General features: G+C 70.4%; 58 protein-coding genes and 3 tRNA genes (2 of these 61 cut by a window edge). 34 read left to right on the forward strand and 27 right to left on the reverse strand.

What is annotated here, in order from left to right; genetic code table 11:
• Positions 1 to 289, reverse strand: partial view of a DUF4383 domain-containing protein gene (locus tag ABTZ58_RS02685; RefSeq protein WP_351349689.1) — the 5' portion only. 164 nt of this gene lie to the left of the window's left edge; 289 of the gene's 453 nt are visible here — the first part of the coding sequence; it begins with the start codon at positions 287 to 289; its stop codon lies beyond the left edge, outside the window.
• A gap of 11 nt (positions 290 to 300) precedes the next feature.
• A complete protein-coding gene (locus ABTZ58_RS02690; protein WP_351349690.1) occupies positions 301 to 2784 on the reverse strand; it encodes a SpoIIE family protein phosphatase in 2484 nt (827 codons plus the stop codon).
• A gap of 161 nt (positions 2785 to 2945) precedes the next feature.
• Here ABTZ58_RS02690 and ABTZ58_RS02695 point away from each other — a divergent pair, with 161 nt between their 5' ends.
• Entirely contained in the window at positions 2946 to 3917 is a 972-nt protein-coding gene (locus ABTZ58_RS02695; RefSeq protein ID WP_351350377.1) for a DUF72 domain-containing protein, read from the forward strand.
• On the opposite strand, the gene ABTZ58_RS02700 is transcribed toward ABTZ58_RS02695, so the two are convergent.
• From ABTZ58_RS02700 to ABTZ58_RS02715, 4 genes are all read right to left on the reverse strand, one after another.
• Positions 3817 to 5952 (reverse strand): copper resistance CopC/CopD family protein, encoded by a 2136-nt coding sequence (locus ABTZ58_RS02700; protein ID WP_502995997.1) that lies wholly within the window; start codon positions 5950 to 5952, stop codon positions 3817 to 3819. The two genes, ABTZ58_RS02695 and ABTZ58_RS02700, sit on opposite strands and share 101 nt — an antisense overlap.
• A gap of 78 nt (positions 5953 to 6030) precedes the next feature.
• The gene (locus ABTZ58_RS02705) at positions 6031 to 6504 is read right to left on the reverse strand and encodes a cupin domain-containing protein (protein ID WP_351349692.1); all 474 of its coding nucleotides are present in this window, start codon (positions 6502 to 6504) and stop codon (positions 6031 to 6033) included.
• Positions 6501 to 7109: a GNAT family N-acetyltransferase gene (locus ABTZ58_RS02710; protein WP_351349694.1), complete on the reverse strand. Its 609-nt coding sequence runs from the start codon at positions 7107 to 7109 to the stop codon at positions 6501 to 6503. The genes ABTZ58_RS02705 and ABTZ58_RS02710 overlap by 4 nt, the downstream gene beginning before the upstream one ends.
• The gene (locus tag ABTZ58_RS02715) at positions 7102 to 9270 is read right to left on the reverse strand and encodes a penicillin acylase family protein (protein ID WP_351349696.1); all 2169 of its coding nucleotides are present in this window, start codon (positions 9268 to 9270) and stop codon (positions 7102 to 7104) included. The genes ABTZ58_RS02710 and ABTZ58_RS02715 overlap by 8 nt, the downstream gene beginning before the upstream one ends.
• A gap of 83 nt (positions 9271 to 9353) precedes the next feature.
• Between ABTZ58_RS02715 and ABTZ58_RS02720 the strand changes: the two genes are divergently transcribed.
• From ABTZ58_RS02720 to ABTZ58_RS02745, 6 genes are all read left to right on the forward strand, one after another.
• A complete protein-coding gene (locus ABTZ58_RS02720) occupies positions 9354 to 10073 on the forward strand; it encodes a siderophore-interacting protein (RefSeq protein WP_351349698.1) in 720 nt (239 codons plus the stop codon).
• 45 nt (positions 10074 to 10118) lie between these two features.
• Positions 10119 to 10712: an HhH-GPD-type base excision DNA repair protein gene (locus ABTZ58_RS02725; protein WP_351349700.1), complete on the forward strand. Its 594-nt coding sequence runs from the start codon at positions 10119 to 10121 to the stop codon at positions 10710 to 10712.
• 223 nt (positions 10713 to 10935) lie between these two features.
• Positions 10936 to 11274 carry a hypothetical protein gene (locus ABTZ58_RS02730; protein ID WP_351349702.1) on the forward strand — a complete coding sequence of 113 codons (339 nt, stop codon included), beginning with the start codon at positions 10936 to 10938 and terminating at the stop codon, positions 11272 to 11274.
• Positions 11275 to 11346: 72 nt separating this feature from the next.
• Positions 11347 to 11481 (forward strand): hypothetical protein, encoded by a 135-nt coding sequence (locus tag ABTZ58_RS02735; RefSeq protein ID WP_351349704.1) that lies wholly within the window; start codon positions 11347 to 11349, stop codon positions 11479 to 11481.
• A 275-nt stretch (positions 11482 to 11756) separates the two neighbouring features.
• Positions 11757 to 12053 (forward strand): type II toxin-antitoxin system VapB family antitoxin, encoded by a 297-nt coding sequence (locus tag ABTZ58_RS02740; RefSeq protein ID WP_004943146.1) that lies wholly within the window; start codon positions 11757 to 11759, stop codon positions 12051 to 12053.
• 121 nt (positions 12054 to 12174) lie between these two features.
• The gene (locus ABTZ58_RS02745) at positions 12175 to 12789 is read left to right on the forward strand and encodes a LytR C-terminal domain-containing protein (protein ID WP_351350381.1); all 615 of its coding nucleotides are present in this window, start codon (positions 12175 to 12177) and stop codon (positions 12787 to 12789) included.
• 56 nt (positions 12790 to 12845) lie between these two features.
• Here the strand turns inward: ABTZ58_RS02745 and upp are convergent, their stop codons facing one another.
• The gene (gene upp / locus ABTZ58_RS02750) at positions 12846 to 13481 is read right to left on the reverse strand and encodes a uracil phosphoribosyltransferase (RefSeq protein ID WP_114257496.1); all 636 of its coding nucleotides are present in this window, start codon (positions 13479 to 13481) and stop codon (positions 12846 to 12848) included.
• A gap of 132 nt (positions 13482 to 13613) precedes the next feature.
• Here upp and ABTZ58_RS02755 point away from each other — a divergent pair, with 132 nt between their 5' ends.
• The 8 genes from ABTZ58_RS02755 to ABTZ58_RS02790 all read left to right on the forward strand — a co-directional run bounded on the left by ABTZ58_RS02755 (position 13614) and on the right by ABTZ58_RS02790 (position 18172).
• Positions 13614 to 13883 (forward strand): hypothetical protein, encoded by a 270-nt coding sequence (locus ABTZ58_RS02755; protein ID WP_351350383.1) that lies wholly within the window; start codon positions 13614 to 13616, stop codon positions 13881 to 13883.
• Positions 13884 to 14159: 276 nt separating this feature from the next.
• Entirely contained in the window at positions 14160 to 14696 is a 537-nt protein-coding gene (locus tag ABTZ58_RS02760; RefSeq protein ID WP_351349707.1) for a tRNA adenosine deaminase-associated protein, read from the forward strand.
• 56 nt (positions 14697 to 14752) lie between these two features.
• Positions 14753 to 15184, forward strand: a complete 432-nt coding sequence (tadA, locus tag ABTZ58_RS02765) for a tRNA adenosine(34) deaminase TadA (RefSeq protein ID WP_351349709.1) — start codon at positions 14753 to 14755, stop codon at positions 15182 to 15184.
• A gap of 88 nt (positions 15185 to 15272) precedes the next feature.
• A tRNA-Ser gene (locus ABTZ58_RS02770) sits at positions 15273 to 15357 on the forward strand.
• 134 nt (positions 15358 to 15491) lie between these two features.
• Positions 15492 to 15668 carry a hypothetical protein gene (locus tag ABTZ58_RS02775; protein ID WP_351349711.1) on the forward strand — a complete coding sequence of 59 codons (177 nt, stop codon included), beginning with the start codon at positions 15492 to 15494 and terminating at the stop codon, positions 15666 to 15668.
• On the forward strand, positions 15668 to 15961 hold the full coding sequence (locus tag ABTZ58_RS02780) for a Dabb family protein (RefSeq protein ID WP_351349713.1): 294 nt from the start codon (positions 15668 to 15670) through the stop codon (positions 15959 to 15961). Before ABTZ58_RS02775 ends, ABTZ58_RS02780 begins: the two co-directional genes overlap by 1 nt.
• 188 nt (positions 15962 to 16149) lie before the next feature.
• Positions 16150 to 16998 carry an RNA polymerase sigma factor SigF gene (locus ABTZ58_RS02785; protein WP_351349715.1) on the forward strand — a complete coding sequence of 283 codons (849 nt, stop codon included), beginning with the start codon at positions 16150 to 16152 and terminating at the stop codon, positions 16996 to 16998.
• Positions 16999 to 17266: 268 nt separating this feature from the next.
• A complete protein-coding gene (locus ABTZ58_RS02790) occupies positions 17267 to 18172 on the forward strand; it encodes an RNA polymerase sigma factor SigF (RefSeq protein ID WP_351349717.1) in 906 nt (301 codons plus the stop codon).
• A gap of 489 nt (positions 18173 to 18661) precedes the next feature.
• On the opposite strand, the gene ABTZ58_RS02795 is transcribed toward ABTZ58_RS02790, so the two are convergent.
• On the reverse strand, positions 18662 to 18856 hold the full coding sequence (locus ABTZ58_RS02795) for a hypothetical protein (protein ID WP_309097589.1): 195 nt from the start codon (positions 18854 to 18856) through the stop codon (positions 18662 to 18664).
• Positions 18857 to 19071: 215 nt separating this feature from the next.
• Here ABTZ58_RS02795 and ABTZ58_RS02800 point away from each other — a divergent pair, with 215 nt between their 5' ends.
• From ABTZ58_RS02800 to ABTZ58_RS02810, 3 genes are all read left to right on the forward strand, one after another.
• Positions 19072 to 19560: a MarR family winged helix-turn-helix transcriptional regulator gene (locus tag ABTZ58_RS02800; protein ID WP_351349719.1), complete on the forward strand. Its 489-nt coding sequence runs from the start codon at positions 19072 to 19074 to the stop codon at positions 19558 to 19560.
• A gap of 94 nt (positions 19561 to 19654) precedes the next feature.
• Positions 19655 to 22114, forward strand: a complete 2460-nt coding sequence (locus ABTZ58_RS02805; RefSeq protein ID WP_502996006.1) for an MFS transporter — start codon at positions 19655 to 19657, stop codon at positions 22112 to 22114.
• 91 nt (positions 22115 to 22205) lie between these two features.
• Positions 22206 to 23027 carry a YceI family protein gene (locus ABTZ58_RS02810; protein ID WP_351349723.1) on the forward strand — a complete coding sequence of 274 codons (822 nt, stop codon included), beginning with the start codon at positions 22206 to 22208 and terminating at the stop codon, positions 23025 to 23027.
• Here the strand turns inward: ABTZ58_RS02810 and ABTZ58_RS02815 are convergent.
• Positions 23010 to 23720 (reverse strand): GAF and ANTAR domain-containing protein, encoded by a 711-nt coding sequence (locus ABTZ58_RS02815; protein ID WP_351349725.1) that lies wholly within the window; start codon positions 23718 to 23720, stop codon positions 23010 to 23012. The genes ABTZ58_RS02810 and ABTZ58_RS02815 overlap by 18 nt on opposite strands.
• A 56-nt stretch (positions 23721 to 23776) precedes the next feature.
• Complete coding sequence (locus ABTZ58_RS02820; protein WP_351349727.1) at positions 23777 to 24499, reverse strand: GAF and ANTAR domain-containing protein; 723 nt, start codon at positions 24497 to 24499, stop codon at positions 23777 to 23779.
• Positions 24500 to 24706: 207 nt separating this feature from the next.
• Here ABTZ58_RS02820 and ABTZ58_RS02825 point away from each other — a divergent pair, with 207 nt between their 5' ends.
• Together ABTZ58_RS02825 and ABTZ58_RS02830 are read left to right on the forward strand one after the other, a co-directional pair.
• Positions 24707 to 25069, forward strand: coding sequence for an STAS domain-containing protein (locus tag ABTZ58_RS02825; RefSeq protein ID WP_502995998.1), 363 nt, complete (start codon positions 24707 to 24709; stop codon positions 25067 to 25069).
• A gap of 10 nt (positions 25070 to 25079) precedes the next feature.
• Entirely contained in the window at positions 25080 to 25550 is a 471-nt protein-coding gene (locus ABTZ58_RS02830; RefSeq protein WP_351349729.1) for a PPOX class F420-dependent oxidoreductase, read from the forward strand.
• A 1-nt stretch (position 25551) separates the two neighbouring features.
• On the opposite strand, the gene ABTZ58_RS02835 is transcribed toward ABTZ58_RS02830, so the two are convergent.
• The 8 genes from ABTZ58_RS02835 to ABTZ58_RS02870 form a co-directional block, all read right to left on the reverse strand.
• Complete coding sequence (locus tag ABTZ58_RS02835; protein WP_351349731.1) at positions 25552 to 26310, reverse strand: TetR/AcrR family transcriptional regulator; 759 nt, start codon at positions 26308 to 26310, stop codon at positions 25552 to 25554.
• A gap of 326 nt (positions 26311 to 26636) precedes the next feature.
• Complete coding sequence (locus ABTZ58_RS02840) at positions 26637 to 28133, reverse strand: MFS transporter (RefSeq protein WP_309097598.1); 1497 nt, start codon at positions 28131 to 28133, stop codon at positions 26637 to 26639.
• Between the two features lie 96 nt (positions 28134 to 28229).
• Positions 28230 to 30356 (reverse strand): glycosyltransferase family 39 protein, encoded by a 2127-nt coding sequence (locus ABTZ58_RS02845; RefSeq protein ID WP_351349733.1) that lies wholly within the window; start codon positions 30354 to 30356, stop codon positions 28230 to 28232.
• The gene (locus ABTZ58_RS02850; RefSeq protein ID WP_351349735.1) at positions 30353 to 31750 is read right to left on the reverse strand and encodes a bifunctional glycosyltransferase family 2/GtrA family protein; all 1398 of its coding nucleotides are present in this window, start codon (positions 31748 to 31750) and stop codon (positions 30353 to 30355) included. Before ABTZ58_RS02850 ends, ABTZ58_RS02845 begins: the two co-directional genes overlap by 4 nt.
• 14 nt (positions 31751 to 31764) lie before the next feature.
• On the reverse strand, positions 31765 to 33345 hold the full coding sequence (locus ABTZ58_RS02855) for a sensor histidine kinase (protein WP_351349737.1): 1581 nt from the start codon (positions 33343 to 33345) through the stop codon (positions 31765 to 31767).
• A complete protein-coding gene (locus ABTZ58_RS02860; RefSeq protein ID WP_351349739.1) occupies positions 33342 to 34082 on the reverse strand; it encodes a response regulator transcription factor in 741 nt (246 codons plus the stop codon). The genes ABTZ58_RS02855 and ABTZ58_RS02860 overlap by 4 nt, the downstream gene beginning before the upstream one ends.
• Positions 34083 to 34243: 161 nt before the next feature.
• Positions 34244 to 35116, reverse strand: a complete 873-nt coding sequence (locus tag ABTZ58_RS02865) for a DUF2797 domain-containing protein (protein ID WP_351349741.1) — start codon at positions 35114 to 35116, stop codon at positions 34244 to 34246.
• 359 nt (positions 35117 to 35475) lie between these two features.
• Positions 35476 to 35877, reverse strand: a complete 402-nt coding sequence (locus ABTZ58_RS02870; RefSeq protein ID WP_351349743.1) for an HGxxPAAW family protein — start codon at positions 35875 to 35877, stop codon at positions 35476 to 35478.
• A gap of 105 nt (positions 35878 to 35982) precedes the next feature.
• Between ABTZ58_RS02870 and ABTZ58_RS02875 the strand changes: the two genes are divergently transcribed.
• Positions 35983 to 36459 (forward strand): MarR family winged helix-turn-helix transcriptional regulator, encoded by a 477-nt coding sequence (locus ABTZ58_RS02875; RefSeq protein ID WP_351349745.1) that lies wholly within the window; start codon positions 35983 to 35985, stop codon positions 36457 to 36459.
• A gap of 285 nt (positions 36460 to 36744) precedes the next feature.
• On the opposite strand, the gene ABTZ58_RS02880 is transcribed toward ABTZ58_RS02875, so the two are convergent.
• From ABTZ58_RS02880 to ABTZ58_RS02890, 3 genes are all read right to left on the reverse strand, one after another.
• Positions 36745 to 37545, reverse strand: a complete 801-nt coding sequence (locus ABTZ58_RS02880) for a hypothetical protein (RefSeq protein ID WP_351349747.1) — start codon at positions 37543 to 37545, stop codon at positions 36745 to 36747.
• A gap of 102 nt (positions 37546 to 37647) precedes the next feature.
• Entirely contained in the window at positions 37648 to 39288 is a 1641-nt protein-coding gene (locus tag ABTZ58_RS02885) for an ATP-binding protein (protein ID WP_053913076.1), read from the reverse strand.
• An 18-nt stretch (positions 39289 to 39306) separates the two neighbouring features.
• Positions 39307 to 40434 (reverse strand): hypothetical protein, encoded by a 1128-nt coding sequence (locus tag ABTZ58_RS02890; protein ID WP_351349749.1) that lies wholly within the window; start codon positions 40432 to 40434, stop codon positions 39307 to 39309.
• A gap of 331 nt (positions 40435 to 40765) precedes the next feature.
• Here ABTZ58_RS02890 and ABTZ58_RS02895 point away from each other — a divergent pair, with 331 nt between their 5' ends.
• Entirely contained in the window at positions 40766 to 41299 is a 534-nt protein-coding gene (locus tag ABTZ58_RS02895; RefSeq protein ID WP_351349751.1) for an NUDIX hydrolase, read from the forward strand.
• Here ABTZ58_RS02895 and ABTZ58_RS02900 read toward each other — a convergent pair.
• Positions 41277 to 42617: an NsdA family TPR-like regulatory protein gene (locus ABTZ58_RS02900; RefSeq protein WP_351349753.1), complete on the reverse strand. Its 1341-nt coding sequence runs from the start codon at positions 42615 to 42617 to the stop codon at positions 41277 to 41279. The two genes, ABTZ58_RS02895 and ABTZ58_RS02900, sit on opposite strands and share 23 nt — an antisense overlap.
• Positions 42618 to 42730: 113 nt before the next feature.
• Between ABTZ58_RS02900 and ABTZ58_RS02905 the strand changes: the two genes are divergently transcribed.
• The 3 genes from ABTZ58_RS02905 to ABTZ58_RS02915 all read left to right on the forward strand — a co-directional run bounded on the left by ABTZ58_RS02905 (position 42731) and on the right by ABTZ58_RS02915 (position 44539).
• Complete coding sequence (locus ABTZ58_RS02905) at positions 42731 to 42973, forward strand: hypothetical protein (RefSeq protein WP_086851077.1); 243 nt, start codon at positions 42731 to 42733, stop codon at positions 42971 to 42973.
• Between the two features lie 207 nt (positions 42974 to 43180).
• Positions 43181 to 43624, forward strand: coding sequence for a glycine-rich domain-containing protein (locus ABTZ58_RS02910; protein ID WP_351349755.1), 444 nt, complete (start codon positions 43181 to 43183; stop codon positions 43622 to 43624).
• Between the two features lie 72 nt (positions 43625 to 43696).
• Positions 43697 to 44539, forward strand: a complete 843-nt coding sequence (locus ABTZ58_RS02915) for a protein kinase domain-containing protein (RefSeq protein ID WP_351350387.1) — start codon at positions 43697 to 43699, stop codon at positions 44537 to 44539.
• 893 nt (positions 44540 to 45432) lie between these two features.
• On the opposite strand, the gene ABTZ58_RS02920 is transcribed toward ABTZ58_RS02915, so the two are convergent.
• Positions 45433 to 45918 carry a GntR family transcriptional regulator gene (locus tag ABTZ58_RS02920; RefSeq protein ID WP_351349757.1) on the reverse strand — a complete coding sequence of 162 codons (486 nt, stop codon included), beginning with the start codon at positions 45916 to 45918 and terminating at the stop codon, positions 45433 to 45435.
• Between the two features lie 170 nt (positions 45919 to 46088).
• On the opposite strand from ABTZ58_RS02920, the gene ABTZ58_RS02925 reads away from it, so the two are divergent.
• The 7 genes from ABTZ58_RS02925 to ABTZ58_RS02955 all read left to right on the forward strand — a co-directional run bounded on the left by ABTZ58_RS02925 (position 46089) and on the right by ABTZ58_RS02955 (position 51876).
• A complete protein-coding gene (locus ABTZ58_RS02925) occupies positions 46089 to 46439 on the forward strand; it encodes an SCO3933 family regulatory protein (RefSeq protein ID WP_306965592.1) in 351 nt (116 codons plus the stop codon).
• An 83-nt stretch (positions 46440 to 46522) separates the two neighbouring features.
• Positions 46523 to 46648 carry a hypothetical protein gene (locus ABTZ58_RS02930; RefSeq protein ID WP_351349759.1) on the forward strand — a complete coding sequence of 42 codons (126 nt, stop codon included), beginning with the start codon at positions 46523 to 46525 and terminating at the stop codon, positions 46646 to 46648.
• Positions 46645 to 48066 carry a cell division protein FtsK gene (locus ABTZ58_RS02935; RefSeq protein ID WP_351349761.1) on the forward strand — a complete coding sequence of 474 codons (1422 nt, stop codon included), beginning with the start codon at positions 46645 to 46647 and terminating at the stop codon, positions 48064 to 48066. The genes ABTZ58_RS02930 and ABTZ58_RS02935 overlap by 4 nt, the downstream gene beginning before the upstream one ends.
• Before the next feature lie 48 nt (positions 48067 to 48114).
• Positions 48115 to 48843, forward strand: a complete 729-nt coding sequence (locus ABTZ58_RS02940) for a DUF2637 domain-containing protein (RefSeq protein WP_351349763.1) — start codon at positions 48115 to 48117, stop codon at positions 48841 to 48843.
• 146 nt (positions 48844 to 48989) lie between these two features.
• Positions 48990 to 50453 carry a replication initiator gene (locus ABTZ58_RS02945; RefSeq protein ID WP_351349765.1) on the forward strand — a complete coding sequence of 488 codons (1464 nt, stop codon included), beginning with the start codon at positions 48990 to 48992 and terminating at the stop codon, positions 50451 to 50453.
• The gene (locus tag ABTZ58_RS02950; RefSeq protein ID WP_093781320.1) at positions 50450 to 50632 is read left to right on the forward strand and encodes a helix-turn-helix domain-containing protein; all 183 of its coding nucleotides are present in this window, start codon (positions 50450 to 50452) and stop codon (positions 50630 to 50632) included. Before ABTZ58_RS02945 ends, ABTZ58_RS02950 begins: the two co-directional genes overlap by 4 nt.
• Positions 50632 to 51876, forward strand: coding sequence for a site-specific integrase (locus tag ABTZ58_RS02955; RefSeq protein ID WP_351349767.1), 1245 nt, complete (start codon positions 50632 to 50634; stop codon positions 51874 to 51876). Before ABTZ58_RS02950 ends, ABTZ58_RS02955 begins: the two co-directional genes overlap by 1 nt.
• Before the next feature lie 118 nt (positions 51877 to 51994).
• Here the strand turns inward: ABTZ58_RS02955 and ABTZ58_RS02960 are convergent, their stop codons facing one another.
• The 4 genes from ABTZ58_RS02960 to ABTZ58_RS02975 all read right to left on the reverse strand — a co-directional run bounded on the left by ABTZ58_RS02960 (position 51995) and on the right by ABTZ58_RS02975 (position 53290).
• The gene (locus ABTZ58_RS02960; protein WP_351349769.1) at positions 51995 to 52171 is read right to left on the reverse strand and encodes a hypothetical protein; all 177 of its coding nucleotides are present in this window, start codon (positions 52169 to 52171) and stop codon (positions 51995 to 51997) included.
• Between the two features lie 5 nt (positions 52172 to 52176).
• Positions 52177 to 52416 carry a DUF2188 domain-containing protein gene (locus ABTZ58_RS02965; RefSeq protein WP_078962565.1) on the reverse strand — a complete coding sequence of 80 codons (240 nt, stop codon included), beginning with the start codon at positions 52414 to 52416 and terminating at the stop codon, positions 52177 to 52179.
• 513 nt (positions 52417 to 52929) lie between these two features.
• Positions 52930 to 53002: transfer RNA gene (locus ABTZ58_RS02970), tRNA-Arg, on the reverse strand.
• Between the two features lie 194 nt (positions 53003 to 53196).
• Positions 53197 to 53290, reverse strand: a tRNA-Ser gene (locus ABTZ58_RS02975).
• A 209-nt stretch (positions 53291 to 53499) separates the two neighbouring features.
• Between ABTZ58_RS02975 and ABTZ58_RS02980 the strand changes: the two genes are divergently transcribed.
• A complete protein-coding gene (locus ABTZ58_RS02980) occupies positions 53500 to 54003 on the forward strand; it encodes an SSI family serine proteinase inhibitor (protein ID WP_351349771.1) in 504 nt (167 codons plus the stop codon).
• Between the two features lie 330 nt (positions 54004 to 54333).
• A protein-coding gene (locus tag ABTZ58_RS02985) for a PAS domain-containing protein (protein WP_351349773.1) crosses the window boundary here: on the forward strand, positions 54334 to 54495 show its start. The gene runs 4698 nt beyond the window's last position; only the first 162 of its 4860 coding nucleotides appear in the window; its start codon is at positions 54334 to 54336; its stop codon lies beyond the right edge, outside the window.

A 54495-nucleotide genomic window follows, 5' to 3' on the forward strand; every position in this document is an offset into this window, starting at 1 on the left:
AGACGGCGCCGCCGGCCAGCAGGTACGAGTACGCCCCGGCGGCCGTGCGGGCGAGGACCAGGCCGGCCAGGCCGTAGGCCAGGTGCACCAGGTTGTGCAGGACCGAGACCTGGAACAGGCCGAGCAGTTCGGCGCCCGAGTCGTGGCCGGCGAACTCCATCGAGCCGTAGCCGGTGGTGATGCCGGGGACGAAGCCCAGCACGCCGACCAGCAGGAAGACGACCCCCGCCAGCAGGGCGGCCTGCTGGAGCGGGGTGCGGGCGGTCGGGCGGTCGGTGGGGGTGGTCATGGCCGTGGTCCTCACGGGAGGGTCAGGGTCTGTTCGGCCCAGATGGTCTTGCCCGTGGCGCTCTGGCGGGTGCCCCAGCGCTCGGTCAGCCGGGCCACGAGGAGCAGGCCGCGCCCGCCCTCGTCGTAGCTGCGGGCGCGCCGCAGGTGGGGAGCGGTGGTGCCGCCGTCGGAGACCTCGCAGATGAGGGTGGTGTCGTGGATCAGGCGGAGCCGGACGGGCGGCTCGGCGTGCCGGATGGCGTTGGTGACGAGCTCGCTGACGACCAGTTCGGTGACGAAGACGGCGTCGGACAGGCCCCACCGCTCCAGTTGCGCCACCACGTCCTTCCGGGTCCGGGCGACCGCGGAGGGGTCGCAGGGCACGTCCCAGGTGGCGACCTGGTTCGCGTCGAGGGCGCGGGTGCGGGCGATGAGCAGGGCCACGTCGTCGGCCGGGCGCTGCGGCAGCAGCTCGGTGAGCACCCGGTCGCACAGGGCGTCCAGCGAGTCCGCCGGGCGGGCGAGGGCCTCCCGCAGCCGCTGGACACCGGCGTCGATGTCCCGGTCGCGGCTGGCGACCAGGCCGTTGGTGTAGAGGGCCAGCAGGCTGCCCTCGGGCAGTTCGACCTCGGTCGCCTCGTAGGGCAGGCCGCCGACGCCGAGCGGGGGCGCGGCCGGGAGGGCGACCAGATCGACGGTGCCGCCGGGGCTCACCACGGCGGGCAGGGGGTGCCCGGCCCCGGCGAAGCAGCAGTGCCGCGAGACCGGGTCGTAGACGGCGTACAGGCAGGTGGCGCCCACGTCGGCGGAGGTCCCGGCCGGGTCCCCGGCGCCCTCCTCCTCCGTGTTCAGACGGGCCACGAGATCGTCCAGGCGGGTCAGCAGCTCGTCGCACGGCAGGTCGATGTCGGCCAGCGTGCGCACCGCCGTCCGCAGCCGGCCCATGGTCGCCGAGGCGTGCAGGCCGTGGCCGACGACGTCGCCGACCACCAGGGCCACCCGGGCCCCGGACAGGGGGATGACGTCGAACCAGTCCCCGCCCACGCCCGCGTGCCCGCCCGCCGGGAGATAGCGGGAGGCGACCTCGACCGCCGCCTGCCGGGGCAGCCGCTGGGGGAGCAGGCTGCGCTGGAGGGTGACGGCGGTGGCGCGCTCGCGGGTGTAGCGGCGGGCGTTGTCGATGCTGACCGCGGCCCGGGCGGCCAGTTCCCCGGCCAGGACCAGGTCGTCGTGCCGGAAGGGGTCCGGGTTGCGGTACCGGGCGAAGAAGGCGACGCCCAGGGTCGTCCCGCGGGCGGCCAGCGGCACGGTCAGCACCGCGTGGACGCCGAGGCCGCGCATCCGGGCGGCCCGGGCCGGGTCGCGCGCGAACCACGCGGTCAGGGCCGGGTCGGTCGCCTCCTGGACGGTGGGCCGTCCCGTGCGCAGGCTCTCGAACGGCGCCGAACCCACCGGGTAGGAGTCCACCTCGCCCGCCGCCACGACGGCCTCCGGCGCGCCCGGCGTGACCGACCGCAGCGCGACCCGCCGCAGGCGCAGCGGCCCCTGCGCCGGCAGCGCCCGCCCGAGCGGCTCGGGTACGTCGTCCAGCGTGGCCAGCAGATCGACGCCGGCGAAGTCGGCCAGGGCCGGGACGGTCACGTCGGTCAGCTCCTGGGCCGTGCGCGTCACGTCGAGGGTGCTGCCGATGCGCCGGCCGGCCTCGGCGATCAGCTGGAGCCGTTTGCGGGCCCAGAACTGCTCGGTCATGTCGTGCGCGGACAGGCACACGCCCCGGATGGTGCCCTCCTGGTCGCGCAGCGCGGACATGAAGACCGACCAGGCGTGCTCGTGGTCCTCGCCGGGGGCCTGCAGGTAGTTCTCGTCGTAACTCGGCTCCCCGGTCCGCAGCACCCGGGCCATGCTGCGCTCCGCACGCTCACCGGCGGCGTCGTCGATGATCTCGGAGACGCGCAGGCCGCGCATCTCCTCCTCGGTGAGGGCCGTGGAGCGCTCCATGTCCGCGTTGGCCAGGCGCAGCCGCAGCCGGGTGTCGTAGATCGCCTGGGCGCAGCACGGGGACTGGGCGAAGCTCCAGCTCACCAGGGACTCGTCGAGGCCGGGCCGCGGGTTCGGGCCGGTCAGCGCGGAGACGATGAGCCAGGCCGGGGCACCGGCGGCGGGCGTCCGGTGGTGGGCGAGGACCCGGACGGTCAGCTCGCGGCCGTCGCGGTGCCGCAGGGCGACGTCGCCGTTCCAGCGGGGCAGCCCGGCGAGGGCCGGCATGCCGCCGCGCACCGGGATCGGCTCGGCCAGCAGGTCCGCGGCGCGGCGGCCGAGCATCCGCCCGGCCGGATGACCGAGGAGCCGCTCGGCGCCCGCGTTCCAGCCGGTCACCCTGCCCTGCTCGTCGAGGGTGACACGGGCGGTGAGGTCTTCCGCGACCAGGGCGTCGAGGGCACCGAGGGCCTCGGGAGTCTCGCGGGCTCCGCCGGGCGGCCGGCCGGCCCGGCCGACGGTGACGGGCTGCTCCATGTTCGGTCATCTCGCTCTCGCGGAAGGCTTCGACCCTGGCGCCGCAATAGACAGTTATGACCTGATTACCCTGATTCGGGAGCTTTCACCGTGCCGTCACCACCCGGAGGCGGAGCCTGCCGGCGCCCGGCCCGGGTAACCGCTCCCCCATGGGCGAGATCCTGGGCGAGATCCTGGTGGGCACGTGTTCCTGGACCGACCGGGCACTGGTCGGCAGCGGCTGGTATCCGGCCGGGCGGCGGGACGCCGAGGGGCGGTTACGGCACTACGCCGAGCGGTTCCCGGTCGTCGAGGTCGACGCCTCCTACTACGCGCTGCCCAGCGAGCGGAACAGCCTGCTGTGGGCCGAGCGGACCCCGGACGGGTTCGTCTTCGACGTGAAGGCGTTCTCCCTGCTGACCGGGCATCCCACCCGGCAGGCCGTGATGCCGGACGGCCTGCCGGCCGAGCACCGGGACCCGGCCGTGCTCGACGCGGTCTGGGCGCGGTTCGCGGCGGGCGTCGAACCGCTGCGCAGCGCCGGACGGCTCGGGAGCGTGCTGTTCCAGTTCCCCCCGTGGTTCCGGCCGGGCGAGCGGGCCGAGACGTTCCTGAAGGAGTGCGCGGAGCGGACCCGGGGCTGGCCTCTCGCCGTGGAGTTCCGGCACCCGTCCTGGTGGGAGCCGGGCCGGGCCGAGGCGACGGGCGCGCTGCTGGCGCGGCACGGCATGGCCGCGGTCGCCGTCGACATGACGCAGACCCTGCCGTCCTCCGTACCGCCGGTGACCCCGGTGACCTCGCCCCGGCTGTCCGTCGTACGGTTCCACGGCCGCAGCACCGCCTGGGGCACCGGCAGCAAGGAGGACAGGTTCCGGCACGCCTACGGCGAGGACGAACTCGCCGAGTGGCTGCCCCGCGTGCGGTGGCTGGCCGAGCGGACCGAGCAGGTCCACGTCCTGTTCAACAACTGCTGCGGTGACGCCGCCGTACGCGCCGCCGAGACCATGACGCGGCTCCTCGACGGCGGCGGTCCCACGGCGGTGCCGCGGCTGCCTAGGGCACGATCCGCACCCGCTTCTCCTCCGTCACCTGGTCCACGTCCGACACCCGCACGGTCGTCCTCATCGTCCAGGTCCCGGGGAGCGGCAGATTGACGGCGTTGGTGCCCCAGTAGCCGCCCTGGTCGGTGAGTTCGGCGTCGATCGGGCCGAGTCCGCGGGAGGGCAGGCTGAAGGTGATGCGGACCTCGGGGACGACGACCAGGCCCGTGTCGGCGCCGTAGACCACGGCCTGCACGCCGTTCTCGCCGACCCGGGCGGGATCCAGGGTGACCTGGACCGTGCCGCGGCCGGTCACAGTGCCCGTGCCCGTGTCGAAGGGCACCGTCACCTGCGCGGTGGGCGGCAGCGCGCCCACCGGGGCCTGCCGTGCCGCCTCGGCCTCCGCGCGGCCGGGCAGCGTGCCGGTGAGCACGGTGGTGATCGCCAGCACGACGGCGGCGACGGCGACCTCGACGAGCACGGAGCGGCGCAGCCCACGGCGCCGGGCGTCGAGGCCGGGGCCGGAATCGCCGTCGGGGCGGGAGCGGTCGTGAGGGCCTGAGCGGTCGCCGGTACTGGAGCGGTCGTGAGGGCCTGAGCGGTCGCCGGTACTGGAGCGGACGTCGGGGCCGGACCCGGAACCGGAATCGCCGTCCGGGCCGGAGCGGTCGCCGGGGCGGGAGCGGTCGTGAGGGCCGGAGCCGTCGCCGGTACTGGAGTAGTCGTCGGGGCCGGACCCGGAACCGGAATCGCCGTCCGGGCCGGAGCGGTCGCCGGGGCGGGAGCGGTGATCCGGCCCCGGATCGGAACCGGGATCGCCGCCGTCGGTGTCGGCGGTGCCCGGGTCCGCCGCTCCCGCGCTGGACGTGGGCACGCCGACCGGCTGCGGGACGCGGGCCGGTACGGCGGCCCCGACGGTGGACGCCACCGTGGCCCCGGCGGCCACCGGCGCGGCGATCCGGGCCGTCCAGCGCCGGGCCTGGCCGGCCGCCAGCAGCAGCGCGCACACCGCGGCCACTTTGACGAGCAGGAGCCGTCCGTACGAGGTGCCGGTCAGGGCGGGCAGGGAGCCGAGGCCGCGCCAGGACTGGTAGAGGCCGGTGACCGCCAGGACGACCACGGAGGTGAAGGCGACCCGGGAGAAGCGGGGCACGACCAGGGCCAGGTCGTCGACGGGCCCGCCGCGCAGGGTCAGCAGCAGCGCCACGAGCCCGCCGAGCCAGACGCCCGTGGCCAGCAGGTGCAGCACGGAGGAGGCCATCGCCAGCGGCACCTGGATGCCGGCCGAGGCGTGCTCGGCCACCGCCCAGGTCAGGGCGAGGGCGACGGCCAGGACGGTGCCGGCCGCCCGGACGAGGGGCCGGTGGTGGTCCCGGCGCCTGGACAGCCGGACCAGGAGGGCCGCGATCAGCAGCAGGATCACCAGCCGCGCCAGCAGGGCCAGGCCGGGTCGGCTGGACAGGGTGCGGTCGAGGGCGCCCGGGTCGAAGGCCGCGAGGGGTCCGGCGCCGCTCTCGTAGGGGGCGCGCAACAGGAGCAGGGCGGCCGTGGCGCCCACGAGGGTCCACCAGGCCGCGACCAGGGGCCGGCGCAGCGGGGACGTGCCGGCCGGGCGGCACAGCGACGCGAAGGCGGCCGTGCCGACGAGCAGGGCGGCGGCGAGGTAGGCCAGGTAGCGGGCGAGGTCGTAGAGGCTGTCGGTGACAGGGTCCTCCTCCGGGCCGGCGTCGACCTGGACCGTGGTCGCGGAGCGCTTGCCCACGGAGAAGGTGAAGGCGCCGGACACCGGGTGGCTGTCGGCGGACACGACCCGCCAGGCGACCGCGTACGTGCCCTGCGCCAGCTTGCCGGTCAGCCGGACCCGGGCCGTGTCGGAACGGCCGTCCGCGTGCGCGGCCTCGCCGGTGGGGACCCGGCGCTGGTCGGGGCCGAAGACCCGGAAGGAGTCGTCGAGCAGACCGACGGACTCGGTGAAGGTCAGGGTGATGTGGCGGGGGGCGCGTTGGACGACCGATCCGTCCTCGGGGTCGGTGCCGCGGAGGGCGGAGTGGGCGGAGGCGGGGGCCGCTCCCCCGAGGAGCAGTACCAGCAGGGTGCCGAGCAGCACCAGGGCTCGGGCTCGCCGGGGGTGTCCGACATTGCGCTCCACGTGGGTCTCCGGGTTCGGGCAGTACGGCTCCCAATGAGGTACGGAAGGGAGGCGCGCGGCGCTCACCGGTCGGGCGCCCTACGGTCTGGACAGCGCGGCGATCGCGTCGGCCACCGCCGGATAGCGCGCCGCCAGCTCGGCCGCGTCTCCGTGTTCGTAGCCCTCGAAGGTGAAGCCGGGGGCCATGGTGCAGCCGAACAGGGTCCATGCGCCGCCCTGCCGGACCCTGCCGCCCATCCATGTGCCGGCCGGGACCGTGAACTGGACGTGCTGGCCCCGGAGCACGTCCGGCCCCAAAACCACCGTGCGCGTGGTGCCGTCCGGGGCGAGGAGCAGGAGCTCCAGGGGATCGCCCCGGTAGAAGTGCCAGATCTCGTCCGTGGGCAGACGGTGGAGGGCGGAGAAGTCGTCCGCCGTGAGCAGGGCGACGATCGCCGTGCCCTCCGGTCTGCCGTCGGGGCGTGCGGGCCCGGCCCAGGTCTGGCGGAACAGGCCGCCTTCGCGGGGGATCGGCTCCAGGCCGTAGTGCGCGATGAGCTCGTCGGGCGTCACGCGGGGAAGAGTATCTCCCGGTCCAGGAAGGCCAGCTGGGCCTTCTTCTCCGGCAGGTACACGTCCGGCAGGTCCACCTCGGGCAGGACGACCACCGGCCCGGCCGTGAAGCCCTGCTTGAGGAAACGGGCGATCGCCTTCTCGTTGCGGACGTCCGGGTCGACCACGACCCGGCGGCGGTCCAGGCCCACCAGGACGTAGGCGGCGACGACGGCGATCAGTCCGGCCGTCCAGCCGGACGTGCCGCCGCCCGGGCCGGCGGGGGCGAGCAGCAGGTGGACGCCGATGTCGCCGGGGCGCACGTCGTAGCACTCGCCGACGCGGTCCGCCTCCGGCTCGTAGGTCTGCAGCAGCGCCACCGGCTCGCCCTCGCGCACGACGAGGAAGGCGTGGTGGGTGGGGAGCGTGTCCATGTGGGCGTAGATCTCGGCGACCTGACGCTCGGTGAGGCCGGTCATGCCCCAGAAGGCGGCCCGCTCCTCGCTCACCCAGCGGTGGATCACGCCGGCGTCGGCCTCGGCGTCCAGCGGCAGGACGCGGACGGTGCCGAAGCCGTCGGTCACCTGCTCGTGGACGGCGGTGCGGGAGGCGTACGGGTCAGACATCGGTCTCCTTCGTCAGCAGGGCCCAGTCGGTGACGACCGGGACGAGTTCTCCCCCGAGCCACAGGGGGAGCTGGTCGCGGTGGTGGGGTGAGCCGGGGACGCCCGAGGCGCCGAACGGGACCACCCAGCGGCTGTCCTCGCGCCGGGCCAGGTCCCAGACGTAGCGGGCGGCCGGGCCGCGCGCGGCCAGGTCGGTCAGGCCCGGCACGCCCGAGGTGCACAGCACGCAGTCGTGGTCGCCGGACAGCCCCGGTTCTCCGTACGGCGTCTCCGGCTCCAGGGCGCGCCAGGGGGCGAGCCGGTGGGTGTCGCCCCAGACCCCGGACGGCGGCCGCCCGGCCACCTCTTCGAGGGCCGCGCGGACGGCCGCCGGGCGGTCGACGCCGTACAGCTCCTCGGCGCCCAGCAGGTGTTCGAGGGCGAAGCCGACGCGGGGCAGCAGGGCGAGCCAGGGCCGGAAGACGTCCGGGTACGCCGGCGGGGTGGCGAGCGCGGCGAAGGCCGGGTGCGCCGCCAGCCGCCGTACTACCGCGCCGCGCACCGCCGCGTACCGGGCCGCGTCGGCGCTGCCGGCGTCCATGCGGCGGTCCCAGGCGAGGAGCCGGTCCCGCAGCGCGGCGGCCCCGGGCGTCAGGGCGTCGAGGCGGCGGAGGTGGTCGAGCAGGGCGGTCGCGGAGGCCAGGTGGGTGTCCGTGTGGACGGCCGGCATGTCGGCGGCGGACCAGCGCTCCTTGGCGGCCAGCAGCGCGGCGATGCGGTCGTGGCGGTGGGGCGGGGCGAACTCGACGCCGAGCGGCGCGGCCGGGCCGCGCTGGTTGGCCATGACGGCGACGCCGTCGGTGAGCCCGGCGCGGGGCGTCTCGGCCCGGCCCGTCCACTCGTGGCCGGGCTCCCAGGCGGGCACCAGGCGCAGCCGGTTGGCCTCGGCGCGCAGCGGCACGTACCCGGCCACGCGGTGCAGGACCCCGCCCTCGGTGTCGGCGGCCTGGACGACGTTGACCGGCTCGGCCCAGCGGTCGAAGGCCCGGTCCACATCGGCGACCCGGCGGGCCCGCAGCAGGGGGAGCAGGGCCCCGAAGCCGAGGTCGCCGGTGACCCGGGGCGGGTAGCGGAGGCTGATCGCCACGGGCGGTCCGAGGGGGTCGCCCGCGGCGCCGGAACCGGCCCGGACGGCGGCATCGGCCGCGCCCGCCGGGCCGGGCAGGCCGGTCGGGTCGCCGTCGATCCCCTCCGGTCCGCCGATGACCACCGGCCCCCGGCCGGTCTCGATCACCTCGACCTCGACCGGCTCCTCGCCCGCCACCTCGACGAGTTCCGTGTGCCGGGCCGCCCGGCGCCAGACCCCGTCCGGGTCCAGCGCCTCCACGCCGGCGCCCGTGCGCCGCAGCCGCTCCCGGTACAGGTCCTGGTAGTCGGCCATGGCGTTGGTGATGGCCCAGGCGACCGTGCCGGTGTGCCCGAAGTGGGCGATGCCGGGGACACCGGGGACGGCGAGGCCCACGACGTCGAACTCCGGGCAGGACAGGTGGATCTGCTGGTAGACGCCCGGGTCCTCGATCCAGCGGTGCGGGTCGCCGGCGATGACCGGCTGCCCGGTGACGGTCCGCTCGCCGCTCACCAGCCAGCCGTTGCTGCCGGAGGTGCCGGGCCCGTCGGTGGCGAACAGCCCGACGGCGTCCGCGCCGAGGTGCGTGGCGACCTGCTCGCGCCAGAGCTTGGCCGGGAACCCGGCGAAGAGGATGTGCGTGGCGAGCCAGACGCCGAGCGGGGTCCAGGGGTTCCAGCGCCCGGGGGCGAGACCGGTGCGGGCGAACTCGGGGGCCGCGTCCCGGCCGGCGTCCGCGGCCCGCTCCAGCCCCGCGTTCACCCCGTCGACGTACGCCCGCACCCACCGCGCCGTCCCGGGGTCCCGTCTCTCCAGGTCGGCGAAACAGCGTCTGGCCGTGTCGTCGAGTCTGGCGCGTCTGGCGAACCGGTCCCAGGCCAGGGCGCTCTCGCCGAGGAAGGACGCCGAGGTGCCCTGCGACCGGTGGCGCTCGACCTCCAGCTGCCAGGCCCGGTCGCGGGCGGTGACCAGGCCTTGCGCGTGGGCGAGCGAGGTCGCGTTGTCGGCGCGCAGATGCGGAATGCCCCAGGCGTCACGGTAGATGTCGATGGCCACCCTGTACCCCCACCTTCCTTTAGGTTAGCCTTGCCTAAGTCAGAACTGTGTGGCCGGAATCGTACGCGAAGGGCTGAAACGCGATGGGGCAGGGGCGGGGTTGGGAGGGCGCGGTCCTCAAACTGCTGCGCGCGAAGGATTTCCGGATCACGGTGACAGACGCCGAGGACGTCACGCCGGACTACCGGCGGCTGCGCTTCACCGACGGCGGTCTGCTGACCGCGACCGGAGTGCACCCGACCATGTGGGTCCGGCTCTGGTTCGACAACGCGGGCAAGCCGCACCAGCGGGCCTACACCCTGGTCGACCCCGACCCCGCGGCCGGGACCTTCAGCCTGGAGTTCGCCCTGCACGAGGGGTGCGCCAGCGACTGGGCCCGGGCGGCGAAGCCCGGCGACGCCATCGAGGCGACCGTCCAGGGCACCGGCTTCGAGCACCCGAGCCCGGCGCCCTCGCACGTCTTCGCCGTCGGCGACCCGGCCTCCCTGCCGGCCATCAACTCCCTCCTGGACGCGCTGGGTTCCGCCCCGGCGACCGTCTGGTTCGAGGGCGGCGACGACGACCTGCCGTTCCGCACCGACCCGGACCGCCACGAGTTGCGCAAGGTCCCCCGCCAGGACTCCGGCGCCCACCTGGTCGACCGCGTGAAGACGGACCTGCCCGCACTGCTGGGCACGGCCACCGACCCGTACGTCTGGATCGCCTGCGACACGGCGACGACCCGGACACTCGCCGCGTACGTCCGCAAGGAACTGGGCCTGCCCAAGCAGCGCGTGCACGCCCTCGGGTACTGGCGCCCCTGACCGCCCGAGGACGCGGCCGGGCCCGCCCCGGGGGATGATCGGGCCATGGACGTCACCCTGCACCTCGCCCAGGACCCCGAGGCCGACGCGCTGCTCGGCCGCAGTCCGCTCGCCGCCCTGATCGGCATGCTGCTGGACCAGCAGATCCCCATGGAGTGGGCGTTCAAGGGCCCGGCGACGATCGCCCAGCGGCTCGGCACGGACGACCTGGACGCGCACGAGATCGCCGCGCACGAGCCGGAGGCCTTCGCCGCGCTGCTCTCGCAGAAGCCGGCCGTGCACCGCTACCCGGGCTCCATGGCCAAGCGGATCCAGCGCCTGTGCCAGTACCTCGTCGAGCACTACGACGGTGACGCCGAGGCCGTCTGGAGGGACGCCGGCACGGGCCGGGAGCTGCTGAAGCGGCTGGCGGAGCTGCCCGGCTTCGGCAAGCAGAAGGCCCAGATCTTCCTCGCGCTGCTGGGCAAGCAGCTCGGGGTCCGCCCCGACGGCTGGCGGGAGGCGGCGGGCTCCTACGGCGAGGAGAAGTCCTTCCGCTCGGTCGCCGACATCACCGGCCCCGAGTCCCTGGCCAAGGTGCGGGCGCACAAGCAGGAGATGAAGGCGGCGGCCAAGGCCGCGAAGGCCGCCGGCGCGTAACCGTCAGCCGCGTGGCCCGCTCCGGGTGGCAGGGCCCTCGGGCCCGGTCCGAGCATGGAGCATGACCGAGCCACCGACCGGCGAGCCCCCGGGCCCCGAGCACACCCCCGGCGCACCGGGCCGCCGCATCCCCTGCGACCGGGCCACGTGCTCCCTACGCCGCGCGAGCGGATCTCACGGCCCGCGCGATGAACGGCGTACCCGCGGCGGGGAATGACCTCCCGTGCACCCCGCGGCGCAGCCGGTCCCCCGCGGCACTCGTCGGCACACGTGGCCGCGGGTGCTGGTCCTGCTGCTCGCCCTGCTCGTGCCCGGCGCGCACACCGCGGCCCACGCGGTTCCGGCACTGCCCGCCGTCCAGGAGAGCACGGCCGTCGAGTACGACGCCTTCGACACCGTCCTGCGGCCCGCCGCCCGGAGCGCCCGCCGCGCCGCCGTCCCGCGGCGCCCGGCGCCGTTCCCGGGCCCCGCCCCCGCGTGCACCGCACGGCGCCACGTGCCCGTGCCGCCGGACCCGCCGCACGACCCTCGCCCCCTGCGTTCCGAGGTCCTGCGCTGCTGAGCGGACCGTCCATGGTCCATCAGTCCCGCACGGAAGCCACAGCACGGAACCACAAGGACGAGGAACCCAGCCATGCTCCAAGACCCGTACGCCGTCCTGCGTGCCCTGCTGCGCGCGGAAGCCGCCCGCAGCGCCCCCAGGCCGGGCTCCCCGCCGGCCGAGCGGAAGCCGCAGCCCCGGAACCCCAAGGAGCGGGGCCGGGGCTGACCCCGCCCGCGGCGGCGGGGGCGGCCGGGACGGCGCCTGCGCCGCCGCGCGGGTCCGCGCCGGGAGGGGACCACGACCCCCTTTCGGGCGAATCAGGCGCACGGCATCGGTGAACACACCCCACAGAAACGGCCCTGACCTGCCGCCGACGGCGTGGGCGGGTCCGGCATATGCGTGTCCCTGACGGGGTTCGTACCGCCTTGTGGGGCTTTTTTCCGCGTCGTACTCCGTCGCCATGGCTGCGCCCGGAAGGTCTTGACCGGTAGGCTTTCCGTGTGATCTTCAAGCGCATCGGAAACGGCCGGCCGTACCCCGACCACGGCCGGGAAAGCACCCGGCAGTGGGCGGACGTCGCGCCGCGCCCGGTCCGCCTCGATCAGCTCGTGACGACGAAGCAGCAGCTCGACCTGGAAACCCTCCTCGCCGAGGACTCGACCTTCTACGGCGACCTCTTCGCGCACGTCGTGAAGTGGCAGGGCGACCTGTACCTGGAGGACGGCCTGCACCGCGCGGTGCGGGCGGCGCTCCAGCAGCGCCAGGTGCTGCACGCGCGCGTGCTCGAGCTCGACTGATCCCCGCCGGCCACGGGTTGGCCCTTTCGGGTTCCGCTGGGCGACGTCGAATGATCATCTAGTAGGCATCGTCGCCCGGGCGCACTACGCTGCGCTCATGAGCATGCTGACTCCCCCCGGCATGGGCGGCAAGTACCGCATCACGGGCAACAGGTATCCCCGGATGCGCCGGCCCCGGCGGCGCGGCAGGCTCGTCGCCGTGGGCGTCGCCTCCGTCGTCGTCCTGGGCGTGGGCGGCTGGGGCACGCTGCAGCTCATCGACGTCTTCACGGGCGGCGGCAGAAAGGCTTCGGCGGCCGGTGGCGGGGACTGCGCCCGCACGAGCAGGGCGAGCCCGTCGCCCAGCGCCCGGCCCCTGCCCGAGCCCCGCACGATCACGGTCAACGTCCTCAACGCCACCACCCGCAGCGGCCTGGCGAAGAAGACCGCCGACGAGCTGAAGAAGCGCGGCTTCAAGATCGGCGACGTGGGCAACGCGACCAAGGAGCACGACAAGAAGGTCAAGGGCACCGGCCTGCTGCTCGGCCCCGCGTCCGCCCTGGACACCGCGCTGCCGGTGCTCGGCACCCAGCTCCCCGGCGCCGAACGGCGCACCGAGGCGGCCCGCAAGGGCACCGCCGTCGACCTCGTCATCGGGGACGCCTTCAAGGACCTGGCGAAAAGGCCGGACGCCGACCGGGCGCTGACCAGGCTGGCCGCGCCCGAGCCGGCGCCGACGACGAAGAAGGGCTGCTGAGTGGCCTGCGAGCCGCTGAGCGGCACCTGCGGGCTGTGCCGGGACGCCCTTCCGGCCTACTCGGCCGCCCCGTACATGCGGTCGCCCGCGTCGCCGAGGCCCGGGACGATGTAGCCGTGCTCGTTCAGGTGCTCGTCGACCGAGGCCGTCACGACCGTCACCGGCGTGCCCGCCAGCTCGCGCTCCATGACCTCCACGCCCTCCGGCGCGGCCAGCAGCACCACGGCGGTCACGTCGTCGGCGCCGCGCCGGATGAGCTCCTGGATGGCCGCGACCAGCGTGCCGCCGGTGGCGAGCATCGGGTCCAGCACGTACACCTGACGGCCCGACAGGTCCTCCGGCATGCGCGTCGCGTACGTGGAGGCCTGCAGCGTCTCCTCGTTGCGGATCATGCCGAGGAAACCCACCTCGGCGGTCGGCAGCAGCCGCACCATGCCGTCCAGCATGCCGAGCCCGGCCCGCAGGATCGGCACCACCAGCGGGCGGGGGTGGGACAGCTTGACGCCCGTGGTCCGCGCGACCGGCGTCTGGATGTCGACCTGTTCGGTGCGCACGTCACGCGTGGCCTCGTAGGCGAGCAGGGTGACCAGCTCGTCGGCGAGACGGCGGAAGGTCGCGGAGTCGGTGCGCTGGTCGCGCAGCGTGGTGAGCTTGTGGGCGACCAGGGGGTGGTCGACGACGTGGAGACGCATGTCCACAACAGTAACCGGGCCCGATGCCCCCGGCCGCACGGCCAGGACGCCGCCCGGCCGTCGCCCGTTCGCTGGCGTCAAACCGCCCGTCCGGGGGAAGGTGGGAGAGACGGAATGGGGGTGGTGAACCAGATGCCCGACCAGGAGACCCGACGCGATCCGTCACCGCGCGTACGGCCCGGGGCGGACCCGGAGCGTGACCGGACGGCCGAGCGGACCGGGCCGGACGAGACGGCCGGGCGCAGCGGCGCGGACGAGTCCGACGCCGAGCGCCGCAGGCGCCGCGCCCGGTTCCTGCGCGACCTGGCCGAGGCCCGGGAGCTGCGCGACCGCGTCCAGCCGCGCCGCGCCAAGACGGCCCGGCTGCGGCACGCGATGCGCATGCGCACGTTCCGCTGGTAGGGAACGGGTGGGAAAACCGCCGGGGAAGATCACGAACCGCGCGGACGTTGTGGCGGGTGACCGTGCGTGGAGCAGGGGAAAGCCGCGTACGATCCGCAGGTGGCGGCAACGAGCGTGCGAGCGCGACTGCCGGACACAGGGGGCCGAAGACGTCCCCTGAACGCCTTGTTTCTGCCACGATTCCGAGTGGGTGGGGCTCGGACGAGCACTCCCCGCCCGTAACCTCCGCCGGGGGGACCCCCAACCGGCACGCCTAAGACCAGTGGGAGAGTCACGGTGTACTTCGCCGCACTGCTCGCGCGCACCGAAGACGGGTGGGAAGCGAGCGACACAGAGCTCGACGATGTGGAAACCCTGTCGGATCTGGCCGACCTGGCCCGTGAAGCCTCCCCCGACGAGGACACGGTGCTCGTGCTCATCGAGCAGGAGGACGCCTGGTTCGGCGTCGTCCGCGTGGACGGCGAGGAGGACCCTCGCATCTACGTCTCGGACGCCGCCGCCGCTGCCCGCAGCAGCTACGGCGAGATCCTGCTCACCGACGAGCTGCTCGGCCGGGACCCCGGCGACGGGGACGACCTGGACGCCCTCGACCTCGACGGCACCGAGGACGGCGACGCGGACGACGAGGAGGACGACGACGGCGAGCCCGTGGCCGGCTCCGCCGAGGCCGTGCCGCACGGCCCGGTCGGCGACGCGGGGATCCTGGACGACCTCGGTGTGACCGAGAAGGAGCTGCGCGCGCTCTCGTCGGACGCCGTCACCGAGATCGCCGAGTCCCTGGGCGCCTCGGAGACCCTGGAGACCGTCCGCTGACCGCTCGCACCACGCCTGGACCGCCCGACCCGGTACGAGACCCCTGGCGGCCCGCGATGCGGCTCGCCCTGGACGAGGCCGCCGAGGCCGTCCGGGGCGGGGACGTCCCGGTCGGCGCCGTGGTCCTGGCGCCGGACGGCACGACCGTGCTCGCGGCCGGGCACAACGAACGCGAGGCCGGCGGCGACCCGACGGCCCACGCGGAGGTCCTCGCCCTGCGGCGGGCCGCGACCGCGCTCGGCCGGTGGCGGCTCGCCGGCTGCACCCTCGTGGTGACTCTGGAGCCCTGCACGATGTGCGCGGGCGCGATCCAGCAGTCCCGCGTCGACCGGCTCGTCTACGGCGCCCGCGACGAGAAGGCCGGCGCGGCCGGTTCGCTGTGGGACCTCGTCCGCGACCGTCGCCTCAACCACCGGCCCGAGGTGATCGAGGGCGTGCTCGCCGCGGAGTGCGCCGCGCTGCTCACCGCGTTCTTCCGGGGTCGCTGAGCGGTCGCCGGTGGTTGCCGGGCGGTCGCCCGGCGGTCGCCGCAAACCGATTTCGAAGCACGCGGCACCTTGCTGTAAGGTCTCCCTCGGTAGCGTGTCCGAGCGGCCGAAGGAGCTCGCCTCGAAAGCGAGTGTGGCGCAAGTCACCGAGGGTTCAAATCCCTCCGCTACCGCTCGAGAAGGGCCCCGTCGCAAGACGGGGCCCTTCGTGCGATCCGCCCCTTCGGGTGATCGTTCCTTCGTGCGATCATGTGCGCTGTCCGGGACACCAGTGACAGCAGTGACAGCAGGAACAGGGGAGGCCGCGATGGCGGTGAACGCGAAGAAGGTCGCCGTCTACGTCCTCGTGGTCTTCGCGTTGTACGTGATCATCACCGACCCCGCCAAGGCCGCCGACTACGTCCAGATAGGGTTCCAGGGCATCTCGGACGCCGCCCAGGCCCTGGGCGACTTCGCCACCTGGGTCGCCGACGGAGGAAAGTGATGATCCGCCACCTGGTCCTGTTCAAGCTCAACGAGGGCGTCGAGCGTGACGAGCCCCGGGTCGTGCAGGGCGTCGAGGCCTTCCGCGCCCTCGACGGCAAAATCCCCGAGCTGCGCCACTGGGAGCTCGGCTGGAACGTCAGCGACCGCCCCATCGCGTACGACTTCGCCATCAACTCCGCCTTCGACGACGCGGAGGCGCTGCGGCGGTACGTGGAGCACCCCGACCACCAGGCCGGTGTGGCGCTGTGGCGCGAGTTCGCCACCTGGGTGATCGCGGACTACGAGTTCTGAGTCCGGCCGTCCCGGCCGTTTCGAGCCCCCTGTCGGTGCGGCAGGGGGCTTCTCTGTGGCGTGAGTTCATTTATGCGCCATTCATCCGTCAACACGTAGTTATGGGGTGCTTGCACAAAGTGCACATGTCTTGTGATGCTATGACCGCTTTTGATGGAAGAGTTGACGGATGAGTTGATGATGACGAGGTGGAGTTGACCGTGCTGGCCAGTACCGCGCCTCAGGCACCCACCTCGGAAACCCCCGAACCCCCTCCTGCCACTCCCCAGCGCAGCCGGGGCGCAGACACCCGCGCTCTCACGCAGGTGCTCTTCGCCCAGCTCAAGGAGCTCCAGCCGGGCACGCCCGAGCACGACCGGGTGCGCGGGGCGCTCATCGAGGCCAACCTGCCGCTCGTGCGCTACGCGGCCGCCCGGTTCCGCTCCCGCAACGAGCCGATGGAGGACGTCGTCCAGGTCGGCACCATCGGGCTGATCAACGCCATCGACCGCTTCGACCCGGACCGGGGCGTGCAGTTCCCGACGTTCGCGATGCCGACGGTCATCGGCGAGATCAAGCGCTACTTCCGCGACAACGTCCGCACGGTCCACGTGCCGCGCCGGCTGCACGAGCTGTGGGTGCAGGTGAACAGCGCGACGGAGGACCTCACGACCGCCTTCGGGCGTACCCCGACGACCGCGGAGATCGCCGAGCGGCTGCGCATCTCCGAGGACGAGGTGCTGTCCTGCATCGAGGCCGGACGGTCGTACCACGCCACGTCCCTGGAGGCCGCGCAGGAGGGCGACGGGCTGCCCGGCCTGCTGGACCGGCTCGGCTACGAGGACCCCGCACTGGACGGCGTGGAGCACCGGGACCTCGTACGGCACCTCCTCGTGCAGCTGCCCGAGCGGGAGCAGCGGATCCTGCTGCTGCGGTACTACAGCAACCTCACGCAGTCTCAGATCAGCGCGGAACTGGGCGTCTCACAGATGCACGTCTCGCGGCTACTCGCGCGTAGCTTCCAGCGGTTGCGGTCTGCGAACCGGATCGACGCGTAACCGCAAACGCGAGCGAGAGGTCACCGTGGGGAGGGAATCGCTCATCAGGGCCGTTCCCGGCGGTTGAGAGCCGAAAAGTCGTCAGACCCCTTGTTTGCAGGGCGGATTCGCGTCTCAGATGTCGACATGTCACTACAGCGTGTTGCCGACATGTGACATTCTGCGTGAAGCGCGTTTGCCGGGGCTTCGGCTCCGGTATGCAGGTGAAGGCTGCGTTCCTCAGACGGGAGCGTCCGCCGCGACCGTCCCGCGACCCAAAGGGGGTGGCATGTCCGCAGAACAGGGCAGCTCGAAGGTGCTCACGCTCGCGGAGAGCGACACAGCTCCCCATGCTCTCGACTCACTCGGCCCCATCGACGACGTTCCGGCCGAGCTCGTGACCGAGCCCGCGCCGGTGCTGCCGGCCACGGGGGCCATCGACACCCGCACCCTGTCCCGCTCCCTGTTCCTGCGGCTGGCCGCGCTCGACGAGGACAGCCCCGAGCGTGCGTACGTCCGTGACACGCTGATCGAGCTCAACCTGCCGCTGGTGCGGTACGCGGCGGCGCGGTTCCGCTCGCGGAACGAGCCGATGGAGGACATCGTCCAGGTCGGCACGATCGGGCTGATCAAGGCGATCGACCGGTTCGACTGCGAACGGGGCGTGGAGTTCCCCACGTTCGCGATGCCGACGGTGGTCGGGGAGATCAAGCGGTTCTTCCGGGACACGTCCTGGTCGGTGCGGGTGCCGCGGCGGCTTCAGGAGCTGCGGCTGGCGCTGACCAAGGCCAGCGACGAGCTCTCGCAGAAGCTGGACCGGTCGCCGACGGTCACCGAACTCGCCTTGGTGCTCGGGGTCTCCGAGGAGGACGTGGTCGACGGGCTGGCGGTGGGGAACGCGTACACGGCGTCCTCGTTGGACTCGCCGGCGCCGGAGGACGACGGCGGCGAGGGGTCGCTGGCGGACCGGCTGGGGTACGAGGACACGGCGCTGGAGGGCGTGGAGTACCGCGAGTCCCTCAAGCCGCTGCTGGCCAAACTCCCGCCCCGGGAGCGGCGGATCATCATGCTGCGGTTCTTCGCGAACATGACGCAGTCGCAGATCGGCGAGGAGGTCGGCATCTCACAGATGCACGTCTCGCGGCTGCTGACGCGGACGTTGGCGCAGCTGCGGGAAGGCCTGATCTCGGACTGAGGACGGGCCGAGGACGGGCCGAGGGCGGTTGCCGGGTGCCCGTGGCGCGGTGTGTTCGCCTTCCCGCCGGTGGTGGGTCGGGGCCGCGCCGGGGGGTGTCCGTCCTCGGAACGGCGCGATCGACTTGCGTGCCGACTCACTCCCCGTTGACGAGCCAACCGCTGCGGGCGGACACCCCCCGACACGGCCCCTCGCGCCGTACCACGGGTGCGGGTGCGTCCCGGCTGCCGCCGCAGGCCGGCCGCTTGGGGTGCGGGCCCGTCTCGGCTGTCGCCGTTGGGCGGTGGCTGCGGGTGCCGGTCCGGTCGGGTTGTCGCCGCAGGCCTCCGGCGCCGGGCTCGCCGGGCTGCGGGCAGCCGGTTTGTCTGGCTGCGGGCAGTCGTGCCGCTGGGGCGGCACGGGTGGGCGCAGCCGCACCCCGCTGCGCCGGGTTGCGCACCCACCCGGCCCCGGCACCCTCGCCGAGTACCTGCGAACCCGCCGTGCCTACTACCCCAGCGCCAGCCAGGCGACCGCCGCGATGACCGCCACGGCGACGACGACGCCGAGGATGAGTCCGATGCGCGGGCCGCCGCCCGACGCCGCGGCCTGGCGTCCCTGCGGCGCTTCGTCGACGAACGCGCGGAACATCTGGGTGCTGCCGGCAGGGTCGTGATTGCCCTGGGGGGCCTGGTTGTTAGCCATGGCCCGAGACCCTAGCGAAAACGCCGGTGCTCCCCAAGTGGGGGTTGGTCTTCCGCTTGCCTCCGTGCGACCCGGAGTGCAGGGCTCGCCACCTGCACATTTACTCTCGCAATACTTGCCTTTGCCAACTTTTGATCCCGCAGCCTCCCCTTTTATTTGCCTGCAGCAACCAATGGCTTCTATGGTTGCCCTAAGCAACGAAAGCGGGAGGTGTCATGGCCGAGAGGGCGCAGTACGAAGAGCTGGTCCGCCAGTTCAGCGCCTTCGGCGCCGTCAAGCGGGAGCTCGGCCGGATCATGCCCGCCGAGTGCCCCGGCGGGTCGGCGGCCGTGCTGACCCTGCTGGGCCGCCACGGCGACATGCGCATGAGCAAGCTCGCCGAGCTGCTCGCAGTGGACATGTCGGTCACCAGCCGCCATGTCGCGCACGTCGTGGACAAGGGGTGGATCGAACGCTCCCCCGACCCCGCCGACAAGCGCTCGCGCATCCTGCGCCTGACCCCCGCGGGCCGCGCCCAGCTCGACGAACTGTCCCGGCGGACCACCGAGGTCCTGGCCGAGCGGCTGAGCGACTGGACCGACGAGGAGGTCGGCCGGCTCACGGACCTGATGGCGCGGCTGCGCGAGAGCTTCGACGGCCGGCCCGCTCCCCGGGTGGCACCCCCCGCTGTCGAACGGACCACCCGTACACCCGCAAGCACGTAAGAAAAGGAAGCCCATGGCAACGACCACACCAGCCGGTGTGCGGGCTCATGCCAAGCACGGGGGAGGCTCCCACGGCTCCTCCGGCGACGCTCCGATGACGCACCGGCAGATCATGGAGGCCCTCACCGGCCTGCTGCTCGGCATGTTCGTCGCGATCCTGTCGTCGACGATCGTCTCCAACGCCCTGCCCCGGATCATCGGGGACCTCGGTGGCGGCCAGAGCGCCTACACCTGGGTCGTGACCGCGTCCCTGCTGACGATGACCGCCTCCACCCCGCTGTGGGGCAAGCTCGCGGACCTGTTCTCCAAGAAGCTGCTGATCCAGATCGCGCTGGTCGTCTTCGTCCTGGGGTCGGCCGCGGCGGGCATGTCGCAGAACCCCGGCATGCTCATCACCTTCCGCGCCGTCCAGGGCATCGGCATGGGCGGTCTGTCCGCGCTGGCCCAGATCATCATGGCGGCGATGATCTCGCCGCGTGAGCGCGGCCGGTACAACGGCTACCTCGGCGCCGTCTTCGCCACGGCGATGGTCGGCGGCCCGCTGGTCGGCGGTGTCATCACCGACACCGACTGGCTCGGCTGGCGCTGGTGCTTCTACGTCGGCGTGCCCTTCGCCGTGATCGCCCTGATCGTGCTGCAGAAGACCCTGCACCTGCCCGTGGTCAAGCGGAAGGTCAAGGTCGACTGGGCCGGCGCGTTCTTCATCACCGCCGCCGTCTGCCTGCTGCTCGTCTGGGTCACCTTCGCCGGTGACAAGTACGACTGGGTCTCGTGGCAGACCTACGCGATGGTCGGCGGCTCGCTGGTGCTGCTGGCGGTGTTCGTCCTCGTCGAGTCCAGGGCGAGCGAGCCGATCATCCCGCTGCGGCTGTTCCGCAACCGGACCATCACGCTGGCCTCGCTGGCCTCGCTGTTCGTCGGTGTCGCGATGTTCGCCGGGACCGTCTTCTTCAGCCAGTACTTCCAGCTGGCCCGGGACAAGTCGCCGACGATGTCCGGTGTCATGACGATCCCGATGATCGCGGGCCTGTTCGTCTCCTCCACGGTCTCCGGCCAGGTCATCACCCGGACCGGCCGCTGGAAGGGCTGGCTGCTGGCCGGCGGTGCGCTGGTGACCGCGGGCCTGGGGCTGCTGGGCACCATCCGCTACGACACCGAGTACTGGCACATAGCGATCTTCATGGCGCTGCTGGGTCTCGGCATCGGCATGATGATGCAGAACCTGGTGCTGTGCACGCAGAACCAGGTGGAGCCGGGTGATCTCGGTGCCGCGAGCTCCACGGTGACCTTCTTCCGGTCCCTGGGCGGTGCGGTGGGCGTCTCGGCGCTCGGTGCGGTCCTGGGCAACAAGATCACCGACTATGTGAAGGACGGCCTCGCCGGCCTCGGCTCCAAGGGCGCGGCCCTCGGCCACGCCGGTACGGAAGGGGGCGGCATCCCGGACCTGAACTCCATGCCCGCGCCGATCCGCACGGTCGTGGAGAGCGCCTACGGCCACGGTGTCGCGGACGTGTTCCTCTACTCGGCCCCGCTGGCGCTGCTCGCGCTGCTGGTGTCGCTGTTCATCAAGGAGGTCCCCTTGAAGACGAAGGGTGGGCTGGCGCAGGCGGCGGCCACCGAGACCGGCGCGCAGGCTCCCGCTCAGGCGGCGGCCGGGGCCGCCGCGGAGAAGGCCGTGCCGAGCTGGGCCGTCGCGGACACCGAGGCCGCCGACGGGACCGGGCCCGAGGGCACGCAGCGGCTCGCCGCGGTCGCCACGGTGGCCCCGGCCGGGGAGCAGGCGCCGGGCGGGGGCGGTGTCCCGGTCCGCGGTTTCGTCCGCGGCGCCGAGTCCGCGCCCGTGCCGCAGGCCGCCGTCACGCTGATCTCGCTGGCCGGGCGCCAGCTGGGCCGGTCCGTGGCGCAGTCCGACGGCTCCTACGCGCTCGACGCGCCGGGCGCGGGATCGTACGTCCTGATCGCCTCGGCCGACGGCTACCAGCCGCAGGCTTCCACGGTCGTCGTCGACGGCGAGCCCCTCGCCTACGACATCCTGCTCAGCGGCACCAGCGGGCTGACCGGCCTGGTGCGGGCCGCCGGGAGCGGGCAGCCGGTGAAGGACGCGATGGTCATCGTGACCGATGTGCGCGGCGATCTGCTTGCCACCCAGGTCAGCGGTGAGCAGGGCGAGTTCTCCTTCGCCGAGCTGGTGCCGGGGGCGGTGACCGTCGCGGTGAACGCCGCCGGGTTCCGGCCGCGCGCCCTGCCCGTGGAGGTCGGCGGCACCGGGGTCACCCGGGTCGAGATCGACCTGGACCCGGGCGCCCGCGTCCAGGGTGTCGTCCGCGCACCGCACGGCCCGCTGGCCGACGCCCGGGTGACGCTGGTCGACCAGGCCGGCAACGTCGTCGGCTCGGCCACGACCGGGGCGGACGGGGCGTACGCCTTCACCGACCTGGACGGCGGCGAGTACACCGTGATCGCCACGGGTTACCCGCCGGTGGCCACCGCGCTCACGGTCACGGGCCGCGGCACCGACGCCCACGACATCGAACTCGCCCACCCCGGCGAGTAGTGCGGACCCCGGCCCGTGACGGGCGGGCGCGCTCCGAGCGGAGGTGCGCCCCCGGTCACGGGCCGGTTTCTTTCTGAGGAGTTAGGTGGAGATGGGACTGACCGCGAGGATCCGTACCCGGGACGGATGGGCCGTGTCGCACGCGGTCGTCACGGTGGCGGACATGACCGGCACGCAGGTGCTGCGGGCCGAGGCGGACGCGGAGGGCGCCGTGCGGGACGCGGCGCCGCTGCGGCCGGGGGCGTACACCGTGATCGTCACGGCCGTCGGGTACGCGCCCGCCGCGTCGAGTGTGATCGTCACGGCGAGCGGGCGGGCCGAGGTCGGCACGGTGACGCTGGCCCGGCAGGGCGGCACCGAACTGCCGCCGCCCGGGCCGTGGACGATCGACCCGGTGCACTCCAGCGTGGCCGCCGTGGCCCAGCACCTGGGCATCTCCAGCGTGCACGGCCGGTTCACGGAGTTCTCCGGCGTGATCGAGATCGCCCCGGACGACGTCACCAAGTCACGGGTGGAGGCGGTGATCCGGGCCGGGTCGATCGACACCGGCAACGGCATGCGCGACGGGCACCTGAAGTCGCCGGACTTCCTGGACGTCGAGCGGTTCCCGGAGATCACCTTCCGGTCCACGGGCCTGACGGCGACCGGGTCGGACCGGTGGACGGTCCACGGCGAGCTGGGCATGCACGGGGTCGTGCGGCCGGTCGACCTGGACCTGGCCTGCCTGGGCACGGGCCCGGACCCGTGGGGCGGCACCCGGGCGGCGTTCCGTGCCACGACCGAGCTGCGGCGCGAGGACTTCGCGATGAACTACAACCAGGTGCTCCAGGCGGGCATCGCCGCCATCGGCACCACCCTCAAGGTGGAGCTGGACATCCAGGCCGTGCAGGGCGAGTCACTGCCCGCGGCGTGAGGAGGGGTCGCGCGGTTGGGCGACTCTCGTCACCAACTGGCCGCACAGATCCCGGAGTTTGATGTTCCGGTCCTGCGAGACCCGGCGCAGCCGCTCCATGGCCTGGCGGGCGTCGATGCGCTCGCGGGCCATGAGGATGCCGACCGCCTGGTCGATGACGCTGCGCGACAGCAGCGCGGTGCGCACGTCGGCCGCCGACTGGCGGCGGCGCTCGATGCTCAGGGACACATTGATCGCGTCCCCCGCCCGGGCCGCGAAGGCCCGGGCCGCGTCCCGGCCGGCATCCAGCCCCCCGGCGCCCAGCCCGTAGAAGTTGAAGGCGGCGCCCGCCTCGTCCTCGACGGCGACCGGCACCGCGAGGACGCAGCGGACGCCCACGGACAGTGCGTACGGCGTGTACGCCGGCCAGCGCGACTCCTCGGCCAGGTCCGGGACGTACTGCTCGGCGCCGGTCCCGGCCGCGTCCACGCAGGGCCCCGAGCCGTTCTCGTACTGCCGCAGGTCCAGGCCGCCGGGCAGTCCCTCGCTGCCGGCCAGCGTGAGCAGCCGGTCGGCGCGGCGCACCGTGATGCTGCACGCGGCCGCGCCGGGCACCTCCTGCACCGCGCGGTCGGTCAGGTCGCGCAGCAGGGTGTCGAGACCACTGCTGCGCACCATCGCCTGGTCCAGCGTGTCGGACGTCTCAGGGCTCATGACCGTACGGGTATCCCGTCGCCCCGCGAACACGCCTTCGAGGTCTTACCCGCCTCTCAGGCCGTGTTGTGGGTGCCGACGATCCGGCGGGCCAGGTCGCGCAGTTTGACGTTCTCCCGCTGGGAGGCCCGCACCAGGCTCTCGAAGGCCGCAGCCGCGTCGATGCCCTGACGCTCCATGAGGATGCCGGTGGCCTGGCCGATCAGGTCCCGGGTGTGCATGGCCTCCGTGAGCTGCTCGCGCACGGTCGCGGAGTCCAGGGCGATGCTGACGTGCGCGGTGAACAGCCGGCCGATGCGCGTGGCGTCCTCGTCGAAGACGCCGGGCTTGCGCGCGTAGGCCGTGAGCACGGTCAGCCGGCGCTTGTCGGCGCGCAGCCGCAGCGACAGCGCCGAGCGCAACCCCAGGGCCGACAGCACGTCCCAGCCGTCGTCCGCCTCGCTGTCCGTTATCCGCGCCACGGGGCTGTGCCACAGCTGGTCCCAGTGCCCGTGCTGTTCGCGGCCGGTGTGCCGGGACTCGGCGGAGCGGACGACCTCGTCGGTCCAGGCGAGCGTGCGGAGCTTGGCACCGCGTTCGATCACGGAGATGCCGGCGTGCTCGGCTCCCGGCATGAGGTGGACGGCCAGCCGGACCGCCGTGCGCAGCGTGCTGTGCGGAGTGCAGGTCTCGTGCAGTTGCTGAGAAGCCACCGTGAGTGCCTCGGCCAGCTCGAAGCCGACCGGAAAACGGGGCAAATCAGGAAACTCGGACGCAGCCACCACGAACCTCTTCGGCATGCACGGCCATGGCCGTGCGCAGGAGAGCTCCGCAGCACATTCCCGACTGCGAGCACAGGACGGACAGCACTCTAACTGTTCGGTTGCCTCGAAGTGACGCCCGGCCGACGGCCGGGCCAGGGCGCTTCCGTGGCGGCCCCCCGGCGTGATGGAATGGCGGGCGGGTCAGGAAGCGGCCTTACCGGAAACCGGACGAACGTCTGCCAGGTGAGTGCCGTGACCTTCTTCACGAATCCCACAGAACCACGCGATTTCCCCGGTCGCGTCCACCTCACGATGCCCGCCGAGATCGACTACTGCAACGCGTCGGAGCTGCTCCCGCTCGTCATGTCCGCGGCCCGTGCCCGCGGCGACCGGCTGGAGGTCCTCGTCCTGGACCTCACCTCGACCTCCTTCATGGACTCCCAGGGCATCCGCCTCATCAACGACATACGCCAGGGCCTGCGCCCCGGCGCCCGGGTCCGGCTGGTGGCCCGGCCGGACGGGGTCGCCGGGCGCGTCCTGGAGCTGACCGGCCTGCGCCGGGACGTCCCCGTGTACGACAACCTCCCCGAGGCGCTGGCGTCGTAGGCTGCCGGGCATGGCTCCGAACATCGCGACGAACACCCGCGTCTCCCTGGACGAGTTGCTCGACTTCGTGCGGCCCCGGCACCACGCGATCCTGCTGACCCGCCGGTCCGACGGCGGCCCCCAGGGCTCGCCGCTGACCTGCGGCGTGGACGACTCCGGCCGGATCGTGGTCTCCACGTACCCGGAGCGCGCCAAGACCCGCAACGCCAGGCGGGATCCGCGGGTCAGCCTGATCGTCCTGAGCGACGACTGGAACGGCCCGTGGGTCCAGATCGACGGCACGGCGGAGGTCGTCGACGCGCCCGACTCCGTCGAGCCGCTCGTGGAGTACTACCGGAACATCGCCGGGGAGCACCCCGACTGGGACGAGTACCGCGCGGCCATGGTCAAGCAGGGCAAGTCGATCATCCGGATCACGCCGGAGCGGTGGGGCCCGGTGGCGACGGGCGGGTTCCCGGCGCGGCTGGTCGAAGAGGAGTAGGTCAGCCGCGCGCGACCATCGCCTCGATGCCCGCGATCAGCAGCTCCAGGGCGAACTCGAAGTCGCGCTCCAGCATCTCGGCGACCGTGTCGCCGCCGCGTGCCGCCATGATCTCCTGCGACTCCTTGATGACGTCGGCGGCCTGCGGGGCGGCCGAGACCGTGCTGAGGGCCTCCTGGAAGTACTCGTCCACGGTCATGCCGCCGGCCGCCGCCCGGGTCGCCAGGTGGCCCTCCAGCGTGCCGTAGCCGTAGACGAACTGGAAGACGGCCGAGATCGTGCTCGTCAGGCGCCGCGCGGGCATGCCCGTGCCGCGGACGACGCGCTGGACCACCCGGGAGAACGCCAGGTTGTTGGGGCCGATGTTGAGGAAGACACCGACCAGCGCGGACACCCAGGGGTGCCGCACCAGCAGCGTCCGGTACTCCCGCGCCAGCGCCCGCACCTGCTCGCGCCAGTCCTCGCCGGAGTCCGGGTCGGGCAGCCGCATCTCGCCCATGGCCGCGTCCAGGGCGAGTTCGAGCAGGTCGTCCTTGGTGTCGACGTACCAGTAGACGGACATCGCGGTGACGTTCAGCTCACCGGCCAGCCGCCGCATCGAGAACTTGGCCAGTCCCTCGGCGTCCAGCAGCCGGACGGTCACCTCGATGATCCGGTCCCGGTCCAGGCCCGAGGGCTGTCCGCCCCCGCGCCGCCGGTGCGCCCCGCTCTCCAGCCAGACGCTGGTTCGCGGCTGATCCCGCCGGGCCGCTCTCGCCATGGCGCACCTTCCTCGATCTTCGAAACGCCGCTCATGCTAGACGCGCCGCTGCGCCCGGGGCGCGGGGCCGCGTCCGGTGTGCGGCCGGCCGGGCGGGCGCGAGCGGCCACGACGGACCCGCACCCGCCCGGCCGCGACCGGCGCCGGGCTCTCAGGGCCCGTCTGACCATTCCCGTCTGCTGCGCGACGCCGTGCACGCACTCGCGCCGCACCGGCCCCCGATCCGGGTACATCCAGTACGCGGGCCAGGGGCCGGCGCACCGGGAGCACGCACCTGACGCCGCGCAGCCGCCCTCCGGGCGACGACGGGAGCTGCCGGACAGGCCCTAGGCGGACTCTGCCCGCTCGGCCCGCCGGAGCAACGCCGCCGCGACCAGTCCGCCCGCCAGCACGGCGACCGCCCCGACCAGCTGGCTCGTCTCCAGACCGGAGGCGAACGCGTCGGAGATGCGCGCCTTCTCCTCGGCGGAGTCCGCCGCCGCCAGCGCCGCGGGCAGCGAGGCCGCCGAGACGGCGACCAGCGAGGCGAACCGGGAGTTGAGCACGGCCCCGAGGACGGCGACCCCCAGTCCGTTGCCGAACTCCGCGAGCGTGCCGTTGATGCCCGCTCCCACGCCCGCCTTCTCCGGCGGGATCGCCCCCATGATCGCGTTGGCCATCGCCGGCATGGACAGGGCCACGCCCGCGCCCATGACGACCAGGCCGAGCAGCATGCCCCCGTACCCGTGCCCGCCGAGCAGCGCGATCGCCGCGAGCCCCGCCGACACCAGGGTCATGCCGAGCGCGATCGCCCCGGGTGTCCCGATCTTCAGCACGAGCTTCGCCCCGACCCCCGTGAAGTTGAGGGCTACCACGGTCAGCGCCAGCGGCGCGGTCCGCAGCCCCGCGTCCAGCGGCTCGTAGCCGAGCACGAACTGCAGGTGCTGGGTGAGCAGGAACAGCGACCCCGTCATGCCGAACGCCACGAGGATCGCGCCCGCGACCGCGCCCACGAACTTCTGGTTGCGGAAGAAGTGCATGTCGAGCATGGGCTGCTCGGTGCGCAGCTCCCACAGCACGAACACGCCGAGCACGAGCACGCCGGTGAGCGCGGAGACCAGCACCCGCCCGGAGGCCCAGCCGTGCTCGGGGCCGGTGATGATGGCGTACACCACGGCCGTCATGCCGACGGTCGACAGCACCGCGCCGAGCACGTCGGGCCGGTCACCGGCCTTGTGCTTCGACTCGGGCACCAGCGCGGCCACCGCCACCAGGCCGAGCACCGCGACCGGGATGTTGATGAGGAAGATGGCGCCCCACCAGAAGTGGTTCAGCATCACACCGCCGATCAGCGGCCCGGCCGCGAAGCCGAGCGAACTGACCGTCGACCACAGCGCGATGGCCTTCACCCGCTCCTGGTCGTCGAAGATCTGCACGACGACCGCGAGGGTCGTGGTCATCAGCAGCGCGCCGCCGACGCCCATGCCCGCGCGGGCCGCGATCAGCTGGGCCGGGCTCTGGGACAGGCCGGCCGCCAGCGAGCCGACACCGAAGATCGCCAGGCCCGACATCAGCATCAGCTTGCGGCCGTAGCGGTCGGCGGAGTTGCCCGCGGTGAGCAGCAGCCCGGACTGGACCAGCGAGTAGGCGTTCATCATCCACTGGACGTCCGCGGTCGAGGCGTCCATCTCGCGGGTGAGTGAGGGGATCGCCACGTTCAGGATCGTGTTGTCGAGCAGCACGGTGAGCTGCGCGAGGCAGATGACACCGAGGATCAGCCAGCGTTGGGGGTGGCCGGCGTGCGCCGTCCGCGGCGCGGTCGTTTCCTGGGAGGACGTCGTCATGTTCTACACCGTAGAACAGCTCCCATACGCTGTACAACGAATAAGCGGGCGGGGGTGGCGGCGCTCGGCCACCACCCCCGCCCGCCGGGAGTGGCGTCAGCCGCTCGCCTTCCGCGCGAGGTCGTAGAACGTGGCCGAACCGGCCGTGACCTTCTCGAAGTTGGCCTCGACCCAGGAGGTGATCTGCGCGGACGTGCCGTCGCCGCTGCGGCCCATGCCGCCACCCGTGCCGGAGGCGATGAAGTAGTGGATCCGTCCGTCCGCCACGTACTGCTGGAACCGGGCCAGTGTCGGGGACGGGTCGGAGCCGTTGAAGCCGCCTATGGCCATCACCGGCTCCCCGGTCGACAGCTGGTAACTCGCCGCGTTCTGGGCTCCGATGGCCGCTGCCGCCCAGGTGTACCGGTCGGCGTCGGTCTCCAGCAGTTTCCTCGCCTCGGTGCCGACGCTCGCGCCGTTGAGCAGGCCGCCCATGCCGCCCCTGCCGCCGCCGTCGCCGTTCTGCTGGTTCTGGTTCTGGTTCTGGTTCTGGCCGGGGATGCCACCGCCGGGGAAGCCCTGGCCGTCCTGCTGGTTCCCGCCCTGCTGGTTCTGGCCCCTGCCCGGGAAGCCGCCGCCGGGGCCTTGGCCGCCGGGAGCTCCACCGCCGCCCGGGCCGCCCCTGCCGCCCGCCACCGACGGGCCCGCCGTCACGATCGAGCCGGTGTGGCCCTCGTTCAGCGTGGTCAGCGTGTACGCCGCCGGTCCGGCCAGCGCGGCGACGAGGCCCAGCCCGGCCGCGCCCAGGGCGAGCCGGCGCCCGAGCCGCCCGGCGAAGAGCAGGCCGAGGGCCGCCGTGAGACCGCCGGCCAGGACCAGCCACCTCAGCCAGGGCAGGTAGTCGGAGGAGCGGTCGAGCAGGACGTGACCCCAGGCCGCGGTCGCCGTCGTCGCGGCCGCCAGGGTCAGGGACGCCCACGCCCTGGTGCGCCTCTCCCACAGCAGCGCGGCGCCCATGCCGGTGAGCGGGGCGATGTAGGGGGCGAGGGCCACCGTGTAGTACTCGTGGAAGATGCCCTGCATGTAGCTGAAGACCAGCATGGTGGTGAGCAGCGCGCCGCCCCAGACGAGGAACGCACCGCGCGTCACCGACGTGCGCCCGGCCTTGCGGGTGGCCACGAGACCGGCGACGAGCAGGATCAGCGCGGCCGGGATCAGCCAGGAGATCTGGCCGCCGACGGCGGAGCCGAACAGCCGGTCCCAGCCGGTCTCGCCCCAGGAGCCGCCACCGCCCCCGCCGCCCCCTCCGACGCTGCCGGTCTCCTCGCCGTTGAGGCGGCCCAGCCCGTTGTAGCCGAAGGTCAGCTCCAGGAAGCTGTTGTTCTGCGAGCCGCCGATGTAGGGGCGGGAGGAGGCGGGCCAGAGTTCGACGATCGCGACCCACCAGCCGCCGGAGACGACGATCGCGGCCAGGGCGGCGGCGAGCTGCCCGATCCGCCTGCGCAGCGTGACCGGGGCGCAGACGCCGTAGACCAGGGCCAGCGGCGGGAGGATCAGGAAGGCCTGGAGGGTCTTGGCGAGGAACGCGAAGCCGATCGCGGCACCGGCCCACAGCAGCCACTTGGTGCGGCCGTCCTCCAGGGCGCGGACCACGAGGTGGCAGGCCAGGGCCATCAGCAGGGCCAGCAGCGCGTCCGGGTTGTTGAAGCGGAACATCAGCGCCGCGACGGGGGTGAGCGCGAGCACCGCGCCCGCGATCAGGCCGGCCGCGGGGCCGGACCGGCGCCGCACGGCGGCGTACACGACGGCGACCGTGCCGACGCCCATGAGGACCTCGGGCAGGAGGATCGGCCAGGAGCCGAGTCCGAACAGCCGCACCGACAGGGCCATCGGCCACAGCGCGGCCGGGGGCTTGTCGACGGTGATGGCGTTCGCCGCGTCCAGCGAGCCGAAGAAGAACGCCTTCCAGGACTGGCTGCCCGCCTGCACCGCCGCCGAGTAGAAGGAGTTGGCGTAGCCGGAGGCGCTCAGGTTCCACAGGTAGAGCGCGGTGGTGACCAGCAGCAGGGCGAGGAAGGCCGGGCGGGCCCAGCGGGGGTCCTCGGGGCGGCCGCGCCACAGCCGCCGCGGCAGGGGCCGCACGGGGTCACCGGCCCCGGGGCCGGGCGAGGGTGCGGGCGGTCCCGGCCGGGTCCCGGGACGCGTTGCTGCGGCGTCGGGCCGCTGGTCGTGGTGGACGGTCATCGCAGGTCCCTCGCATCGGTGTCGTGCGGGCGCACCGGCATCAGCTGCACGGTCGCGTCCCGCCAGGAGTCCGCGACCTCACCGGCGCGGAACGCAGTGGTGTCGTACGGGCCCGCCGGGGCGTCGCACCCGCGGGCCACGCGGGAGTCGTCCTCGCGCCGGTCGGGGAAGACCCACGCCCGGAAGAGCAGGAAGCGCAACACGGTCGCCGCGAGGTTGGCGGCGACGAGGACCGCCAGTTCGGTGGAGTGGGCGGGCTCGGAGGTGGCCGCGCCCAGCGCGGCGAGCGAGCCGCTGGTCAGGGCGAGACCGATACCGAAGACGACCAGTCCCTGCGCCTGGTGCCGCACGGCCCCGCCACGCCCGCGCACCCCGAAGGTGAGCCGCCGGTTGGCCGCGGTGTTGGCGACCGCCGAGACCAGCAGCGCGAGCGCGTTGGCCACCTGCGAGCCGGTGAAGGCCCGGAAGCCGGTGTAGAGGAGCAGGTAGAAGAGGGTGGACAGGGCGCCGACCACGCAGAACCCGACGAGCTGGCGGGCCAGCCCCTTCGGCACGTCCTCGATCTCACGGTCGCGCGGGTCGTCCCCGAACGGCCGGGTGAGCCGGTCCAGCGGCAGCGACCCGGTGGCCAGGGCCCTGCCCACCCGCCACACGCCCTTGAGGTCGTCGGTCGCGGTCCTGACGATGTGCACGGTCGAGTCGGGGTCGTCGACCCAGTCGACCGGCACCTCGTGGATGCGCAGCCCGGCCCGCTCGGCCAGCACCAGCATCTCGGTGTCGAAGAACCAGCCGGTGTCCTCGACCAGGGGCAGCAGCACCCGCGCCACCTCGCGGCGGATGGCCTTGAACCCGCACTGGGCGTCGGAGAAGCGGGCCTGCAGGGAGCCGCGCAGGATGAGGTTGTAGGCCCGGCTGATGAACTCCCGCTTGGGGCCGCGCACCACGCGGGAACTGCGTGTCAGCCGGGAGCCGATCGCGAGGTCCGAGTGGCCGGAGATCAGCGGCGCCACCAGCGGGAGCAGGGCGTTGAGGTCGGTGGACAGGTCCACGTCCATGTACGCGAGGACCGGCGCGTCCGAGGCCGACCAGACGGTGCGCAGGGCCCGGCCGCGGCCCTTCTGCTCCAGCCGGTGGACGGTCACCTCGGAGATCTCCGCCGCCAGTCGGCGGGCCACCCGCAAGGTGGTGTCCGTGGAGGCGTTGTCCGCGATCGTGATGCGGAACGCGTACGGGAACGTGCGGGCGAGGTGCTCGTGCAGGCGGCGCACGCAGGGCTGGAGGTCCTTCTCCTCGTTGTAGACGGGGATCACTACGTCCAGCACAGGCGTACCGGCTGGTGCGGCCGGGAGGTGCTCCCGCGCCGGCAGGGTGCCGGGAGAAGAGTCGGTTCGCATGGAACCGACTGTCGTCAGGCGCCCTGTTGTGCCGATGTGGTGAGGCTGTGGCGTGCCTGTGAGTGCTGCTGCCGGCTGGTCTCCGGTCGCGGCAGCGCCGGCAGGCGCATGGTGAAGACGGTCCGCCCGGGCACGCTGTCGACGGTCACGGCACCGCCGTGCGCGGTCGCCACGGCCTGCACGATGGCGAGGCCGAGACCGGTCGAGCCGGTGGCGCGGGAGCGTGCGGAGTCGCCGCGAGCGAACCGCTCGAAGACGTGCGGCAGCAGCTCGCCCGGGATGCCCTGCCCGTTGTCCGCCACGTCCACGCACAGCCAGGGCCCGCGCCGCTGGACGCGGGCGGTGACGGTGGTGCCGGGCGGGGTGTGGGTGCGGGCGTTGCCGAGCAGGTTGACCAGGACCTGCTGGAGCCGGGCCGCGTCCGCGGCCACGAGCGCGGGCTCGTCGGGCAGGTCGAGCCGCCAGATGTGGTCCTGGCCGGCCGCGCGGGCGTCGCTGACGGTGTCGACGACCAGCGGGACGAGGTCGGTCCGCTCGAACCGCAGCGGCCGTCCCGCGTCCAGCCGGGCGAGCAGCAGCAGGTCCTCGACGAGCAGGGTCATGCGCCCGGCCTCGGACTCGATCCGGCCGAGGGCGTGCCGGGTGTCGGGGCCGACCTGTTCGCGGCCGCGCCGGGTGAGTTCGGCGTACCCGCGGATGGAGGCCAGGGGGGTGCGCAGCTCGTGACTGGCGTCGGCGACGAACTGCCGCACGCGCGTCTCGCTCCGCTGCCGCGCCTGCAGCGCCCCGTGGACGTGGTCGAGCATCCGGTTGAGCGCGGCGCCGACCTGTCCGACCTCGGTGTGGGGGTCGGTCTCGGAGTCGGGGACGCGCTCGCTGAGGTTGACCTCGCCGGTGTGCAGGGGGAGTTCGGAGACGCGGGTGGCGGTGGCGGCGACCCGGCGCAGGGGGCGGGTGGCGACGCCGACGAGCACGGAACCGGCCAGTCCGGCGGCGGCAAGACCGGCTGCCGTGACACTGATCTCGACCAGGATGAGGGTGTTGATGGTTCCGGTGACGTCCGTGGTGGGGACGGCGACGTAGTAGCTGCCCTTGTCACCGGCCTTGTACTCGACGCGGTACTCGCCGAGACCCGGGAGGTCGACGGTCTCTATCCTCCCGTTGACCTGCGCGACGGTGGCGAGCGCGGCGGTCTGGGCGGCGGTGAGCGACTTCGCGGTCAGCTGGAAGGCGTCCTCGGACTTCTCGCCGCGTGCGGAGTCCGCGATCCTCCCGTCGCGAATCTCGGCGGCGACCGTGCCGCTCGGCTGCGGTCCCCTGGTGACGAACTCGGTGAGGCTGATCCGCTTCGGCTGTGCGGGACCGTCGTCCCGGCCGGGATCCTTCGGGGGGCTCAGCGCGGCCCGGGCCGCCACCTCGTTGAGCTGCCCGTCCAACTGCTCGTACAGGTGCGACCGCAGGGCGAGGGTCGTCACGGTCCCGATCACCGCGCACACCACGGCGATCAGCGTCACGGACGCGACGACGAGCCGGGTGCGCAGCGTGCGCGGCTTGCCGGCCCGCCGCCGTGGACGCGGCCGTCGCCGTCCGCTCATGACGCCGCGGGTTTGATCAGGTAACCGGCACCGCGCCGCGTGTGGATCATCGGCTCCCGCCCGGCGTCGATCTTCCGCCGCAGGTAGGAGATGTAGAGCTCGACGACGTTGGCCTGGCCCCCGAAGTCGTAACTCCACACCCGGTCGAGGATCTGCGCCTTGCTGAGCACCCGCCGCGGGTTGCGCATGAGGAACCGCAGCAGTTCGAACTCGGTCGCGGTCAGGTGGATGTTCTCCCCGGCCCGGGTGACCTCGTGGCTGTCCTCGTCGAGGGTGAGGTCGCCGACGACCAGCGTGGAGTCGGACCGGCGGTCGGCGGCGCCGGAGCGGCGGATCAGCCCGCGCAGCCGGGCGACGACCTCCTCCAGGCTGAACGGCTTGGTGACGTAGTCGTCCCCGCCGGCGGTGAGCCCGGCGATCCGGTCCTCGACGGCGTCCTTGGCGGTCAGGAACAGCACGGGCACGTCCGGCAGGTCGCGGCGCAGCCGCCCCAGCACGGTCAGCCCGTCCATGTCCGGCAGCATCATGTCGAGGACGACGGCGTCGGGCCGGAAGTCGCGCGCGGCCTGGATCGCGCCCGTGCCGTCCCCGGCACTCCGGATCTGCCATCCCTCGTAGCGCAGGGCCATGGACAGCAGCTCGGTGATCGACATCTCGTCGTCCACCACCAGCACGCGGACGGGGCTCCCGTCCGGCCTCAGCAGTTCGGTGCGCCCCCGGGGCGAGGTCGTGGTCATGTGAACACGATGTCGACGCCCTCTGAGAGCGCCCTTTCCCACACCTGTGATTTGTCTGAGAAACCCACAGGCGCCTCTCAGGGAACGCCTGGGAACGCCTGGGAAGACCGACCTCCGCGATCACCGCGGCCGGCCCGGCCCGCAGTGGCGGCCCGCACGGCTCAGAACAGCCCGTCCTGCACGCCCGCCGCGTCCCTGAACTCCCGTACGGGCATCGTCAGTCCGCCGCCCGGGGCGGGCACCAGCTCCCAGCCGGTCATCAGGCGCGTGTCGAGCACGACGACACCGTCCCCGGTCGACAGGTGGAGATCGGGCCCGGCGGCGGCGACCAGCTCCCCGCCGACCACACCCCCTGCGACGAGCTCGCTCACCTCCCCGACGGCGGCGGGGACGCCCGCGAGCCCGAACACACCGACGTGATCGACGACGTCCAGCGGCTTGCGCTCCAGCGACTCAGGCCAGCCGGCGAGCGCGAAGGCCCGCGCGTGCAGCGCGGTGACCTCACCGGCCCGGTCGGCCGCCGCCTCCGGCAGTGCGGCGCGCACCGCCCGCTTCTGCGCGTAGGGGATCCGGTCGGGCACCCGCAGCGCGGCCCGCAGCAGCTCCTCCGTACGCCGCGCGGCCATGAGCGGCCCGGCACCGAGCCAGCTGAAGCAGACGGCTCCCTGTTCCAGGAGCCGGGCCGGGCCCCGCTCCACGGCCGTGATCCCGACCTTGAGCATGCCGGGCCCGAACCACGCCAGGTACACGTGGTACGGCCGCGGGTCGTCGGTGAGGGTGTCCGCCGCCACGGAGTGCGCCCGGTCCAGCCGCGCGCACTGTTCACATCGCGCCCCCGTACTCCGCGCCGGTACGACCGCCCCGACGGGGCAGGCGTGCCCCCGGGCTCCCGCGCAGGTCCGCGCGCCGCCCTCCGGGACCCCGAAGGCCACGCGTCTCCCCCGGGCCAGCGCACTCCGCCGGCCCCCGTCCCACACCAACTCGGGCCCCTCCACGGACCACCGCAGCCCCGAGCACTTCCATGCGTGTGCCATCGCTGACGAGAGTAGAGGGGACCACTGACAGCGGAGGTCCGGACGGGTGAGGCGCCGCGCTGCAAGGGCCGGACGGGGGCGCCGCGCCCCGGGCGGCGCCCGCTCGGTCCACCGGGCCCCGGGGTGGCGGGCCCCGGTCCACCCGGCCGCGGTCCACCCGGCCGCGGTCCACCCGGCCCCGGTCCACCCGGCCCCGGTCCGTCCGGCTCCGGGGCGGTGGGCGCCGGGGCAGCGGGCCCGGGGGCGTCGGGCCCCGGGGCGTCGGGCCCCGGGGCAGCGTCCCGGCAAACCTGACGGTGAGCCGCGCCGCGCCGGGCGGGCCGCCTCACCAGGCGGCCCGTGTCAGCGAGCGGCCCGTGTCAGCGGGCGGAGTCCGCTCGCAGTGCCGTCGCCGGCTGCCGCTCGCCCTCTCGCTGGGCCGGCATGGAGAGTTGGGGCGTGCCGGCGGTCCGTCCGCCGCTCCTGCCACGGCCGGCCAGCCGGCACCCGAGGCAGTCCGGGTGACCCCCCGGCGCCGCCGAATCCCGCACCCGCCAGTCCCACTCCGACCGGGGCCGCGCCCCGGGCCCCTTGCCCCACCCGGAGAGATGGAGCGCCCAGGTGACGAGCAGGCTCACCACACCGATGCCGAGGCCTCCGGCGATCAGCAGGCCCGAGACCGTGCAGACCCCCGCTCCCACGACGCCGGCGCCGACGGTCGCGATACCGAAACCGACCCAGCCCGCGACGGTGTGCCCGTGGTCATACTGATGTGCGCTCACGTGCTTCCCCTCAGCCACGGGGTCCACGGGAACACCCCGAACCCGAACCCCTCACTTACTAAGACTTTTATGACCCAAACATCTCACGAACTAAGGGAAATGGGAATGCAAGCCAAGCCGCGCCCGGCCGCCACGCCGGAGCAGGCGCTGTCGGCGATGGACCACCTCATCGCGACTCACCTGGTCGGACAGCACGAGATCGCCCAGCAGGTGGGGCTGAGCGTGACCGACCTCACATGTTTCGCCTATGTCATCCAGGCCGGGGACAACCTCCCCACCGCCGGGGACCTGGCGGCCCGCGTCCACGTCACCACGGGCGCGGTCACCGGCATCCTCAACCGTCTGGAGCGCGCCGGCTACATCACCCGCCGCCCCGACCCGCACGACCGCCGCCGGATCCGCGTGGCGGCCCTGCCCGACGCGGTCGCCCGCGTCCGCGAGGTCTACGAGCCGTACTACGCCCGCCTCATGGAACTCTTCGCGGACTACTCCCCGGCCGAGATCGCGGTCCTCACCGACTGGTTCAACCGCGCGAGCACCCTGGCGGCGGACTACCTGGAGGAACACCGCAGCACCGATTGAGAAAGCCAGAGGCCCTGTGGATCTCTCCACAGGGCCTCTGGTGTGCTGTGCACTCGGCAGGATTCGAACCTGCAACCTTCTGATCCGTAGGATCGGGCAGGGGGCCGTACCCGATGGTGACAGCCTCTGATCTCGATCGCCCAGGTTAGCGAGCATGGGCGACTGTGTGCCGTCGTTGCCGTCAGTACTGCCGTCAATTCCCAACGGCGCCCCACCATCGCAGGGTCTGCCCTCACGTTGCTGGCCCAGCACTCAGCACGTTCTGCCTGCCGGTCGGCTGGAAATCTACTCAGGACCGTCTCCAGCCTCATTGGAAAGGCTGGTGAGCACCCTGGTTAGCTCTTCGTAGTCTTCCCTATACGAGTCAACCATGACCATAACCGGCCGCTTAACCAGCCCGTATTCACCTATGTAGTTCTTTCCGTCTCGTTCCTTACTCCACATCATCTTGGCGATGGGCTTAAGGATGTCCCTAGCGACCTCCTCCTTCCCAGCACCCATCGCCGAGTTGACGCAGTATCGGAATCCCCCAATCGCAAGGTCGACAACTGAACTCATATGCGAGGCACCGTCGCATGTCATTGAGTAGTGGATCACACGTTCCAGAGGAGCCTTTCTGCCCTGAACAGAAAGAGGAGTTTGAAATCGCTCGCGCATGTACCGATACCCAAACGCTTCATCCAATCGGTCAATACACAACGCACCGAATGAATTTTTCTCGGCCAAGTAATTGAAATTGAAGTGAGAAACGAGGGTGTTCAATGCGTATTCCATCCTCACCTCATTGCCACTTTTCGCGATGCCGTGATGAACGACGTACGCCAGCATTTCTACGCCGATCAGCTGCGCTGCTTCTAGGGCAGCCTTCTTGGCGGCACTCCAATCTTCAATGGACATCCCATCTGGCCGAGAAGCCGTCTGGAACTTGAATTGATCTGAATCCTTAAAATTAAACTCCCGCCGGATGCGCGAGATGGATTCGTGGACCTGCGCTATCTGATCAGCTGATGCAATCAAGCCGCCATATATAAAGAACGTACCCTGACTCGGTTGAGTGTTAGTCTCATCTGCGAACAACCAGTACATCAAATCTCCCAATCCGAGCGGTTCGCTCGTTGTCTTTCAGAGCAAGTGTCGAGAATCGAGTAGCCCCAGACCGAGCTACACTTCTTTGGCCTTCTCTGACTCTCAGCGCTCCCAATCCTTCACGATGGGGTCGAAGTGAACATCGCGCCACGGCCGTGCCCACTCTTTTAGATACATGACATCACTAGAGGAGGGGGGAGGATACGCATCCTCCAGCTTTACACGTGATGGCATGACGGCCGCATCTCCGATAAGCAGCGCCTCGCCAGCCGACAGCATAGGGAGAGACTCGGTGAGGGGCCCCAACGAATCAGGAATGAGACGCTTCACGTAATTCTGATCCTCTGGATTCGTGAGGCGCATCGCTAGAAAGTTGTTACACTGCGAGAAGATGGTCTCCGAAATCTCCGCCGGCCGCTGACTAACGATGGCGGCAGTGATTCCGTACTTTCGCCCCTCTTTGGCGATCCGCTCGATTGCGTTACGTGAAGAACTGTACTTAGACAACCCGCTCTTAGGCACATACTTATGCGCCTCCTCGTAGACTACGAGGAGCGGTGTTTCGCTCCGGCCCTCAATGCTGCCCTTCTTGAAGTAATAGGCGTAATCGAATAGCAGCCTAGAAACCAAGGAGACCGTCAAACTCAGCACTTCAAACGGCACGCCGCTAAGGTCAATCACAGTGACATTCGCTTGGGCGCCCTCAACATATCCAGTAAACTGCCTGAGAACTTGCTCCAGTCGAACCGACTTTGCCTTTTCGCCAAGAAGAAAGTCTAGACGTCGGTCGTTTCGACGGTTTTCGAGCCTTGTAATGAAGTTATCCAGCTTACCGAACAAGGGGCCCGCCTTGTCCGACTTCTTACTGGGCGTGGACGTGTCAATCCTCTCTGCATTCTTTGCCTTAATCGCGGCTAGTACATCGTCAATGTCGAAGAAGAGAGGGGAGTCGTAGTGGATCAGGTCACGCTGATCATCGGGACCTGCGAACTTGGACCGCTTCTCGTCGGTGATGCTCTTCTTGAGAATCGCAATCTGATTGTGAGATTGCTCTTCGTTGCTTTCGATGAAGAGATCTTGGAGCTCCTCTGAGCTCAGAAGCCAGTAAGGAAGCACCAGAGAGTCGACACCTAAATGGTTAGCCTTAGGGAAGGCTGTCCGGTACTCCGAGTGCAGATCAAACACGATCACGTGAGTGTTATTGAGCGAGTACTCCTTCGTTTCGCTATCATCACGCACCTCAGTCGCCTTCTGGATGATCCGAGCCATAGCGTGAGATTTCCCGGATCCTGTCGAGCCGACAACAGCAATGTGACGGCTGAAGAACTTATTCCCATCGACAGGGACATCGACATGCTCATCTTGCGCCAATTGAGCAAAATGGAATCGGTTCTTCTCGTCTACAGTATTGTAGATGCGCTGGACTTCATCCTTGAATGCGACTGATACCGTCTTGGGAGGAATGGCGATACCGCCACCACCTCGCTCGAAATGACCATCCCGGTCGATGATTCCGAGCGGTACTGCCTCGATCATGTAGACGCGTTCCAGATCCCCTTGCTTCGAGGGACGCAACTCGATCGAATAATTCTCGATGATGGCAATGATCGCGCTCTCGGTGTTGTCATATACCTTCAGGTATGAACCCACCTCAACCGGCTCGCCATCTGCCAACTCAGAAATGTTGTGAACGGCGATCCTGACACGGTTTGGATAGACGGCGACAACCTCAGCGCTGGACATCTCGCCACTCACCTTTCTTCACAGGACTTGCAGCAGGTCTTCGAAAGATCGGACGAACACGTGCGAGGCAGTAGAAGCTTTATGTGGTGTGCGCTCGATCTCAGTCACGTAAAAATCATGGAATTCTTTGATACGCACGCTATCCATCAAGAGCGCCAGGTGTTCTCCGTCGACCACCTTGAGCTTTAGATCACTCGTAGGTGGACTGATCAGCTCTTGCATCCGGAATAGGCCCCCGTGGTATCCGGTACCATCGTTGAAACGCGCACCAGCATCCCAGAGGGCTTTTTTGATTTCCAGCGAGTCGAAGTCACCCCTGAAGGTGACGTATGGCGGTGGGTGGCCTGGCTTAGAACAATACTTGTCCCGCAAGAGCAGAACCACTTCCGCCAGCACGTCGACATCCATGGTTGCGTCGCACTCAAACGAAACAATCCGCTCCGCAGCGATATTGACAGTCCTCAGGGTATAACGCTTCCTCACTGCCTTGAGGTACTTCTCGTATCCACACTGTTCTACGTAAGCGGACTCAAAGATTGCGGTTCGTGCGGATGAGATGGCCTGACGTAACGAGCGGAATGCCACTCGACGAGCGCCAATAGGATTTGAGAGGACCACGTCTCTTAGATATCCGTGAAGAATCGCGTGGTAATACGTAGCCTCAATCTCATCTCGCGCATTCAGCCGATTTTTGATCAGTTCAAGGACCTGCTTGAACTGGGCCTGATAGTTCTCACGGAAGGCAATCTTGCACGCGCTTAGAAACTTGCTGCATGTTGAGTAGTCATATTCATCAGAAAAGTCATCCAGGATTCTGTCGAGCTCGTCTTGCGTCAGCTCCCGCTCAAGTCCCGGTGGCTGATCTGCGAAGTGGCAATGCAGAATGAACTGCGAACTGTTGTCCTGCTGGAACTGGCGAAACATCAGCTGCACGGCAGAGGTAATAGCTGAGACTGAAAACTTCTCGGAGCGATGCTTGACTTGGATGTGATAGTTCTCGACAGAAAGATCTTGCTTTCCTTCGAGCTCGGCCGCAGAGCTCGGGTTCTCGAAGATCCTCACCAGGGAGGCATCGAACTGGTAAGCGAACCCCTTGATGGCGTGGTACCCGCCGTCTCTCTCTTTCTTCATGGCGGGATGCTTCACCGACTGGGCTCCATAGGGTACGAGGGTCGCTTCTGATGCCTAAAAGACCCAAGAGGCAGATGTGAACCGATAGTAGGTGTTGTTACGCCAGATGGGGGGCGGTTTCAGAGATGTTGGAGCGGTTGGGCTGCGCGCGCATCGCGACACCACGGGGGCCGGCTGCCGACACGTCGCTACTCCCTGAACTCGACGTCCTGGCACTCGGCCGCTTCCACTTGGAAGCACTGCCCTCACTGGACATCTCGTCAGTGTGACGTAAAAAGGGCCGAACCTCTGCCCCCTCTTCCGGCCGGTCTGAGATCCTGGAGACCGATCGAGAGGGGCCGCAGGTATGGAGTGGAAGACCCACGGTGAGCGACAGGTCTACACGAACAAGTGGGTGAATCTGTGTCTGGTCGACGTCCAACAGCCCGATGGACGCAGGTGGGAGTACCACGTCGTCCGCCTCCGGCACCTGGCCGTAGCCGCTGTGGTCAACGACCGCCAAGAGGTCCTGATGATGTGGCGCCACCGCTTCATCACGGACTCGTGGGCCTGGGAACTGCCCATGGGTCTGGTTGAGGACGGCGAGACCCCGGAGGAAGCGGCGGCCCGGGAAGTCCTGGAAGAGACCGGCTGGCGTCCCGGCCCCATCAAGCCCCTGATCTACGCCGAGCCGGCCAACGGGATCACCGACTCACAACACCACGTCTTCCGCATCGACGGCGCCACCTACGCCGGTCCGCCCACGGAGAAGAACGAGTCCGACCGCATCGAGTGGATCCCCCTCTCCGACGTGCGCGGGATGATAGACCGCCGCGAGATCGTGAGCAGCGGCTCACTCGTGGGTCTGCTCTACCTGCTCATGGACGAAGCGATCCGCTGACCGGCGGGAGGAGTTCCCGTAGCCGTGCCTCGAAAGCCAGGGCTACGGGCTCCTGCCTGTGCGGGGCCAACTGGCCGTAGAACTCCCTGAGATGCCCTGACACTCGCTCCGAGGCCACCGCTGACGCGGGCTCCAGGGCTTGCGTGGCGGTGTGGCACGCCTGGTCAAGCTTGCCCTGGTCCAGCTGCGTACGAGCCAGCCAGAACGAGTGGAACGCGCGGCCTCGCTGGTTCGTGTGATGCTCCCGCCGCAGCGCATCGGCGATCAAAGGTTCGGCAGTCGCCGCTTCGCCCAGTCGGCCATGGGCGATTCCCGTGTCCACGATGAGCTTCGGCTCGTCGAAGTAGGTCACCCATGAGGGGTCCGGATCGCTCGCCCCGATCCGCTCGAACTGGCTGTGCGCTTCCCCGATCGCCCGGTGCGTGTCATCACGGTTGCCGAGCGTGGCGTGGGCGAACGCTTCCCGCATGGCCAGCATCGACATAACGCGTGGCGTGCTGCCGAGTGCTGACCGAGCCTGGTCCTGGGCGGCGGTCACGAGTGCCAATGAGTCCGCGGGCTTGTCCTGGTAAGTCGCCTGCAAGCTCATGCAGGCGAGGACGTTGGCCATGAACTGGCGGTCGTCGATCTCCTTCGCCAGTTGCAGGGCCTCAGTGAAGTACGCGCGGGCCTGGTTGTACTGGCGGGCGTCGAAGTAGGTCCAACCTGTCAGGCGTGCAAGCTCGGCCGCGATGCCGTATAGGCCGTTCTGGATCGACGGTGGTCGGCTCTCCTTCAGGAGTCCGACGACATAACGGAGCTGGCCGACGATGGCGGGTCGCAGTGCTTCGCCACCGTGCTGGTCGTCCCGTCGCCAGTAGTCCTCGATCGAAGACCGGAATGCTTCAAGCGTGGCCTTGTTCAGACTGGTTCGTGTGGCCAGCGCCAAGATGCTGTCCACATCGGGACCTGGCAGAGACGCGGGGGCCTGCTGCTCCGGCTCCGGTATCTGGGGCGTCTCGCGCTCGTCGACTACGAGGGCCTGAGGCGTCTCCCACGCTCGGCGGGCAAGCCCAAGCATGTCTCCTGGGATGCGCAAGCCGTCTGAGATTCGCTCAATGACGTCCATGTGCTGCAAGTGGCGTCGGCCTGCGATGACTTCGCCCACGCGGCTCGGCGTCAGGTCACAGCGCCGGGCGATCATCGACGGGTAGATCCCCGCCCTGACCTTCACCAGCCGGAAGACTCTTGCGAAGTCCCGGACCCGACACGCATCGATCATCTCGGGATCGGTGAGCAGCCTGGCCGGCAGTTCCTGCGGCCGGTCCGGGTCGGGCATCGGCAAGCTCCCAAACTGCGAGGGCTACGCAACGTCGCTGGTTCTCTACTTCCCGCGATGTTACCCAAGTTGGGTAATCAGCCTGACCTTTTAGCGACGGCCCTCCGATCGCGATGCTCCCTTGCATGGCGAGCAACCAGCAGACCAGACCAGGCATCGGTGAACTGGCGAAGGACACCGCCAAGGGACGTATCGGCATCGTCATGGGTGAGCTCGGCGGCCGAGTGCAGATACGGCCCATCGGCGGCGGCCGGGAGTGGGATGCCATGCCGGACAAGGTGGTGCAGCCGAGTGCTCGGGAGGAACTGAGCGCCCGCCTGGCCATCAAGAACGGCAACAGCAGGGACGGCCTGTGATGCGCGCCATCGGCCGTTACGCGGGAGTCCTCTTCATCATCCTGATCAGCGGGTCGTGCGGCCTGGTGATCGGCATGGCTCTCGCTGTCGGCCAGTAGACCGGCCGCCCCGGACGGGTGCTCATTCCCCGGTTTCCCCACCCCCGTTCGGGGCGGCCTCCCAACCCCGTAAGTGCCACGCTCCACTACCCAAAGAGGGAGTACTCGCATGACGGCAACGGCGAACGACCAGAGGACCGGCCGCGCGGTGGCTGGCGAGGAACTGTTCCAGAGCCTCACCCACTTCGTGGTCGTCCACAGCGGGCAGTCACCCGAGCGTGCCGAGCGGATCGCGGACCAGGCGGTCGCCTTCGTGGTCACCGCAGCCACCGCCACCGTCCCCATGGTCCCGTCGGACGACGTGGACCTGGGCCTGCACGCGCTCATCCTGCACACGAAGGAGTACGCCGAACTGTGTGAGCGGTACGCGGGCCGCTTCCTGCACCACAACCCGAAGCCCGGCGGTGGAGCCCGCGACCCGAAGCAGGTCGCCGCTTCGGCGCGCGCCATGAAGACGGCCGGGTTCATGATCTTCGATGACCTGTGGACCGTGAACGGCGCGAACCTTGCCCAGTGCGACTCAGACTGCGGCCGCCCGTACGGCCAGGCGTAGCACCAGACAGCAGCAGCGCGGCCGGCCTCGACTCGTGGTCGGCCGCGTTCGCTCCCGGAAGGAGAACAGATGTTGTCCGGCTCACCCTCTGAACTACCGATCGTGGTGCTCGACGCCCTGATGCCCACGTCTCAGCGCCTGGTCCTGAACCGCCGGGGCTCCATGGTCTGGGAGGTGCGGAGCCATCGAGGCCACTACGCCGTCAAAGTCGGCTACCCGATCCAGGCTACGGCCGACTGGCCCGCCCAGCCCTGGACCGCCCTCGCACCCGCACGCGAAGGGGCCGTGCTGCATCGCCTCGGCTTCGACGACTTCGCGTACGGAGAATGGGAGCACGGGACGTGGAACTTCCAGCCGTGGCATGAGGGGCCGGACTTGTACCGGCTGTGGGAGCCCTGCCGTAGCAATTACTCGTCTGTCGCACCGCACGCCAGCGTGGCGCTGGGCTGTGTCGAGGCTCTGGCCGAACTGCACGCCAAGGGCTGGGCCCACGGCGACGTACAACCCGCCCACTTCATCATCGGGCCGGAACGGACGCATCTGATCGATCTGGCGCTGTCCCGAGGCGGACACGTCCCCGAGGGATACGACTTCCCGTTCCGCGGCTGCCTCGTCCACTACGAAGCACCGGAGATCGCGCGCAGCGTGCTCGCCACGGGTGAAGCCGAGCCTACGCCCGAAGCCGACGTCTACGCCCTCGGCGCCTCCCTGCTGATCTCGGCCACCGGTTGGCGGGCTGTCGAGTATCCGGACGACGCTCCACGCCCCGTCCAGAGAGAGGCCGTGGCCAACGGCAGACGCCGCCCCGCCAAGGCACCCGGTGAGCTGGGCGAGTTGATCGAAGCCATGCTCAGCCACGCTCCCGAAGACCGGCCGACCATCTACGAGGTGGGTAAGACCCTGAGCTGCCTCTAGAGCCTGGTTCGCCCGGCGGCGCTCGCATAACCAAGACCGACAACAAAAGACCGGACCACCCCTCAGCCTGGACAGCATTCCGGGTGGTCCGGTCGCGGAAGCCCTGATCAGGACCCCGGTGCCGATGGTAGCCGGGGCAGTTGGCGTGCTCGGATGCGGGTGCGGACCCTCGGCTTCATGTTGTCCAACGAGGAAGGGCCTTGACCTGAGCCACCGAAAGTCAGCCATGACGGCGGGCGAGCCGAACGAGCACCCGCCACGTGTGCTTCCAGCAACCACCCGCCGGCCTCAACCACGCTTCTTCCAAACGTCACGGCCTGGCCCTCGATCTTGCATGAGCGTTGTCGACATGCCCGGCGACTCCACCGGCCATGCGGATGTGAGCTGTGGGCGGTCTGGTGGTGCGGTCGAGCTTGATGCATCCCGGCCTGGCCCTGGTGCTCGGAGTGTGCGCGTTGCTTCCTGGTCTGGTTATCCGCCCTGGCGGTTGTGCGCGCTGAGCGGCGGGGGGCCGCCGGAGCGGTGGCGGAGACAAGGAGCGGCGGCGGCCACGGGCCGCCAGCGCGCGCGGCCCGCCGTAGGCGGGCCGCCTTGATCCAGTAAAGAAACTCCGAACAGCTCCGCAGGGCAGGGCGATGGTAGATCAGCGAAAGAGCCGCTCAACGCCGTGGGGACGCCCGGCGGCTGGGAGGAAGCGCGGAAGCGCGAAGCGCATCGACGGCACTGGTAGCAAGCGGGAGACATGGCCGAGCACATAGCGGACGACGAGATGGGGTCGACCAGCATTCACGTCGAAGACGCGGATCAAGTGGCCGCGCTGATCCAAGAGATGCGGGCAATGGTCGATCGCCTGAGCAAGGAGACCAGAGCACTGCGTGAGGAAGTGACTCAGCTCAGGACTGCGACTTCGATTGCTGAGACTTCAGCTCCTCGACCTCACGCCGCAGTTCCTGATGATCAGCGCTGAGGGCACGAAGCTCATCACGTAGAGCAGTGAGCATTGCAGTGAGGGTGTCCCCGGTGGCTTCGGAGCCGTCGGGGCTCCCCTCCGTCTGTTCTGCCTGCGGGGGCGTCTTGTCCCTGTTGGCGAGGTACCAGGCTGGCGGGGTGTAGCCCACCGAGGACTCGCCGGCTGCGTCATGGTCAGCCACGAAGCTGCCCCGCCCGTGGATCGTGTAGATCAAGCCCTCGTCGCGCAGCACGTTGAGCGCGCCCCTCGCGGTCATGTTGGCCACGCCGAAGCGTTCCTGTAGCTCGCGAATGGACGGCATCTGCTCGCCCGGCTTGATCCGCCCCTGCAAGATGTCGCGCCGAAGCTCGTCGGCAGCGTGCTGATACGGCGGCCGACGGTCCTGCTTGCTCTCTGGCGCGGGGCTCATGGCCCAAGAGTAGCGATCCTTAGCACCCCTAGCACACCCCACTGACGTAGGTGGCCTATGTCAGCTGACACCTAGCTCACCACGCACACTTGATAGTGCTAGGTCAGCTATGTTCAATGGTGATCACGCCCCGCCGCCTGGCGGAGCGCAACCGAAAGGAACCGACTCCCATGGCACGCATCCGTGTTGGCCTGCTCCCCACCTCGTCGTTCATGGTCGGAACTCTGCCGGTGCCGAAGTACGCGGACCAGGAGAAGACGCAGTTCGCCACCGACCGTGAGACCGGCGCGAAGCTCTACACGATCACCCTCTTCTTCATGGAGGAGGGCCGCGCCGAGGCACTGAAGATCACCGTCCCGGAGACCGGTCTTCCTGACGGCCTCAAGCCGGGTGTCCCGGTCATGCCGGTGGAGCTGTTCGCCACCCCGTGGGCGCGAATCTTCAACGGCTCGCTCTCGGACGGCATCGCCTACCGCGCGGATCGGCTGGACCTGATGGCCCCGGCTACTGAAGCGGCGTGAGCGGCACGGCTCCCCGGTCCGGCGCTGAGCGCAACTACCCGTTGCCTCACGCCGGGCCAGATGCCCGGTTCACCGAATCCCTCGTGACCTCGGTAGCGGGCGTGCTCGTCGGCTACGGCTATCCCCGTCTCGACGCCTCGGCCGACCGAACGGCCCTCGAATCGGCCCTAGCGGCCTTCCTCTACGACCCTCTGGAGCGGGACATATGAACGGTCCGAACGACCCGGCACAAGGGGCCTTCCACTACGGCTCCCTGGTGGTCGAGCTGGCGCTAGTGGTACTCGTCGGGTGGGCGGTGTGGTGGGTTGTCCGCTACCTGCGCGCCGACGCCATGACCCGGCAGTCCATCTGGCAAGCCGTCCGCGTGCGGTGGGGCTGGAAGCGGCTCGCGCCGATGCTCAAGCTGGCGGCCACGGACAGGACTCCAACCGCGCTCGCGTCGCTGGCGAACACTGACGGCAAGCCGATCAAGCCTCGCGTCCTCATCCCGGCCCTCAAGGTCACGCATGACGCATACGGCGTGATCGCGCGGGCGAGTTGCCTGCCCGGCGTGGGCCTGGAGCAGTTCCAGAAGGCGGCCCCGCATCTGGCCGACGCGTGGAAGTGCACGCGGGTCGCGATCACGCAGGACAAGCCCGGACAGGTCGTCATCCGGGGCGTGCGGCTCGATCCGCTCAAGCTCCCCACCGAGCACCGGCCCACGGGCTACGTGCCGGATGAGACGGCCCGGTGGGACCTGGGCTTGGACGAGTACGCACAGCCGGTCTCGGTAGACCTCACACAGGTGCCCGGTGTGACCGTGGCCGGCCTCCCAGGCTTTGGCAAGACGAGCCTGATCAACCGGCTTCTCTCGGACTGGGCGCCTTCCCCCTGCGTGCAATTCGCCTGCGCGGACGGCAAGGTGTCCGCCGCACACGAAGGTGACTATGCCGACTGGGCGCAGCGCATGTTCGCCTTCGTCGGGGACGACCTGGAAGAGGCCAACAAGCTGTTCCGGAACCTGGTCGAACTGCGGCGCCTCCGGTCTGCCTGGGTACGCAAGGCGCTCGGCGTGAAGTCCATGTGGGATGTCGGTCCGTCGGAGAATTGGCCGCTGGTCGTGCTGGTCATCGACGAAGCACACACGTACTTCCGCGACCACAAGGGCAGCGACCCGAAGACCAAGAAGCTCGCCGCTCTCGCTGCGGAGAACGCCCGGCTCGTCGAGGACCTGGTGAAGAAGGGCCGTTCGGTGGGGATGCTAGTCATCCTCGCCACTCAGAAGTCCACCGGCGATGCGATCCCGACCTTCATCCGTGATGTGTGCCCCGTGGGCCTGAGCTTCGCGCAGAAGACAGCTGAGGCCGCTGTCGCCGCGCTGGGCGAGGAGATCCGGGAGTGGCCCGATGCCAACCCGATCAACCTCCAGGACCCGACGTATGTCGGCGTCGCCGCAATGAACCACCAGTCGCAGCCCGGCTTCACCCGCATCCGCACCCCGTACGTCGCCGACGCTGACGCAGCCCGAATCGCCGACAGCACCGCTCACCTGACCGCCGACCCCTCCGCGCTCCTGGAAGCCCTTCTCGGCCCGCGCATGTGGGACCAGGCAGTCGACCTGGAGAAGCCCGCCGCCGACGCCGCCTAACCCTCGACTCACGCGCCCGTCACACAGAACCGAAGGGAGGTGAATTCCTTGACAGAGGACCGGATCACTCAGCGCACCATCACCGCCGTGATGATCGTCATCGCCGTGCTGGCGTTCGTCTTCTCCTTTGGCAACGTCTGGTCTCTGGCCCTCCGCCTGGGCGTCCCCTCACCGATCGCGCCGCTCATCGCCCCGATGGTGGATCTCTCCGTGGTCGGCCTGCTGGTCGCCCTGCGCTACCTCTCCTTGCGCGGCCTGCCCGCCGAACAGATGACGGCCGCCACCCGGCTGATGCACTTCTCCGGGCTGCTGACGCTGGCACTCAACGTCGCCGAACCCATCGCTGCCGGGCACTACGGCCGGGCAGCCGTGGACGCCGTGGCTCCCCTGCTTCTGCTCGGCTGGGGCACGGTCGGCCCGCAACTCCTGCGCGCCTTCCACAGCGTCACCCGCCCCGCCGACCCGGCCTCCGAAGCAGAAGAGACCGAACCAGCGCCCGAAACGGCCTCGCCCTATGCCCCCGCTGCCGCACCGCTCACCGATCCGGCCCCTGCCGTCGCGCCGGACCCAGTCCCGACCACGGCCCCGGTAGCTCCGCGCGTCACCCCGGCTCCCGCACCACCCGCGTTCAAGGTGCCTGAGCCGCTGCTGACCGAAGCGCGCTCCATCGCCGCGTCCCACCACGCCGAACACGGGACAGCGATTACTCCGGCCCAGCTGAAGACGCGACTCGGCATCGGCCTGCCCATGGCCACCGCCCTCCACGCCGCCCTGTAGGGCCGCACCCCCCCGCCGGCCTTTCCGGTACCTCCCGCCTTCGCCCGCCCTGGGTCCGACCCGTCATGCCTGCGGGCAGCCGCCCGAGCGCTAATCGCTGCTGCTCGCAGGCCCACCCTCACGCCAGAAAGGATCCCCGCCCTCTCATGCACCGCCCCCTCGACCTGCGGCACGTCGTCAGCCCCGGCCTGCGGGACCTGATCGAGCTGGCCAACACCCACAACTTCGACCGCGTCACCGAACAGGTTCGCAACCTGCGCGGCTGCACCAACCCCATCAACCTCCACGGCTGGACGGTCACCACCGACTCGACGACCAAGGAAGTAGTCCGCTCCTACCGCTCCGAGGACGAGCCCTCCGGACGCCTCCTGACCACCTGCGGCAACCGCCGCGCCTCCCGCTGCCCCGCCTGCTCCCGCGTCTACGCCGCCGACACCTACCACCTGATCAAGGCTGGACTGTCCGGCGGCAAGAACGTCGCCGAAACCGTCCGCGACCACCCCCGCGCCTTCGTCACCCTCACCGCCCCGTCCTTCGGCCCCGTCCACAACCGCAAGACCGACAGTGCGGGCAACACCCGCCCCTGCGGCTGCGGTGCCTACCATGCCGAGGACGACCCGGCATTGGGCACCCCGCTCGACCCAGTCACCTACGACTACTCCGGCGCCGTGCTCTGGAACGCCCACGCCGGGCAGCTGTGGGCACGCTTCACCACCTACCTGCGCCGCGCCCTGGCCGAGCACCTCGGCATGACGCAGAAGGCGCTGAACTCCGCCCTCCGCGTCTCCTTCGCCAAGGTCGCCGAGTATCAGAAGCGCGGCCTGGTCCACTTCCACGCCGTGATCCGCTTCGACGGCCCCGACGGCCACACCACCACGCCCCCGCCCTGGGCCACCTTCGACGCCCTCCAGGTCGCCGTGGGTCTGGCGGTCGAGCGGGCCCGGCTCACGGTCGAGTCCGACGCCATCGGCGAACGCGTGATCAAGTGGGGCGACCGGTTCAAGGTCGACCAGGTCTCCGCCTTGGGCAACGGCGAACTCACCGATGCCAAGGTCGCCGGATACGTCGCCAAGTACGCCACCAAGAACGCCGAAGGCGCGGGCACCGTAGACCGCACCCTCATGTGCCGACCCTGCCAGGGACGCGGCTACGTACGAGGTCCCGACGGCTTCCGCGACCTGTGCGACGACTGCGAAGGCACCGGACAGGCCGAACCCATCAAGGCCCTACCCGTGCAACGTCACGTCCGCCAGATGATCCGCACCGCTTGGGATCTCGGGAACCTGCCGGAGTTCGCCGACCTCAAGCTCTGGAAGTGGGCCCACATGCTCGGCTTCCGCGGCCACTTCTCCAGCAAGTCCCGCGCCTACTCCACCACCCTGGGCGCCCTCCGCGACGTCCGCCGGGCCTGGCGTCTCGCCCAAACCGAAGCCGCCCGTGCCCGCGCCGGCCTTCCCGCCAACGGCGAGAACACCACCCTCGTCACCGCCTCCTCGTGGACGTACCTCAGCAGCGGCTACCGCCCCGGCGAGGAACTTCTAGCCGCTCAGGTCCGCCAAGACATAGCCCACATCCAACGCCTCAAGCAGGAAGGACTGCTGCCCGTATGACGACGGCCGTACTCACCGTGGACCAGGTCGCCGAACGTCTCGGCATCAGCCGCTGGAAGGTCCACGACCTGATCCGCTCCCGCGAACTCGCCTCCTTCAAGATCGGCCGCTGCCGCCGCATCAGTGAAGCCGCCGTGGACGCCTATGTATCCCTCCGAACCGAGCAGGAAGCCGCCTGATGGCCAAGCCGAAGAAGAACGCCAACAACGAGGGCACCATCTACCAGCGCAAGGACGGCCGCTGGGAGGGCAGTGCCTACGTCCTGACGACGGACGGCACGTACAAGCGGCGGAGCGTCTACGGCAAGACCTGGGACGAGGCGCACGAGAAGCTGACCAGGCTCAAGGCCGACTCCCTGAACGGCCTGCCGGTCTCCACCAGCAAGATGACCATCGCCGAGTACCTGACGTACTGGCTCACGAACGTCGCCCAGGGCAAGGTCCGCAGGACAACGTACGTCAACTACGAATCGCTCATCCGCAACTACGTCACGCCCGAGTTCGGCAGGAAGAAGCTGGCCCGGCTTACCGCCCGTGACATCCGGGCCTTCCTGACCAAGACGGCGGCCACCTGCCAGTGCTGCGCGCAGGGCAAGGACAAGAACCGGCCCGAGCACAAGCGGCGCTGCTGCGCCCTCGGCAAGTGCTGCACGAAGCTCCCCTCGGACCGGACCGTGCGCTTCCTGCTGGTGCTCCTGCGGGCCGCACTCCAGCACGCCGTACGTGAGGACGAGCTGCCCCGCAATGTGGCCCGGAACGTGGAGCTGAGCATGGGAACGAAGCGTGAGATAGAACCGCTCACGGTCACAGAGGGGCGACAGCTCCTGGCGGCGGCCCGAGACAACCGGCTGTGGGCCGCGTACGAGCTGGCGGTCCGCATCGGCCTGCGGCGCGGTGAGCTGCTGGGGCTGCGCTGGTCGGACGTGGATCTCCACGAAGGCGTCCTCACTGTCCGGCAGGCCCTACAGCGGGTCGGCGGCGAGCTGCTGATCGTCGCGCCGAAGACTCAGCGCTCGGCCCGCCGCGTGGCCCTGCCGTCCGAGTGCGTGACCGCGCTCCGCGCTCAGCGCGCCCAGCAGCTCGCCGACCGGAAAGCCGCTGGCTCGAACTGGAAGGGGACGGCCCAGGGCCTTGTCTTCACCACGAAGAACGGCACCCCCATCGAGCCGCGCAACCTGAACCGCTCGTTCGAGGCGCTGTGCGTCCGCGCCGGCGTCCGCAAGGTCCGCTTCCACGACCTGCGTCACACATGCGCCTCGCTGCTCCACGAACAGGGCGCCGACGCCCGCATGATCATGGAAGTGCTCGGCCACAGCTCCATCCGCGTGACCATGGACATCTACACCTTCGTACGCCTCGACTCACAGCGCTCGGCCTTCGACCGCGTGGGCCAAGCCCTACGGAAGGACGACGACACGAAGTGAGTGAGTAGATGGACGCGAAACCGAGACCCTGACTGGAACCCACTGTGGTTTCGCACATCCCCGAGACGGAGCCCTCGCCGCGTTGGCAAGGGCTCCGTCTCAGCATGGCCTACCTGAGTCAGCCGCTGACCAGGTCAATCGTCTCTACCCGAGCAGACCGGATTCTGAGCGTCACGACGATGTCACCGTCGCCATCGACCGTGTAGAAGTCGATGAAGTCGCCGACGGTCTTGAAGCCAGCGGCTTCAACCTCACGCTGCCCGCTGAAGTCCTTGTTGATCACGTACTTGTCCATCGCGATCAGCCTTTCGACTTCTTCGGGTCACTGCCTGGCGGGACGGTGTTCTGCTCCCGCACCTGGCCGTTCTTGCCGCGAACGCGAAGCTCTCCGCCACCGTCGTTGGCCAGGATCTCTTTGGCGCGAGCGACTGCCGCCGCCTGAGTCGGCAGAAGTGCACTGGCTCTCTCAGCCCCGGGCTTCGTCACCGCCCAGCCATCGTCCCGCTTGGACACATCCCGGGTGTTGGGCCGATCTGTCATGGCACATCCGTTTCCGGAGTCGGACGCGCGGCGCTGCCCGTCTTGGAGGAACCAAGAGAGGGCGATAAGGTCCCAAGGCGCGACCAACGCATCAGGCCCCATTGCCGTGTGCCCAACCCCAAGTTGGGCCCCGGCTGGGGCCTGGTTTGGTTTGGCGGATCAAGTGAAGCACCTCGAACGGCCCAGCAGCAAGCAGGACACCACAACATGTGCCACGAACCAATAGGCACACCACAACATCTAGTGTTCGCGACGGAGCACAACACCAGATTAACGGCACCCACTGACACCTCAGAGGACTCAAAGAAGACGAAGAGCCGCGCAGCCGCACCAACCTCCGCCTCAGCGTCGTCACCGGGGCGCAGGCGCTGCTTGCGCGTCGGGCCGTGGCCCGCAGCTCGCATCGCCAGACGCCCTCGCCGATCGAGGGCAGGAGCGGTTGCCGTCAAACACTGCCGTCAACGCAAAAGCCAGAGGCCCTGTGGATCACTCCACAGGGCCTCTGATCTGCTGTGCACTCGGCAGGATTCGAACCTGCAACCTTCTGATCCGTAGTCAGATGCTCTATCCGTTAAGCTACGAGTGCTTGTTCTGTTTTATCGCCGCTCCCGGGCCTTCCGGCTCGCTCGCGGCGACAGGAAGAACATTACATGACTGCCGCCGCCATGTGAAATCCGTTAGCCATACCGCTCGTGACCTGCGGAAACGCCGTCTGGACGGGGTGTGCGGCACCCCCGGCAACGGCGAAGCCCCGGTCGGCTGACCGGGGCTTCGTGATCGTGGCGGAGGCGGAGGGATTTGAACCCTCGATGGGCTTTAAGGCCCAAACCGCATTAGCAGTGCGGCGCCATAGACCGGACTAGGCGACGCCTCCACACATCCACCCGCACGAGCGCGGGTCGGTGCGTGCCGATGATGACACAGTCGAGCGGGGTGTCACCAATCGACCCCCACGGTACTAGGCGGGAAGGGCGCAGGGCAAAGGCCTTGCCCGGCCCGCGGCCGGGCCGTCGCGGGAGGGCCGGACGGAGGGCGTGCGCGGGGCGCGCGCAACGTCCGGGAGCGTGCCGCGTTAATCAGGGCATGTTGCCTGCCACTCCCCGGGCCACCGCCCGCCCCGCCCTGCGACGCCTCCTCGTCGGCGCCGCCGCCTCCGTCGCCGCCGTCGGGTCGCTGGCGGCCGTCCCCTCCACCGCGTACGCCCGGGCCGACGCCGCCGCCCTGCCGTCACCCCCCGGCGGACCGGACCGCGACCACCTCACCGTCACCGTGCGGAACGCGGGCGGCGGGACCGACGGGACGTACGAGCTGTACTGCGACCCCGACGGCGGCAGCCACCCCGACCCGCGCGGAGCCTGCGCCATGCTGCAGCGGGACACGCGCTGGGGGCGGGACCTCTTCGCCCCCGCCCCGGAAGGCGGCTTCTGCACCATGCAGTACGGCGGACCGGCCACCGCGCACGTCACCGGCACCTGGGCCGGGCGCCCCGTCGACGCCACCTACGACCGCCGCGACGGCTGCGGGATCGCCCGCTGGGACCGGCTCGTGCCGCTGCTGCCGGACATGAAGGCCGGAGGCAAGGGCTGACGCGGGCCGGGAGGCGGAGCGGGCCGGTGCCGGCCCGTTCGCGCCACACTCCGCCCTGATTCCGCCGGCTCCGGGCGGCTCGGCCGAAAGATACAGAAACGCCGCTCTCGTAAAGGTCCCGCGAAGGTCCCGCGACGTCGTCGCAGGAGGGCGGGCATTTGACGCTTACTCGGTCGTCAGTTCGGGGTCACTTCCTCGTGCGACCTCCCTCTCATCCGGCGTCGCGAGCGCAACCGCAGCCCTTAGACTCCCTCGCGTGACACGGCCCGGGACGGTTGGCAAGATGGCCCGAGCGGTCGGCAAGGTGCGGTAACAGGGAGGAAGCGTCTCGTGAGCAGCAGGCCATCCCGAGGCGCTGCTCGCCTCGCAGCCATACTGGACGCCCTGCCGGACGCGTTGGTGCTGGTCAATGCCAACGGGACGGTCGTCAACGCCAACTCCATCGCCCTGGACGCCTTCGAGACCCCGGGCACCGCCCTGGTGGGGCGGGGG

This window comes from Streptomyces sp. NPDC094143 (assembly GCF_040303825.1).
Lineage (GTDB): Bacteria > Actinomycetota > Actinomycetes > Streptomycetales > Streptomycetaceae > Streptomyces.

Excerpts from the sequence above, each read along its gene's own strand:
- upp (WP_114257496.1), bottom strand. The coding sequence starts at position 13,481 with ATGCGTCTCCACGTCGTCGACCACCCCCTGGTCGCCCACAAGCTCACC.
- ABTZ58_RS02735 (WP_351349704.1), top strand. The coding sequence starts at position 11,347 with ATGCTCCAAGACCCGTACGCCGTCCTGCGTGCCCTGCTGCGCGCGGAA.
- ABTZ58_RS02805 (WP_502996006.1), top strand. The coding sequence starts at position 19,655 with ATGACGCACCGGCAGATCATGGAGGCCCTCACCGGCCTGCTGCTCGGC.
- tadA (WP_351349709.1), top strand. The coding sequence starts at position 14,753 with ATGCGGCTCGCCCTGGACGAGGCCGCCGAGGCCGTCCGGGGCGGGGAC.
- ABTZ58_RS02910 (WP_351349755.1), top strand. The coding sequence starts at position 43,181 with ATGACGGCAACGGCGAACGACCAGAGGACCGGCCGCGCGGTGGCTGGC.
- ABTZ58_RS02895 (WP_351349751.1), top strand. The coding sequence starts at position 40,766 with ATGGAGTGGAAGACCCACGGTGAGCGACAGGTCTACACGAACAAGTGG.
- ABTZ58_RS02720 (WP_351349698.1), top strand. The coding sequence starts at position 9,354 with ATGGGGCAGGGGCGGGGTTGGGAGGGCGCGGTCCTCAAACTGCTGCGC.
- ABTZ58_RS02810 (WP_351349723.1), top strand. The coding sequence starts at position 22,206 with ATGGGACTGACCGCGAGGATCCGTACCCGGGACGGATGGGCCGTGTCG.
- ABTZ58_RS02850 (WP_351349735.1), bottom strand. The coding sequence starts at position 31,750 with ATGCGAACCGACTCTTCTCCCGGCACCCTGCCGGCGCGGGAGCACCTC.
- ABTZ58_RS02845 (WP_351349733.1), bottom strand. The coding sequence starts at position 30,356 with ATGACCGTCCACCACGACCAGCGGCCCGACGCCGCAGCAACGCGTCCC.
- ABTZ58_RS02950 (WP_093781320.1), top strand. The coding sequence starts at position 50,450 with ATGACGACGGCCGTACTCACCGTGGACCAGGTCGCCGAACGTCTCGGC.
- ABTZ58_RS02860 (WP_351349739.1), bottom strand. The coding sequence starts at position 34,082 with ATGACCACGACCTCGCCCCGGGGGCGCACCGAACTGCTGAGGCCGGAC.
- ABTZ58_RS02980 (WP_351349771.1), top strand. The coding sequence starts at position 53,500 with ATGTTGCCTGCCACTCCCCGGGCCACCGCCCGCCCCGCCCTGCGACGC.
- ABTZ58_RS02840 (WP_309097598.1), bottom strand. The coding sequence starts at position 28,133 with ATGACGACGTCCTCCCAGGAAACGACCGCGCCGCGGACGGCGCACGCC.
- ABTZ58_RS02775 (WP_351349711.1), top strand. The coding sequence starts at position 15,492 with ATGGCGGTGAACGCGAAGAAGGTCGCCGTCTACGTCCTCGTGGTCTTC.
- ABTZ58_RS02935 (WP_351349761.1), top strand. The coding sequence starts at position 46,645 with ATGAACGGTCCGAACGACCCGGCACAAGGGGCCTTCCACTACGGCTCC.
- ABTZ58_RS02955 (WP_351349767.1), top strand. The coding sequence starts at position 50,632 with ATGGCCAAGCCGAAGAAGAACGCCAACAACGAGGGCACCATCTACCAG.
- ABTZ58_RS02965 (WP_078962565.1), bottom strand. The coding sequence starts at position 52,416 with ATGACAGATCGGCCCAACACCCGGGATGTGTCCAAGCGGGACGATGGC.
- ABTZ58_RS02790 (WP_351349717.1), top strand. The coding sequence starts at position 17,267 with ATGTCCGCAGAACAGGGCAGCTCGAAGGTGCTCACGCTCGCGGAGAGC.
- ABTZ58_RS02835 (WP_351349731.1), bottom strand. The coding sequence starts at position 26,310 with ATGGCGAGAGCGGCCCGGCGGGATCAGCCGCGAACCAGCGTCTGGCTG.
- ABTZ58_RS02865 (WP_351349741.1), bottom strand. The coding sequence starts at position 35,116 with ATGGCACACGCATGGAAGTGCTCGGGGCTGCGGTGGTCCGTGGAGGGG.
- ABTZ58_RS02885 (WP_053913076.1), bottom strand. The coding sequence starts at position 39,288 with ATGTCCAGCGCTGAGGTTGTCGCCGTCTATCCAAACCGTGTCAGGATC.
- ABTZ58_RS02800 (WP_351349719.1), top strand. The coding sequence starts at position 19,072 with ATGGCCGAGAGGGCGCAGTACGAAGAGCTGGTCCGCCAGTTCAGCGCC.
- ABTZ58_RS02820 (WP_351349727.1), bottom strand. The coding sequence starts at position 24,499 with ATGCCGAAGAGGTTCGTGGTGGCTGCGTCCGAGTTTCCTGATTTGCCC.
- ABTZ58_RS02815 (WP_351349725.1), bottom strand. The coding sequence starts at position 23,720 with ATGAGCCCTGAGACGTCCGACACGCTGGACCAGGCGATGGTGCGCAGC.
- ABTZ58_RS02795 (WP_309097589.1), bottom strand. The coding sequence starts at position 18,856 with ATGGCTAACAACCAGGCCCCCCAGGGCAATCACGACCCTGCCGGCAGC.
- ABTZ58_RS02920 (WP_351349757.1), bottom strand. The coding sequence starts at position 45,918 with ATGAGCCCCGCGCCAGAGAGCAAGCAGGACCGTCGGCCGCCGTATCAG.
- ABTZ58_RS02855 (WP_351349737.1), bottom strand. The coding sequence starts at position 33,345 with ATGAGCGGACGGCGACGGCCGCGTCCACGGCGGCGGGCCGGCAAGCCG.
- ABTZ58_RS02945 (WP_351349765.1), top strand. The coding sequence starts at position 48,990 with ATGCACCGCCCCCTCGACCTGCGGCACGTCGTCAGCCCCGGCCTGCGG.
- ABTZ58_RS02905 (WP_086851077.1), top strand. The coding sequence starts at position 42,731 with ATGCTCCCTTGCATGGCGAGCAACCAGCAGACCAGACCAGGCATCGGT.
- ABTZ58_RS02690 (WP_351349690.1), bottom strand. The coding sequence starts at position 2,784 with ATGGAGCAGCCCGTCACCGTCGGCCGGGCCGGCCGGCCGCCCGGCGGA.
- ABTZ58_RS02745 (WP_351350381.1), top strand. The coding sequence starts at position 12,175 with ATGGGCGGCAAGTACCGCATCACGGGCAACAGGTATCCCCGGATGCGC.
- ABTZ58_RS02755 (WP_351350383.1), top strand. The coding sequence starts at position 13,614 with ATGCCCGACCAGGAGACCCGACGCGATCCGTCACCGCGCGTACGGCCC.
- ABTZ58_RS02960 (WP_351349769.1), bottom strand. The coding sequence starts at position 52,171 with ATGGACAAGTACGTGATCAACAAGGACTTCAGCGGGCAGCGTGAGGTT.
- ABTZ58_RS02875 (WP_351349745.1), top strand. The coding sequence starts at position 35,983 with ATGCAAGCCAAGCCGCGCCCGGCCGCCACGCCGGAGCAGGCGCTGTCG.
- ABTZ58_RS02880 (WP_351349747.1), bottom strand. The coding sequence starts at position 37,545 with ATGTACTGGTTGTTCGCAGATGAGACTAACACTCAACCGAGTCAGGGT.
- ABTZ58_RS02830 (WP_351349729.1), top strand. The coding sequence starts at position 25,080 with ATGGCTCCGAACATCGCGACGAACACCCGCGTCTCCCTGGACGAGTTG.
- ABTZ58_RS02710 (WP_351349694.1), bottom strand. The coding sequence starts at position 7,109 with ATGTCTGACCCGTACGCCTCCCGCACCGCCGTCCACGAGCAGGTGACC.
- ABTZ58_RS02780 (WP_351349713.1), top strand. The coding sequence starts at position 15,668 with ATGATCCGCCACCTGGTCCTGTTCAAGCTCAACGAGGGCGTCGAGCGT.
- ABTZ58_RS02900 (WP_351349753.1), bottom strand. The coding sequence starts at position 42,617 with ATGCCCGACCCGGACCGGCCGCAGGAACTGCCGGCCAGGCTGCTCACC.
- ABTZ58_RS02725 (WP_351349700.1), top strand. The coding sequence starts at position 10,119 with ATGGACGTCACCCTGCACCTCGCCCAGGACCCCGAGGCCGACGCGCTG.
- ABTZ58_RS02925 (WP_306965592.1), top strand. The coding sequence starts at position 46,089 with ATGGCACGCATCCGTGTTGGCCTGCTCCCCACCTCGTCGTTCATGGTC.